The organism is Microbacterium sp. 22303 (assembly GCF_052045265.1).
Classification (GTDB): domain Bacteria; phylum Actinomycetota; class Actinomycetes; order Actinomycetales; family Microbacteriaceae; genus Microbacterium.
Map to the genome: position 1 here is coordinate 167,353 of NZ_JBQEOQ010000002.1, position 55,520 is coordinate 222,872.

The 55,520-nt window shown below is 70.8% G+C and carries 51 protein-coding genes (2 of these 51 only partly in view); 23 read left to right on the forward strand and 28 right to left on the reverse strand.

Translation table 11 applies throughout. The features are described from left to right. The 4 genes from ACTJI8_RS06515 to ACTJI8_RS06530 form a co-directional block, all read right to left on the reverse strand. On the reverse strand, positions 1-1,361 hold the 5' portion of the coding sequence (locus ACTJI8_RS06515) for a heavy metal translocating P-type ATPase (RefSeq protein ID WP_440732607.1). It extends 946 nt beyond the left edge of the window; only the first 1,361 of its 2,307 coding nucleotides appear in the window; its start codon is at positions 1,359-1,361; the stop codon falls past the left edge of the window. Between the two features lie 38 nt (positions 1,362-1,399). After that, positions 1,400-2,332 (reverse strand): heavy-metal-associated domain-containing protein, encoded by a 933-nt coding sequence (locus ACTJI8_RS06520; protein WP_440732608.1) that lies wholly within the window; start codon positions 2,330-2,332, stop codon positions 1,400-1,402. After that, positions 2,332-2,541 carry a heavy-metal-associated domain-containing protein gene (locus tag ACTJI8_RS06525; protein ID WP_440732609.1) on the reverse strand — a complete coding sequence of 70 codons (210 nt, stop codon included), beginning with the start codon at positions 2,539-2,541 and terminating at the stop codon, positions 2,332-2,334. Before ACTJI8_RS06525 ends, ACTJI8_RS06520 begins: the two co-directional genes overlap by 1 nt. Before the next feature lie 140 nt (positions 2,542-2,681). After that, complete coding sequence (locus ACTJI8_RS06530; RefSeq protein WP_440732610.1) at positions 2,682-3,260, reverse strand: DUF1349 domain-containing protein; 579 nt, start codon at positions 3,258-3,260, stop codon at positions 2,682-2,684. Between the two features lie 140 nt (positions 3,261-3,400). On the opposite strand from ACTJI8_RS06530, the gene ACTJI8_RS06535 reads away from it, so the two are divergent. Further along, entirely contained in the window at positions 3,401-3,925 is a 525-nt protein-coding gene (locus ACTJI8_RS06535) for an AAA family ATPase (protein ID WP_440732611.1), read from the forward strand. Positions 3,926-3,955: 30 nt separating this feature from the next. On the opposite strand, the gene ACTJI8_RS06540 is transcribed toward ACTJI8_RS06535, so the two are convergent. The 4 genes from ACTJI8_RS06540 to ACTJI8_RS06555 form a co-directional block, all read right to left on the reverse strand. Next, positions 3,956-5,107: a cystathionine gamma-synthase gene (locus tag ACTJI8_RS06540; protein ID WP_440732612.1), complete on the reverse strand. Its 1,152-nt coding sequence runs from the start codon at positions 5,105-5,107 to the stop codon at positions 3,956-3,958. Positions 5,108-5,125: 18 nt separating this feature from the next. After that, entirely contained in the window at positions 5,126-6,142 is a 1,017-nt protein-coding gene (locus ACTJI8_RS06545; protein ID WP_440732613.1) for a pyridoxal-phosphate dependent enzyme, read from the reverse strand. Between the two features lie 264 nt (positions 6,143-6,406). Then, on the reverse strand, positions 6,407-6,856 hold the full coding sequence (sufU, locus tag ACTJI8_RS06550) for a Fe-S cluster assembly sulfur transfer protein SufU (protein WP_440732614.1): 450 nt from the start codon (positions 6,854-6,856) through the stop codon (positions 6,407-6,409). Then, entirely contained in the window at positions 6,853-8,157 is a 1,305-nt protein-coding gene (locus ACTJI8_RS06555) for an aminotransferase class V-fold PLP-dependent enzyme (protein WP_440732615.1), read from the reverse strand. The genes sufU and ACTJI8_RS06555 overlap by 4 nt, the downstream gene beginning before the upstream one ends. A gap of 156 nt (positions 8,158-8,313) precedes the next feature. On the opposite strand from ACTJI8_RS06555, the gene ACTJI8_RS06560 reads away from it, so the two are divergent. The 11 genes from ACTJI8_RS06560 to ACTJI8_RS06610 all read left to right on the forward strand — a co-directional run bounded on the left by ACTJI8_RS06560 (position 8,314) and on the right by ACTJI8_RS06610 (position 21,628). Continuing rightward, positions 8,314-9,327 (forward strand): hypothetical protein, encoded by a 1,014-nt coding sequence (locus ACTJI8_RS06560; protein WP_440732616.1) that lies wholly within the window; start codon positions 8,314-8,316, stop codon positions 9,325-9,327. A 75-nt stretch (positions 9,328-9,402) separates the two neighbouring features. Beyond that, positions 9,403-13,464, forward strand: a complete 4,062-nt coding sequence (locus ACTJI8_RS06565) for a beta strand repeat-containing protein (RefSeq protein WP_440732617.1) — start codon at positions 9,403-9,405, stop codon at positions 13,462-13,464. A gap of 167 nt (positions 13,465-13,631) precedes the next feature. Beyond that, positions 13,632-15,341: a radical SAM protein gene (locus ACTJI8_RS06570; RefSeq protein WP_440732618.1), complete on the forward strand. Its 1,710-nt coding sequence runs from the start codon at positions 13,632-13,634 to the stop codon at positions 15,339-15,341. Between the two features lie 3 nt (positions 15,342-15,344). Beyond that, complete coding sequence (locus ACTJI8_RS06575) at positions 15,345-15,719, forward strand: hypothetical protein (RefSeq protein ID WP_440732619.1); 375 nt, start codon at positions 15,345-15,347, stop codon at positions 15,717-15,719. Continuing rightward, positions 15,719-16,525: a prolipoprotein diacylglyceryl transferase gene (locus ACTJI8_RS06580; RefSeq protein ID WP_440732620.1), complete on the forward strand. Its 807-nt coding sequence runs from the start codon at positions 15,719-15,721 to the stop codon at positions 16,523-16,525. The genes ACTJI8_RS06575 and ACTJI8_RS06580 overlap by 1 nt, the downstream gene beginning before the upstream one ends. Positions 16,526-17,030: 505 nt before the next feature. Further along, entirely contained in the window at positions 17,031-17,237 is a 207-nt protein-coding gene (locus ACTJI8_RS06585) for a hypothetical protein (protein ID WP_440732621.1), read from the forward strand. A 98-nt stretch (positions 17,238-17,335) separates the two neighbouring features. Further along, positions 17,336-18,367 (forward strand): iron-siderophore ABC transporter substrate-binding protein, encoded by a 1,032-nt coding sequence (locus ACTJI8_RS06590; protein WP_440732622.1) that lies wholly within the window; start codon positions 17,336-17,338, stop codon positions 18,365-18,367. Then, positions 18,367-19,416 carry a FecCD family ABC transporter permease gene (locus ACTJI8_RS06595; protein WP_440732623.1) on the forward strand — a complete coding sequence of 350 codons (1,050 nt, stop codon included), beginning with the start codon at positions 18,367-18,369 and terminating at the stop codon, positions 19,414-19,416. The genes ACTJI8_RS06590 and ACTJI8_RS06595 overlap by 1 nt, the downstream gene beginning before the upstream one ends. Beyond that, positions 19,413-20,468: a FecCD family ABC transporter permease gene (locus ACTJI8_RS06600; protein ID WP_440732624.1), complete on the forward strand. Its 1,056-nt coding sequence runs from the start codon at positions 19,413-19,415 to the stop codon at positions 20,466-20,468. The genes ACTJI8_RS06595 and ACTJI8_RS06600 overlap by 4 nt, the downstream gene beginning before the upstream one ends. Then, complete coding sequence (locus tag ACTJI8_RS06605; protein WP_440732625.1) at positions 20,465-21,259, forward strand: ABC transporter ATP-binding protein; 795 nt, start codon at positions 20,465-20,467, stop codon at positions 21,257-21,259. Before ACTJI8_RS06600 ends, ACTJI8_RS06605 begins: the two co-directional genes overlap by 4 nt. Positions 21,260-21,286: 27 nt before the next feature. After that, complete coding sequence (locus ACTJI8_RS06610) at positions 21,287-21,628, forward strand: CHY zinc finger protein (RefSeq protein WP_440732626.1); 342 nt, start codon at positions 21,287-21,289, stop codon at positions 21,626-21,628. A gap of 113 nt (positions 21,629-21,741) precedes the next feature. On the opposite strand, the gene ACTJI8_RS06615 is transcribed toward ACTJI8_RS06610, so the two are convergent. The 5 genes from ACTJI8_RS06615 to ACTJI8_RS06635 are packed head-to-tail and all read right to left on the reverse strand — an operon-like array spanning position 21,742 to position 27,583. Further along, entirely contained in the window at positions 21,742-22,653 is a 912-nt protein-coding gene (locus tag ACTJI8_RS06615; RefSeq protein ID WP_440732627.1) for a carbohydrate ABC transporter permease, read from the reverse strand. Then, positions 22,643-23,623 (reverse strand): carbohydrate ABC transporter permease, encoded by a 981-nt coding sequence (locus ACTJI8_RS06620; protein ID WP_440732628.1) that lies wholly within the window; start codon positions 23,621-23,623, stop codon positions 22,643-22,645. The genes ACTJI8_RS06615 and ACTJI8_RS06620 overlap by 11 nt, the downstream gene beginning before the upstream one ends. Then, positions 23,620-24,900, reverse strand: a complete 1,281-nt coding sequence (locus ACTJI8_RS06625; protein ID WP_440732629.1) for an ABC transporter substrate-binding protein — start codon at positions 24,898-24,900, stop codon at positions 23,620-23,622. Before ACTJI8_RS06625 ends, ACTJI8_RS06620 begins: the two co-directional genes overlap by 4 nt. 29 nt (positions 24,901-24,929) lie before the next feature. Then, positions 24,930-26,537, reverse strand: a complete 1,608-nt coding sequence (locus ACTJI8_RS06630; protein WP_440732630.1) for an FAD-dependent oxidoreductase — start codon at positions 26,535-26,537, stop codon at positions 24,930-24,932. Continuing rightward, positions 26,534-27,583, reverse strand: a complete 1,050-nt coding sequence (locus ACTJI8_RS06635) for a LacI family DNA-binding transcriptional regulator (protein WP_440732631.1) — start codon at positions 27,581-27,583, stop codon at positions 26,534-26,536. Before ACTJI8_RS06635 ends, ACTJI8_RS06630 begins: the two co-directional genes overlap by 4 nt. Before the next feature lie 161 nt (positions 27,584-27,744). Here ACTJI8_RS06635 and ACTJI8_RS06640 point away from each other — a divergent pair, with 161 nt between their 5' ends. Next, positions 27,745-30,063: a hypothetical protein gene (locus tag ACTJI8_RS06640; RefSeq protein WP_440732632.1), complete on the forward strand. Its 2,319-nt coding sequence runs from the start codon at positions 27,745-27,747 to the stop codon at positions 30,061-30,063. A 184-nt stretch (positions 30,064-30,247) separates the two neighbouring features. Here ACTJI8_RS06640 and ACTJI8_RS06645 read toward each other — a convergent pair whose 3' ends face one another. The 3 genes from ACTJI8_RS06645 to ACTJI8_RS06655 form a co-directional block, all read right to left on the reverse strand. Then, positions 30,248-33,097, reverse strand: coding sequence for an FAD-binding and (Fe-S)-binding domain-containing protein (locus ACTJI8_RS06645; protein ID WP_440732633.1), 2,850 nt, complete (start codon positions 33,095-33,097; stop codon positions 30,248-30,250). 187 nt (positions 33,098-33,284) lie between these two features. After that, entirely contained in the window at positions 33,285-34,091 is an 807-nt protein-coding gene (locus ACTJI8_RS06650) for a 2-phosphosulfolactate phosphatase (RefSeq protein ID WP_440732634.1), read from the reverse strand. 66 nt (positions 34,092-34,157) lie between these two features. Then, on the reverse strand, positions 34,158-34,697 hold the full coding sequence (locus ACTJI8_RS06655) for a VOC family protein (RefSeq protein ID WP_440732635.1): 540 nt from the start codon (positions 34,695-34,697) through the stop codon (positions 34,158-34,160). A gap of 105 nt (positions 34,698-34,802) precedes the next feature. On the opposite strand from ACTJI8_RS06655, the gene ACTJI8_RS06660 reads away from it, so the two are divergent. The 3 genes from ACTJI8_RS06660 (at position 34,803) to ACTJI8_RS06670 (ending at position 38,427) form a co-directional block, all read left to right on the forward strand. Next, the gene (locus ACTJI8_RS06660) at positions 34,803-35,741 is read left to right on the forward strand and encodes a J domain-containing protein (RefSeq protein ID WP_440732636.1); all 939 of its coding nucleotides are present in this window, start codon (positions 34,803-34,805) and stop codon (positions 35,739-35,741) included. A gap of 287 nt (positions 35,742-36,028) precedes the next feature. Continuing rightward, positions 36,029-37,771: a sensor histidine kinase gene (locus ACTJI8_RS06665; RefSeq protein WP_440732637.1), complete on the forward strand. Its 1,743-nt coding sequence runs from the start codon at positions 36,029-36,031 to the stop codon at positions 37,769-37,771. Beyond that, on the forward strand, positions 37,762-38,427 hold the full coding sequence (locus tag ACTJI8_RS06670; protein ID WP_440732638.1) for a response regulator: 666 nt from the start codon (positions 37,762-37,764) through the stop codon (positions 38,425-38,427). The genes ACTJI8_RS06665 and ACTJI8_RS06670 overlap by 10 nt, the downstream gene beginning before the upstream one ends. A 175-nt stretch (positions 38,428-38,602) precedes the next feature. Here ACTJI8_RS06670 and ACTJI8_RS06675 read toward each other — a convergent pair whose 3' ends face one another. Continuing rightward, positions 38,603-39,904 (reverse strand): serine hydrolase domain-containing protein, encoded by a 1,302-nt coding sequence (locus tag ACTJI8_RS06675; protein WP_440732639.1) that lies wholly within the window; start codon positions 39,902-39,904, stop codon positions 38,603-38,605. Between the two features lie 4 nt (positions 39,905-39,908). Next, entirely contained in the window at positions 39,909-40,142 is a 234-nt protein-coding gene (locus ACTJI8_RS06680) for a hypothetical protein (RefSeq protein ID WP_440732640.1), read from the reverse strand. A gap of 200 nt (positions 40,143-40,342) precedes the next feature. Here ACTJI8_RS06680 and ACTJI8_RS06685 point away from each other — a divergent pair, with 200 nt between their 5' ends. Next, positions 40,343-41,656, forward strand: coding sequence for a serine hydrolase domain-containing protein (locus ACTJI8_RS06685; RefSeq protein WP_440732641.1), 1,314 nt, complete (start codon positions 40,343-40,345; stop codon positions 41,654-41,656). A gap of 144 nt (positions 41,657-41,800) precedes the next feature. Here ACTJI8_RS06685 and ACTJI8_RS06690 read toward each other — a convergent pair whose 3' ends face one another. From ACTJI8_RS06690 to ACTJI8_RS06720, 7 genes are read right to left on the reverse strand one after another with little or no spacing between them, the layout of a single operon-like run. Beyond that, positions 41,801-42,415: an alkylhydroperoxidase domain protein gene (locus tag ACTJI8_RS06690; RefSeq protein ID WP_440732642.1), complete on the reverse strand. Its 615-nt coding sequence runs from the start codon at positions 42,413-42,415 to the stop codon at positions 41,801-41,803. Position 42,416: 1 nt separating this feature from the next. Then, entirely contained in the window at positions 42,417-43,004 is a 588-nt protein-coding gene (locus ACTJI8_RS06695; RefSeq protein ID WP_440732643.1) for a CMD domain protein, read from the reverse strand. Beyond that, on the reverse strand, positions 42,997-44,112 hold the full coding sequence (locus ACTJI8_RS06700) for a putative FMN-dependent luciferase-like monooxygenase (protein ID WP_440732644.1): 1,116 nt from the start codon (positions 44,110-44,112) through the stop codon (positions 42,997-42,999). The genes ACTJI8_RS06695 and ACTJI8_RS06700 overlap by 8 nt, the downstream gene beginning before the upstream one ends. Next, positions 44,109-44,834: an ABC transporter ATP-binding protein gene (locus tag ACTJI8_RS06705; protein WP_440732645.1), complete on the reverse strand. Its 726-nt coding sequence runs from the start codon at positions 44,832-44,834 to the stop codon at positions 44,109-44,111. Before ACTJI8_RS06705 ends, ACTJI8_RS06700 begins: the two co-directional genes overlap by 4 nt. After that, complete coding sequence (locus ACTJI8_RS06710; protein WP_440732646.1) at positions 44,831-45,799, reverse strand: ABC transporter ATP-binding protein; 969 nt, start codon at positions 45,797-45,799, stop codon at positions 44,831-44,833. Before ACTJI8_RS06710 ends, ACTJI8_RS06705 begins: the two co-directional genes overlap by 4 nt. After that, on the reverse strand, positions 45,796-47,598 hold the full coding sequence (locus ACTJI8_RS06715) for an ABC transporter permease (RefSeq protein WP_440732647.1): 1,803 nt from the start codon (positions 47,596-47,598) through the stop codon (positions 45,796-45,798). The genes ACTJI8_RS06710 and ACTJI8_RS06715 overlap by 4 nt, the downstream gene beginning before the upstream one ends. A gap of 9 nt (positions 47,599-47,607) precedes the next feature. After that, positions 47,608-48,777, reverse strand: coding sequence for an ABC transporter substrate-binding protein (locus ACTJI8_RS06720; protein WP_440732648.1), 1,170 nt, complete (start codon positions 48,775-48,777; stop codon positions 47,608-47,610). Between the two features lie 445 nt (positions 48,778-49,222). On the opposite strand from ACTJI8_RS06720, the gene ACTJI8_RS06725 reads away from it, so the two are divergent. The 6 genes from ACTJI8_RS06725 to ACTJI8_RS06750 all read left to right on the forward strand — a co-directional run bounded on the left by ACTJI8_RS06725 (position 49,223) and on the right by ACTJI8_RS06750 (position 53,227). Next, a complete protein-coding gene (locus tag ACTJI8_RS06725) occupies positions 49,223-49,441 on the forward strand; it encodes an RNA-binding S4 domain-containing protein (protein WP_440732649.1) in 219 nt (72 codons plus the stop codon). A gap of 193 nt (positions 49,442-49,634) precedes the next feature. Beyond that, complete coding sequence (locus ACTJI8_RS06730; RefSeq protein ID WP_440732650.1) at positions 49,635-50,069, forward strand: hypothetical protein; 435 nt, start codon at positions 49,635-49,637, stop codon at positions 50,067-50,069. A 9-nt stretch (positions 50,070-50,078) separates the two neighbouring features. Beyond that, positions 50,079-51,191, forward strand: a complete 1,113-nt coding sequence (locus ACTJI8_RS06735) for a sensor histidine kinase (protein ID WP_440732651.1) — start codon at positions 50,079-50,081, stop codon at positions 51,189-51,191. Further along, positions 51,188-51,823, forward strand: coding sequence for a response regulator (locus tag ACTJI8_RS06740; protein ID WP_440732652.1), 636 nt, complete (start codon positions 51,188-51,190; stop codon positions 51,821-51,823). Before ACTJI8_RS06735 ends, ACTJI8_RS06740 begins: the two co-directional genes overlap by 4 nt. Before the next feature lie 132 nt (positions 51,824-51,955). Then, entirely contained in the window at positions 51,956-52,699 is a 744-nt protein-coding gene (locus ACTJI8_RS06745; protein ID WP_440732653.1) for a sulfite exporter TauE/SafE family protein, read from the forward strand. Between the two features lie 48 nt (positions 52,700-52,747). Next, complete coding sequence (locus ACTJI8_RS06750) at positions 52,748-53,227, forward strand: AAA family ATPase (RefSeq protein ID WP_440732654.1); 480 nt, start codon at positions 52,748-52,750, stop codon at positions 53,225-53,227. On the opposite strand, the gene ACTJI8_RS06755 is transcribed toward ACTJI8_RS06750, so the two are convergent. From ACTJI8_RS06755 to ACTJI8_RS06765, 3 genes are all read right to left on the reverse strand, one after another. Beyond that, complete coding sequence (locus tag ACTJI8_RS06755) at positions 53,224-54,300, reverse strand: RNA polymerase sigma factor (protein ID WP_440732655.1); 1,077 nt, start codon at positions 54,298-54,300, stop codon at positions 53,224-53,226. The two genes, ACTJI8_RS06750 and ACTJI8_RS06755, sit on opposite strands and share 4 nt — an antisense overlap. Before the next feature lie 145 nt (positions 54,301-54,445). Beyond that, the gene (locus tag ACTJI8_RS06760; protein WP_440732656.1) at positions 54,446-54,832 is read right to left on the reverse strand and encodes a YciI family protein; all 387 of its coding nucleotides are present in this window, start codon (positions 54,830-54,832) and stop codon (positions 54,446-54,448) included. Positions 54,833-54,929: 97 nt separating this feature from the next. Further along, a protein-coding gene (locus tag ACTJI8_RS06765; protein ID WP_440732657.1) for a MerR family transcriptional regulator crosses the window boundary here: on the reverse strand, positions 54,930-55,520 show its 3' portion. The gene runs 120 nt beyond the window's last position; only the last 591 of its 711 coding nucleotides appear in the window; its start codon lies off the right edge, out of view; the stop codon is at positions 54,930-54,932.

The following is a 55,520-nucleotide window of genomic DNA, read 5'->3' on the forward strand; positions in this document are numbered from 1 at the left end:
TCGAGCACGATCGTGTCCACGCGGCGGGTGGATTCCAGCACTTCCGGACCCTTGATCAGGATCCCCATCTGGGCGCCCCGCCCTGTACCCACGAGCAGCGCGGTCGGCGTGGCGAGGCCCAAGGCGCACGGGCAGGCGATCACGAGCACGGCGACCGCGGCGGTGAACGCCGCCGTGGCGGGGAAGCCGGCTCCGAGCCAGGCGCCGAGCGTCACCACGGCGATCGCGATCACGATCGGCACGAACACGCCGCTGATCCGATCCGCGAGGCGCTGCACCTCGGCCTTGCCGGTCTGGGCGTCTTCGACGAGTCGGGCCATCTGCGCGAGCTGCGTGTCGGATCCGATCCTCGTCGCGCGGATCACCAGGCGCCCGCCGGCGTTGACGGTCGCTCCGGCCACCGCGTCGCCCGCGCCGACCTCGACCGGCACGGATTCACCGGTGAGCATCGACGCGTCCACCGCGGAGGATCCGGAGACGACGACACCGTCCGTGGCGATCTTCTCACCCGGACGCACGACGAACTCGTCACCGGCTGCGAGCTGCGCGATCGGGATCCGGACCTCTTCTGTCCCGGAGCCCGCCCCGGTCCCGGGGCCCGCCGAAGGCCGCAGCACCGCCACATCCTTCGCGCCGAGCTCGAGCAGTGCGCGCAGCGCCGCGAACGCACGCCGCTTGGAGCGCTTCTCGAAGTACCGTCCGGCCAGGATGAAGACCGTCACGCCCGCACCCACCTCGAGGTAGATGTTGCCGCTGCCGTCACCTCCTGAGCCTGTCGAAGGATCAAGGGTGAACGAGAACTCGTGCCGCATCCCCGGCATGCCCGCGGCGCCGAGGAACAGGGCGTACAGCGACCACCCGAACGCGGCGAGCGTGCCCATCGAGATGAGCGTGTCCATGGTCGCGGCCCCGTGACGCAGGTTCAGCCACGCGGCACGGTGGAACGGCCACGCGCCCCACACGATCACGGGTGCGGCGAGCGCCAGCGACGCCCACTGCCAGTACGTGAACTGCAGCGCGGGGATCATCGCCATCGCGATGACGGGCACCGTGAGGATCGTGCTGACCAGCAGCCGGGTGCGCAGAGAGCGCAGCTCCGGGTCATCGGCCTCCGGATCCGGCCCCTCGGCCGTCTCGGGGAGCGCGGGCTTCGGGAGCACGGCGGAATAGCCGATGTCCTCGACCTGGGCGATGAGCGTGGACGGGTCGAACCCGTCCGGCAGCGACACCTTCGCCTTCTCGGTCGCGTAGTTCACCACAGCGGTGACCCCGTCGAGCTTGTTCAGGGTCTTCTCGATGCGGTTCGCGCAGGAGGCGCAGGTCATCCCGCCGATCTCGAGCTCCACGCTGTTCGCGTTCATGGGTGCGTCTCCTTTCGTTGCAGGTCGGTCGCGCCGGGTCAGTGGGCGCGCGTCGTCGTGTCGAGGACGAAGGCGGCCGTGTGCACGGCTCCCTCCACCTGGAAGTCGAAGTAGAGCAGGTAGCGGCCCTCAGTGCCCACGTGGGCGGAGAAACGGACGTCGGGTCCCGACGTCGCGCCGGGCGTCGGAGCCGCGCCTTCCGGATGCACGTGCAGGTAGGCGAGGTCGCCCTCGCGCAGCGCGACGAGGTGCCCGTAGGCGCCGAGGTAGGGCTGCAACGTGGTGACGGGAGCGCCGTCGCGACGGACCGTCACGGTCAGCACGGAGGCGGATCCGGGCTCGAGAGAGCCGTCGATGCTGACGTCGAAGCCGTCGGCGTTCGCTCGGGTGCTCGTCGCGGGGACGACGGGTGCGAACAGGCCGGCGACGTCGATCGTGCGGGTGAGGGTGACCGGATCCGCACCCGCGGCCGCGAAGTCCGCGAAGACCCGGTACGTCCCGGCGGCGTCCCACGCCCAGGGAATGCTCCAGGTGCCGGTGGCGGTGTCGAGCACGGGGTGCACGTGCCGGAACCCGGTGCCGTCGCTGCGCACGACTATCAGGTGCAGATCCTTCTCGTGCTGCGGCGTGTAGGCCGTGACCGGGGCGCCTGCGGCGTCGAGGATCCGGAAGCTCAGCGCCCCCAGCTCCCCCACAGCGCCAGGCGCGGAGACCGGAGGGAGCGTGTACCCGCGGGCGGAGAGGGACACGCCTGCGAGGCTCTCCCCCGCCGCCGCGTGCGCGCTGTGGTCCATGGATCCCTGTGCGCCGGATCCGTGCGCGTCGTGCTGGCCCATCTCGGTCTCCTCCTCGTGCATGGTGTTCTGCGGTGCGGCGTCGCGCGGGGCGACGAGTGCCGCGGCGCCGAACGCCACGGCGAACGCCGCCGCGAGCCCGGCGCCGTAGAGGCCCAGTCGTCCCGCGGCGTTCATCAGGCGTGAACCGCCCGGTAGCCGGCCTCGTCGACCGCGGCGAAGACACTCGCGTCATCGAGACCCGTCGTGGACGTCACCACGAGGCGGCCGGTCGACGCGCTCACCTCGATGCCTTCGACGCCGGCGATCTTGCCGACCTCCCGGCGCACGGACATCTCGCAATGCCCGCAGGTCATCCCGGTCACCTGGTACTCGGTGGTGGTCATGTCATCTCCTCCGTTCGATACCCCGTCCGGGTATCCGATGGTCACAACCATATACCCCCCAGGGGTATTCCGCGCCCCACGAGGAATCACGTTCCCGCCGATCGGAAGGCCGCACCGACGCGTCTCGCGCCGGCAACGGATCAGTGCAGCGAGCCGTCGGCCTCGACCACACGCCAGGCGTGCAGTCGCACGGCAAGACCGGCCCGCGTCGGCGCGCACACGAACGGGCCCGCCTCCGCGACGAGCGACGACGCGAACGGCAGCACGCGCACGAGCTGGAGCGGCTCGCCGACGATTCCGGCGCGCACCGTGAGCGCGTCCGTACCACGGCTCACCCGCACGAGGATGCGACGATCGACCCACTCCGGTACCGGGGCGAGTGACCAATCCGACATCCCGTCGGTGACCACGGCGCCCACTTGCGGCCGCCCGTCGGCGAATTCGACGCCCGCCTTGACCCAGCGCTCGTCCGAGACGCGCACGAACGCCCCCGCCTGGTCGAACTGGGCGGAGAACGCCGCCGTGAACTCCACCTCCACGGCCGTGTCCACGGCGAACGGCACCACGAGCGCGTGCTCGCTGTCGTGCACGAACCCGTACGACGTGATCCGCCACGCATCGCTGCCTTCGACGGCGGTGACGACGAGGTCGCCCTGATCCTCGGCGAGCGCTGCGGGCTCGTGGGTCCAGCGTCCGTCCGACCAGGCGATGTCCGTCATCTCCTCAGGCTACGGCCCCGGCGGCATCCCGCCTGCAGCCCCGCGCCCCGCGGCCGCTGCAACCCCCGCGGTAACCGCAGCGACCCCTGCGGCAGCCCGCAGCGGCCCTTGCAGCACCTGCGGATCCGTAGACTCCGGACATGCGCATCGTCGTCTCCGGCACGCACGCCACCGGCAAGAGCACCTTGATCTCCGACTTCTCCCTCGCACATCCCGAGTTCGTCGTCCTCCCGGATCCGTTCGAGTTCGTGGACGAGGGAAGCGGATCCGGATCTCTCGTCGCGCAGCTGCGGATCAGTGCGGAGCGGCTCCTCGACCCGGAGCTCGCCGGATCCGTGATCGCCGAGCGCGGGCCGCTCGACTTCCTCGCCTATCTCGCCGCGCTCGACGACCTGGGCCGGTCCTCGCGAGCCGCGGAGCTGTTCCGGCGCGAGGCCCCGCTCGCCGCGGAAGCGATGGCGGAGGTCGACCTGCTCGTGCTCCTCGGGCTCGACGACGGCATCACCGTGCCCGAGGAGGAAGACCCTGAGCTGCGCGAGGCCATGGATGAGGCGCTGCGCGCGCTGACCGATGACGAGGAGCTCACCGGCGCGGCGCGGATCCTGGAGCTCGCAGGCGATCCGGCCACCCGGCTGGCGGCGCTGGAGGCCGCCGTCCGGGCGTGAGCCGAACCCCTTGTCCGTGGCGCGGGCCGCTCAGCCGGCCAGGGCCTGCTCCAGGTCGGCGAGCAGGTCGGCGATGTCCTCCAGACCGACCGAGAGGCGCACGACCTCCACGGGCACGGCCGCCTCGGTCCCGCGCACCGAGGCGTGCGTCATCGCGTCGGGGTAGTTGACGAGCGACTCCACGCCGCCGAGCGACTCCGCCAGCTGGAACACGCGCGTCGACTCGGCGAAGCGACGGGCGGCCTCGCCCGACTCCAGCGCGACCGAGACGATGCCGCCGAAGCCCGACATCTGCCGCGCGGCGAGCTCGTGGCCGGGGTGCTCGGGCAGGCCCGGGTAGTAGACGCCCGTGACGCGGGGATGCGCGGCGAGGAACTCGGCCACGGCCTGCGCGTTCTCGTTGTGCTGGCGCATCCGCACCGGCAGGGTCTTGATGCCGCGCGTGGTGAGCCAGGCGTCGAACGGCCCGGACACCGCTCCCACCGCGAACTGCAGGAAGCCGACCTTCTCGGCGAGCTCGGCGTCGCGCAGCACGACCGCGCCGCCGACCACGTCGGAGTGCCCGCCGAGGTACTTCGTCGTCGAGTGCACGACCACGTCGGCTCCGAGTGCGAGCGGGCGCTGCAGCGCGGGGGTGGCGAAGGTGTTGTCGACCACGACGACCGATCCGGCCTCGTGTCCGATCTCCGCGAGCGCGGCGATGTCCGAGATGCGCAGCAGCGGGTTCGACGGGGTCTCGACCCACAGCACGCGCGGGGCCTTCGCGGCGACGGCCGCGCGAACCGCCTCGGTGTCGCTCATGTCGACGACCTGCACCGTGATCCCCCAGCCGCCGAGCACCCGGGAGATGAGCCGGAACGTGCCGCCGTAGACGTCGTTGCCGAGCAGCACATGGTCGCCCGGCTGCAGGATCGCACGCAGCAGGGTGTCCTCCGCGGCGAGGCCCGAGGCGAACGAGTAGGCGTGCGTGCCGCCCTCGAGCGCGGCGAGCTGCGCCTGCAGCGCGTCCCGCGTCGGGTTGCCGCTGCGGCCGTACTCGTAGCCCTGGCGGAGGCCGCCGATCCCGTCCTGCACGAACGTCGTCGAGAGGTGCAGCGGCGGGATCACCGCGCCGGTGTAGGGGTCGGCGGCCTGGCCCGCGTGGATGGCGGCGGTGGCGGTCTTGTCGGTCTCGATGGTCATGGTGGGATCCTCTCGGGTTCAGTCGTGCGCGCGGGTCGTGTCCGCGGCGAGGTCGGCCGGGGGCACGGCGAACCCGTGCCCGGTCATCCAGTCGTCGTCGTAGAGCTTGTCGAGATAGCCGCGGCCGTGGTCGGGCAGCAGCACGACGACCACGTCGTCCTCCCCGAGGCCCTCGGCGACGCGCAGCGCGGCGACCACGGCCATGCCGCTGGAGCCGCCGACGAGCAGGCCCTCCTCGCGCGCGAGCCGACGGGTCATCGCGAACGACTCCGCATCGGAGATCCGCTCGTAGCCGTCGACCACGGCGGGATCGAACGTGGCCGGCAGGAAGTCCTCCCCGACGCCCTCGACGAGATAGGAGTGGATCTCATCGCCGGAGTAGATGGAGCCCTCGGGATCCGCGCCGATCACCTGCACGCGTCCGGCGCTCACCTCCTTGAGGTAGCGGCCGGTGCCGCTGATCGTGCCGCCGGTGCCGATGCCCGCGACGAAGTGCGTGACCCGGCCGTCCGTGTCGGACCAGATCTCCGGGCCGGTGGATTCGTAGTGCCCGCGAGGGCCGTTCTGGTTCGCGAACTGATTGGGGTTGAAGGCCCCGGGGATCTCGCGGGCCAGCCGAGCGGCGACCGAGTAGTACGACTCTGGATGCTCGGGCGGCACCGACGTGGGTGTGACGACGACCTCGGCGCCATAGGCGCGGAGCGTGGCGACCTTGGGCCCGTCGAACTTGTCCGGCACCACGAACACCATCCGATAGCCGCGCTGCAGCGCGACCAGCGCGAGGCCGACCCCGGTGTTGCCGCTCGTGGCCTCGACGATCGTGCCGCCCGGTTGGAGCAGTCCCTCGCGCTCTGCGGCATCGACGATCGACCGTGCGATGCGATCCTTCGCGGATCCGCCGGGGTTGAAGTACTCGACCTTGGCGAGCACGGTCGCGCGGATCGCGCCGCGCTCGGCGGTCGCACCGGTGACGGACGAGAGACGGACGAGGGGCGTCGCGCCGACGAGGTCGGCGACATGGCTGGCGTAGCGCACGGAAGTTGTCCTGAACGGTGGTCGCGCCGGAAGGGCGCAGGGCTGTCTGTGGTCGTCGGAGAAGCGCGGATCGCGCTCAGAGACAACAACGACAGGTCAGGGCCACAGTGTCAAGGTACAGCACCGGATCCGGATCCGAAGACTCGGCCGCAACAGCCCGCGTAACAGTTCGCCGACTCCCCTCCTGGATTCAAAGAGCGCAAATGGCTCCATCCAGGCCCGGAAAGGGGTCATTTGCGCGCTTCGAAACGGCAGAACCCCGCGTCAGGCCCGGCGCAGCGCATCCTCCAGGGCGACCCAGCCGAGCATCGCGCACTTGACGCGCGCGACGTAGCGGGAGACGCCGGTCAGGGCGGCCGCGTCGCCGTAGACGTCCTCGTCGAGCTCCATCGCGCCCCGAGAGCGCAGCGCCTCGCGGAAGCCGTCGATGAGTCCCGCCGCCTCTTCCCGCGAGTGACCGACCACGAGTTCGGTGAGCATCGACGCGGAGGCCTGCGAGATCGAGCAGCCGGATCCCTCCCAGCTCACCTCGGTGATGCGCTCGCCGTCGTCGGAGACGCGGGCGCGCAACGTGATCTCGTCGCCGCAGATCGGGTTGCGCTGGTGCGACTCGGCGGTGTGCGGATCGTCCTCCGCGCCGAGCAGGCCCTTGCCGTGCGGGCGCTTGGAGTGGTCCAGGATCAGCTCCTGGTAGAGGTCCTCGAGGCCGCTCATGCGTGCGCCTCCTGGTGATCGGAGGATCCGGAGACGCCGAAGAACGCACGCACACCGGAAACGGCGTCGAGCATCCGGTCGACCTCGTCGGCCGTGTTGTAGAGCGCCGCAGAGGCGCGCACCGACGCCGTCACGCCGAGGCGGGCGTGCACGGGCTCCGCGCAATGGTGGCCGACGCGCACGGCGACACCGCGGGAGTCGAGGAACTGGCCGACATCGTGCGCATGCACCCCGTCGACGACGAAGGCCTGCAGCGCCACGCGCTCGGCCCCGTCGGCCGCACCGAGAAGCCGCACGCCGTCGATCGCGCCGAGACCGGTGCGCAGGCGCTGCTCGAGGTCCTTCTCGTGCGCGTGCACCGCATCCATGCCGAGGTCGTCGAGGTACCGCACGGCGGCGGCGAGGGCGATCGCCTGCGACACCGGCTGCGTGCCGGCTTCGAACCGCTGCGGGGGCGGCAGGAACTCGGTGCGCTCGAATGTGACGCGCGTGATCATCGAGCCGCCGGTGAGGAACGGCGGCAGCGCGGCGAGCACCTCACGACGTCCGTACAGACCACCGATCCCGTACGGACCCTGCATCTTGTGGCCGGAGAACACGGCCAGATCGACGCCCAGCGCGGGCAGGTCGAGCGGCAGATGCGGCGCCGACTGGCACGCGTCGAGCACGGTGAGCGCGCCGACGGCCTGCGCGAGGGCGACGATCTCCGCCACGGGGTTGACGATGCCGAGCACGTTCGAGACGTGGGTGAAGGCGACGACGCGGGTGCGGGGTCCGATGACCTCGGCGGCGTGATCGAGGTCGAGGGATCCGTCGTCGCGGATCCGGATCACGCGCAGGACGGCGCCTGTGCGGGCCGCCAGCTCCTGCCACGGCACGATGTTCGCGTGGTGCTCCGCCTCGGTCACGACGAGCTCGTCGCCGGGCTGCAGCGCGAAACGGGCGCTCTCGGGCAGGCCGCGGCCGAGGGTCGCGTTGCCGATCGCGTACGCCACGAGGTTCAGCCCCTCGGTGGCGCCGTGCGTCCAGACCAGGTCGTCCTGGTGCGCGCCCACGAAGCCGGCCACAGTCGCACGGGCGTCCTCGTAGAGCTCCGTCGCCTCAGCGGCGAGCGTGTGCGCCCCGCGGTGCACCGCCGCGTTGGAGCGCTCCAGGAAGTCGCGCTCGGCATCGAGCACGACGCAGGGCTTCTGGCTCGTCGCCGCGGAGTCGAGGTACGCCAGCGGAGCCCCGTTCACGGATTCGGCGAGCAGGGGGAAGTCGGCGCGGACGGCGGCCACATCGAGGGCGGGAGAACTCACACATCAACGCTACGTCAGTGCCGACCCCCTGGGATCCGTCCGACAGTGCTTGGTCTCGATCCGGTGACGCCGCGGGAACAACCGCAAGTGGCTCTAGACAGATGCTCTGCGCAGGGAATACCTTGTGCCGTAACGGCGGTATATCGGGGGGTATTCATGCGGGGTCGTACGCGGTCGCTACGGGGATTCGTCCCCGCTGCGGTCGCGGGCGGATTCTTCGCCCTCGGCTGGGTGGCTCTGTCGATCGCTTTCGGATCCGGATCCGCGCAGGCTGCAGAGACCGCACCCCCGCCGCCTCCGAGCCTCCTCGGCACGTTGCAGAGCACGGTCGGCGCAGTTCAGGACACGATCGTCGAGGCGCCGGCCACCGTTCAGAGCACGCTCTCGGCCGTGCAGACCACCGTTTCCGAGGTGCTTCCGGCACCCGTCGTCGACGCGGTGACGGACGCGGCACCCGCGCCCGCAGAGGCCGCAGTGCCGGTTGCACCGCTGGTCGCGCCGATCGTCGAAGCCGTCCTCCCGGTCGTGGAGGGCGTCGACCAGACCGCCGGCGCCGCGATCGACGTCGTCACGACGACCACGGACACGGTCGTCCCGGCGCTGAGCCCCGTGCTCGCGCCGGTCAACGCCGTTCTGCACCGCGTGCCCACGACGCTCGGCGCCGTGACCGATGCGCTCCCGCGGATCGCCGTCTCGATCGACGGCACCGTCGGAACCGTGACCGAGACGGTGCGCGGCGCGACCGCGACCGTGCCGCCGGTCTCCCCGGTCGCGGATCCGGCCGGATCTCCCGCCATTCCCGGTCTTCACGGCGCCCTAGACCCGGTCTCCCCCGCTTCACCGCGCCCCGTCACGCTCGCTTCGGCGCGGGACGGGGCGCAGAGTGCGCTTCCCACCCTCGACGAGCTCGTATCGGCGGCGCTCTCCGCGCCTCCGGCAGCGACCGCGCCCGCAACGCCCGCGCAGCACCCGTCGGGTTCCCCGACCTCTGAGTTCGGGGTGCCGGGCACCGGATCCGCATCCGGTGGCAGCACGAGCGACGTGCGCCTCTTCGGCACCATCTCTTCGTTGTCGGCAGGCGACCGTCTGCTGGCCGTCCGCACCGGATCTGCAGGCGACGACCGCCTGCCGGTCTCGCCGGTCGCGGACCACGACTCCTCTCCCGACTGATCGGGGCACGGCCGCCCTTGAGGCGGCACGTGTCATCGCGCATTCGCGCATCCCCAGATCAGAAGGAAAGAGAACATGAATCGCATCGTCAAGCGTGCTCTCTGGGGCATGCTCATCGCGGGCGGGATCACTCTCGCCGGCGCGACGGCGGCAAATGCCGCAGAGGCGCCACCCAATGGCGCCGACTGCGGCTGCAATGTCGTCAACAGCACACTCACGGCAGTCACGAACCTCGTGGCCGGCGCCTGCGACCCGTCGCAGGGCGGCGGAGGCGGAGGAACCGGCGGTCTTCCCGCGGTCACGCAGGACGTCTCGGACCTCGTCGGCGACACGCTCGGCACAGTCACGGGCACGGTCCCGTCAGGAGGCGGCACGGATCCGGGTCTGCCTTCCGTGCCGTCCGTCCCGGACGTCATCGTCCAGACCGCCGAGGCGGCGACCGACGGAGCTGCGGACACGGTCAGCGGCGTCACCGACGCAGCCACGACCGGCGTGACGAACACGGTCGACGACGTCACGCACGCTGCTGCCAGCGGCGCTGCAGACACCGTCAGCTCGGTCGTCACGGCGGCGGGCAACGGAGTCGGCGACACCGTCGACGGGGTCACCGACTCCGTCGCATCCGGCGTCAACGGCACCATCGGCGGGGTCACCGGGCATCTCCCGGGCCTGCCTTCCGTTCCGGGCCTGCCTTCCGTTCCGGGCCTCCCGGGCAACGGCGGCACCCCCGGCCTTCCTGGACTTCCGGGGCTTCCGGGGCTTCCGGGCGGTTCGCTGCCCGGCCTTCCGGGACTGCCCGGGACTGGCGGAGCTCCGGGCGAGATCACGGTTCCCCTCCCGGGGATCGGTTCGGTTCACGCCGGCACGACCCCGAACGGGCTCAACGTCGGTAAGAACCTCAACGTCCTCGGAATCAAGGACGTCTGGGACCTCACCGCAGGCCCCAACGGCGTGTCCACCACGGACCGCATCGGCACCGACAGCACCAACGTCTACGTCGACGCAGCCGTCCCCACCACGGGAACCACCGCACCGCACGCATCGGTCACGCTGCCGAACCTCGGCGGCATCACCGGCGGGCTCCCGGGCCTGCCCGGCAACCCGGGAACCCCGGGCAACGGCGGAACCCTCCCCGGCCTGCCGAACCTCGGCGGAGTCCTCGGCGACCTGACCGGCAGCCTTCCGGGCCTGCCGGGCGGATCCCTTCCGGGTCTCCCGGGAACGGGTGGCACCCCCGGTGTGGTCACGATTCCGGTTCCCGGAGTCGGCACGGTTCACGCCGGCACCACCCCGAACGGGCTCAACGTCGGTAAGAACCTCAACGTCCTCGGAATCAAGGACGTCTGGGACCTCACCGCCGGCCCCAACGGAGTATCCACCACGGACCGCATCGGCACAGACGCCACCAACGTCTACGTCGACGCAGCCGTCCCGACGAACGGGACCACGGCCCCGCACGCCGGCGTGACCCTTCCGAACCTCGGCGGGATCACCGGCGGCCTCCCCACCGTCCCGGGTCTTCCCGGTGGCGGATCCCTGCCCGGGCTTCCGGGCACCGGCGGCACCCCCGGAGGTAATGGAGGAGGAACCATTCCGGGGCTGCCCTCGATCCCGGCTCTGCCGAACCTCGGCGGAGTCCTCAGCGGAATCACCGGCACGCTCCCCGGGCTGCCGGCCGTCCCCGGCCTCCCTTCGGTTCCGGGCCTGCCCGGCACCGGCGGCACTCCTGGCGTGGTCACGATTCCGGTTCCCGGCGTCGGTTCGGTTCACGCCGGCACCACCCCGAACGGCCTGAATGTCGGTAAGAACCTGAACGTCCTCGGAATCAAGGACGTCTGGGACCTCACCGCCGGCCCCAACGGAGTATCCACCACGGACCGCATCGGCACAGACGCCACCAACGTCTACGTCGACGCAGCCGTCCCGACGAACGGGACCACGGCCCCGCACGCCGGGGTGACCCTTCCGAACCTCGGCGGGATCACCGGCGGCCTGCCCACGGTGCCTGGCCTGCCTGGTAACGGCGGAACCCCGGGTCTCCCGGGCCTGCCGAACCTCGGTGGAGTCCTGGGTGGTCTGACCGGATCCCTCCCGGGTCTGCCCTCTGTTCCGGGTCTCCCGGGCAACGGCGGCACGCCTGGCGTGGTCACGGTTCCCCTCCCGGGGAGCGGTTCGGTTCACGCCGGCACGACCCCGAACGGCCTGAACGTCGGTAAGAACCTGAACGTCCTCGGAATCAAGGACGTCTGGGACCTCACCGCAGGCCCCAACGGTGTGAGCACCACCGACCGCATCGGCACCGACAGCACCAACGTCTACGTCGACGCAGCCCTGCCCACCACCGGCACCACCGCACCGCACGCCTCCGTCACCCTGCCGGTCCTCGGCAACCTGACCGGCGGCCTGCCCACCGTCCCGGGACTCCCGGGAACCGGAACCCCCGGTAACGGGGGAACTCTCCCGGGCCTGCCGAACCTCGGCGGCGTCCTCGGCGGAATCACGGGCAGCCTTCCGGGGCTGCCCACCGTCCCCGGACTGCCCACGATCCCGGGCCTCCCGGGAACTGGAACCCCCGGTAACGGGGGAACCCTCCCGGGCCTGCCCAACCTCGGCGGAGTCCTCGGCGGAATCACGGGCAGTCTTCCGGGGCTGCCCTCGATCCCTGGCCTCCCGGGAACCGGAACCCCCGGTAACGGGGGAACCCTTCCGGGCCTGCCCAACCTCGGCGGGATCCTCGGCGGAATCACGGGCAGCCTTCCGGGGCTGCCCACCGTCCCCGGTCTGCCCACGATCCCGGGTCTCCCGGGATCCGGAACCCCCGGTAACGGGGGAACCCTTCCGGGCCTGCCGAACCTCGGCGGCGTCCTCGGCGGAATCACGGGCAGCCTTCCGGGGCTGCCCACCGTCCCCGGACTGCCCACGATCCCGGGCCTCCCGGGAACCGGCAACCCGGGAACCCCCGGTAACGGCGGAACCCTCCCGGGCCTGCCCAACCTCGGCGGGATCCTCGGCGGAATCACCGGCAGCCTTCCGGGGCTGCCCGCCATCCCGGGCCTCCCTGGAACCGGCAACCCCGGAACTCCCGGTAACGGGGAAACCCTCCCGGGTCTGCCGAACCTGCCCATCGGTGCCATCACCGGTGCGCTCGGCGGATTGACCGGCAACCTGCCCAGCCTGCCCACCGTCCCGGGCCTCCCCGGAACCGGAACCCCTGGCAACGGGGGCACCCTGCCAGGTCTGCCTAACCTCGGCGGAGTCCTCGGCGGAATTACCGGCAACCTCCCGGGGTTGCCCACCTTCCCGGGTCTCCCCGGAACCGGCAACCCGGGAATCCCGGGCAACGGAGGGACCCTCCCGGGCCTGCCCAACATCGGCGGGATCCTCGGCGGACTGACCGGCAACCTGCCCGGCCTGCCCACCGTCCCGGGCCTCCCCGGAACCGGCAACCCGGGAACCCCGGGCAACGGCGGGATCCTTCCGGGTCTGCCGAACCTCGGCGGCTTGACGGGCGCCCTCGCGGGCGTCCTCCCCGGCGAGCCGAACCCCGGCGCCGGCCTGCCCAACCTCGGCGGCGTCCTCAGCGGAATCACCGGCAGCCTTCCGGGGCTGCCCACCGTCCCCGGCCTGCCCACGATCCCCGGTCTTCCCGGAACCGGTGGCACCCCGGGCAACGGCGGGACCCTCCCGGGCCTGCCCAACCTCGGCGGCGTCATCGGCGGCGTGACCGGAACCGTTCCGGCGGTCACCGGCGTCATCGGCGGCGTCACCGGATCCCTCCCCGGCGTCATCGGAGGGATCACCGGATCCCTCCCCGGCGTCATCGGAGGGCTCACTGGATCGCTGCCCGGCCTGCCCACCGTTCCCGGAACTCCGGGCACCCCGGGCACCCCGGGCACCGGAACTCCGGGCACGCCGGGAACCAGCAATGGCGGAACCACCCCGGCCGCCGGTAACGGTGGCGTTCAGGTCGTGTCTCACGTGACGCACGGTCTGAACGGGGCTGTGCGCAGCCTGCACGCAGCCACCGCGAGGACGGGTTCTCTCGCGCAGACCGGGTTCTACGACCCGTTCCTGCTCTTCGCCGGACTGTTCCTGCTTGCCGCAGGCGCGGTGGCGAAGGCCGTCGAGCGCCGCTGAAATCCTCACTGCGGAGGGCCGTCCTTGCGGGCGGCCCTCCGCTCCTGTGTGCGCATACATCCGGCACGAACGTCCTCGCCGCACGATCGGACTTCGCGACCGCGCGGTTATCCACACGCCCCGTCCGCACCCCCGACACGGAACCACCCGGCCGCTAGGGTGAGCGCATGACCCCCACCGTGGAGAACCCGGCAGGCTTCGGCCCCGGTGCGGCGGGAGCCCCCGTCCGCGCGAAGACCGCCGGATCCGGACAGCCCCTCCGCGACTACCGCGTGCACCGCTACGTCAACGCGTTCTGCCCCACGTGCCATGAAGAGGATCCGGAACGTCCGCTCGCGGATGTCCGCCGGCTGAGCGGCTGGCTGGCGGTGCGAGGCGACCGCGTCTGGCTCGAGCGAGGCTGCCCCGAGCACGGACTGCAGCGCACGCTCTACGACGAGTCGGCCGAGATCCTCACCTACCTCGAGCAGTGGACCGCACCGACGAAAGTGCACGAACCCGACCTCGCGGGCAACTTCAAACCGGTGCCCTCGGCCTACGAGGACGGCCTGCCCGAGATGCAGACGCAGCACACCTGCATCCTGCTGGAGGACCTCACCGACCACTGCAACCTGCGCTGCCCGACGTGCTTCGCGGAATCCAGCCCTGCGGCGAGCGCCATCGCCCCGCTCGCGGAAGTGCTCGCCTCGGTCGATGCCCGGCTCGCCAAGGAGAACAATCGCATCGACGTGCTGATGCTCTCCGGCGGCGAGCCGACCCTGTACCCCTGGCTGGAGCAGCTGCTCGAGCACCTCGTGGCGCGCCCGATCGTACGCATCCTGCTCAACTCGAACGGTCTGCGCATCGCGCAGGACGACGCACTCGTCGCGACGCTCAAGAAGCACCGCGAGCGGGTCGAGGTCTACCTGCAGTACGACGGCGAGAGCGCCGGGGCGTCCGCCTACCACCGTGGCGCGGACATCCGCCGGTTCAAGGAACGCGCGCTCGCACGACTCAGCGAGGCGGGGGTGTTCACAACCCTCACCATGACCGCAGCCCTCGGCGTGAACGACGGCGAGATCGGCGCCGTGATCCGTCGCGCGATGGAGACGCCCTACGTGGGCGGCGTCACGATCCAGCCCGTGTTCGGATCCGGCCGTTCGGCGGGGATCGACCCGCACGACCGTCTCACGCACACGGGCGTGCTCGCCCGGCTCGAGCCGCAGACCGACGGCGAGGTCACCTGGAAGGATCTCACCGCGCTCCCCTGCAGCCACCCGCACTGCTGCTCGGTCGGCTACCTGCTCAAGGACGACTCCGGATCCTGGAACTCGCTCACCAAGCTCGTCGGGCACGACCGGCTCAAGGAGTTCCTCGACCTCAACCCGGACCTGATCGCGAACCGCATCGCCGACAGCGGCATCAATCAGAAGCTGAAGGACTCGGTCAAGCAATCACTGCTCGACCTGCTCAGCGAGCAGTCGTCGCTGTCGCACCCCTCGATCGGATCCCTCTGGAAGGACATCTGCACGGGCTGCGACCTCGGCATCGGCACGCTCAGCAAGCTCGCCACCGCGGCGCTGCCCGGGCAGCACAAGCGGCTGAGGCAGTTCCTCGGCGAACGCGTCAAGCGCATCACGGTCAAGCCCTTCATGGACATCAACACCATGATCGAGGAGCGCCTCACGCAGTGCTGCGTGCATGTCGCGACGGTCAACGAGCAGACGTCGGCGCACCAGTGCGCGCCGTTCTGCGCCGTGCAGGCGTGGGCGCCGCTCTCCCGCACGCGCATCTCGACAGCGACCGGATCCGCGGGTGCTCGCGCCGGCGGCGCCGCCTCAGAGGCGGGCGTCGACGTCGGGGACCGCGCCCGGCTGCCGCTCTCGGTGGGGCACTGACCCGTGTCCGCCGCGCTTCCGGATCCGTCCCCCGCCCCTCAGGGCGAGGGCGCGACGGGCGCGCCCGGTGAGCTCGACCTGTCCGGCCTGAACCGCTACGACGAGACCGTCGGATCCGCCGCACCGCCGTTCGATCCCCTGCGGCTGTGCGTGTTCACGACAGTCGCACTCATCGCGTGCCTGCTCGGTCCGATCGCCGTGCTGGGCTTCGCACTCGTCGCCATCGCCGGATATGCGCGCGCCCGCCGTCAGGGTCTGCTGCGCTCGAAGTGCAAGCTCGGCGACACCCGCCTCGTGCTCACGTATCTCTCTGCTCTCGCGGTGCTCGCCGCTGTCGCGACCCCGTTCTGGGTGATGTTCTGGATCGGGCGGTTCTGATGTTCCCGACGCTGCAGGATCTGCTCGGACCGTGGGCGCCTCCGCTCGAGACGCACGGGTTCTTCGTCGCGCTCGGACTGAGCGCGGCGGGGATCGTGTTCCTCATCGAGCGTCGCCGGCGGGGCGTCACGGATCCGCGGGTGGCATATCTCGTGCTCGGTGCGCTGCTGGGCGCAGCGATCCTGAGCCGTCTGGGCACCTGGGCTCAGCACATCGACCTCACCAAGAACCGCGACCTCGTCTCGCAGCTCACGCACGGCAACGCCTCGATCCTGAGCGCCCTGGTCGGAGCCTGGCTCGGCGTGCACGTCGCCAAGAAGATCGTCGGCTACCGCGAGCGCAGCGGCGACCTCTTCGCCCCGGCGGTCGCGATCGCGATGGCGATCGGCCGGTTCGGCTGCCTGTTCACCGAGCGGCCGGGCACCCCCACTGGTGCGGACTGGGGCATCGTGCTGGATCCCGCGGCCGCCGCGCGGGTCGGATCCACGGCGGGAGTGCCGCTGCACCCGAGCTTCATCTACGAGATCGCGTTCCACGCGGCCGCGTTCTGCCTGCTCTGGTTCTGGCTGCGCCACCGCGACATCGCCGCCGGCGAGACCCTCACGCTATACATCGCGGCATACGGGATCTTCCGCTTCTTCGTGGAGTTCGTGCGCGGCAACGACGTCGCCTGGCTCGGCCTGACCCGACCGCAGCTGTTCCTCATCGTCACGATCCCGCTCCTGCTCGCCCGCATCGTCTGGAAGGCGCGGCGAGGCGCCTTCCCGCTCATCCCAAGGAGGATCCCGAGTGAACAGCACGCCTGAGGACCCGCCCGAACCGGATCCGGAGCAGCCGGTGGTCCAGCCGGATCCTCCCGCACCCGCACCCGGCGCTCCCGAGCAGCCGCCGGGCCCGCCCCGGCCACCCGCGCCGCCGAGCCCGCCGGCGGCGCCGCCCGCACCTGCACCGCCCGGTCCGCCCGCGCCTCCTCAGGCTCCCCTCCCGGAGCCGGCCGCCCCTCCCCTCGCCCCACCGCTCGGCGGCCCAACGCCGACGGGCGACGCGATCCCTCCGGGGGGCGCCGAGATCCCTCCGGCTCGGACGGTGGTTCCGCCGCCCGATCCGGTGGCGCCCACCGGTCCTCCCTCGGGGGGTGCCGCGCCCGGCGCCTATCCCGGCGCGCCGGGCTCATATCCGGGAGCGTCGGGAACCCCCGCAGCGCCGGGCGGCTACGCGGCGTATGCCGGTCCGGCCGGCGGACCACCACCGCGCTCGGGACTGAGCTTCGGCGCGGGGATCGGCGTCGGAACCGCGGTCGGCTGCGGATCCATGCTGATCGCTCTGGTGCTGTTCTTCAGCCTCGCCAACCTCGGAACCGCGTTCTCGATCGGCGCGCTCGTACTGCCGCTGATCCTGGGCGCGGTGCTGCTGATCTGGGCGAAGACCAGGGGCATCGGCGTGGGCGTGCTCATCATCTCCGCAGCCGCGTGGCTCGTCGTGATCGGGCCGTGCCTGGGGCTGCTCAACGGACTCTGAAGCACCCGCCGCGCAGGCCGACTCCGGCCCTTCTCGAGGGATCAGGCACATAGGTTAGGCTTACCTATCTACCCGCTGTCTTTCTTCGAGGAGATCCCATGCCCTCCCTCCGTCTGCGCCGTGGCGCGGCCGTCCTCAGCCTCCTGACCGCCGGCGCCCTCGTGCTGTCCGCGTGCTCAGCCGGGTCCGCGCCCAGCACGACCGGAACCGGATTCTCGAGCGGCGCCTTCCCCGCGACCACCGAGCACGTCTACGGCAAGACCGTCATCGAATCGGCACCGAAGAACGTCGCCACGATCGGCTGGGGCAGCTTCGATGCCGCGATCGCCCTGGGCACGATCCCGGTCACGATCCCGAAGTCGACCTTCGGCGACGCGGACGGCGACGGCTACCTGGAGTGGACGAAGGACGCGATCGACGCCGACAAGGCGAAGCTTCCGCCACTGCACGACGAGACCGACGGGATCCCCTACGAGAAGATCGCGGACACCTCGCCGGATCTGATCCTGGGCGCGAACTCCGGTCTCACGAAGCAGGAGTACGACACCCTCGCCAAGATCGCCCCCACCGTCGCCTACCCGGGCACGCCCTGGGGCACCTCGTGGCGCGACTCCACCACGATGGTCGGCGCAGCGCTCGGCAAGTCCGCAGAGGCCAAGACCCTGATCGCCGACACCGAGAAGGCCATGGCGACCGAGATGGCGAAGTACCCCGCGGCGAAGGGCAAGACCGGCATGGTCATGTGGGTCGACGCGAAGGATCTCGGCAAGGTGCAGTACTACACGCCGAGCGACACCCGCGTGCAGTACCTGAACGACCTCGGCTTCGCCACGCCGCAGTCCATCACCGACCTGGCCGAGAACGAGAAGGGCTTCGTCGCGACGATCTCGGCCGAGCAGGCCGACAAGCTCGACGCCGACGTCGCGGTGGTCTACGTGCAGGGCGGCGACCTGTCCACCCTTCAGAACGACCCGCTGCTGAGCCGGATCCCCGCCGTGAAGAAGGGCTCCGTCGCGCTCATGAACGACGAAGCCCTGCTGATGGCGGTATCAGCGCCCACCGTGCTGTCCATCCCGTGGGCGCTGCCGACCTACGCGAAGATGCTCGGCGAGGCTGCCGCCAAGGCCTGATGACCCTCGCCCCTGCACCGACGCCGCCCGCGCCGGGATCCGAGGCACGCCGTCGCGTGCGTCTGTCCCCGACGTGGGCGCTCGTCGTATGCCTCGTCGCGCTTCTCGTCGCGAGCGGGCTCTCCCTCGCGCTGGGTGCGCGCATCGTGCCGCCCGGCGCCGTGTGGGATGCGTTCCTGCGCCCCGACGGTTCCACGGACCAGGCGGCCGTGCTCTCCCGGGTGCCTACGACGATCACCGGACTGCTGGTCGGCGCGGCACTGGGCATGGGCGGTGCCCTCATGCAGGGCATGGCTCGCAACCCTCTCGCCGACCCCGGCCTGCTCGGCGTGAACGCCGGAGCGTCGCTGTTCGTGGTGCTCGGCATGACGCTGTTCGGGTGGCAGGCGCCGCTCGCGATCGTGTGGTGCGCCCTCGCCGGCGCCGCCGTGGCGGTGGTGCTCGGCTACGGCGCCGCCGCGGCGAGTCCCGGTGGCGCGACCCCGGTGACGCTCGCGCTCACGGGCGCGGCGGTCACGGCGATCGCGACGGCCGTGATCACGGGCATCCTCATCGTCGACCAGTCGACGTTGGAGAGCTTCCGGTTCTGGCAAGTCGGATCCCTGACAGCGGCGTCGTTCTCCACGCTGGCGCAGCTCGGGGGCTTTCTCACCCTGGGCGCCGTGCTCGCCGTCGCCTGCTCCGGCCGACTCAACGCGCTCGCGCTCGGCGACGACGTCGCTCGCGGGCTGGGCGTGGGCGTCGGCGCATCCCGGCTCACCGCGGTGCTCGCGGTCGTGCTCCTGTGCGGCACGGCGACGGCCCTCGCGGGTCCGATCGGGTTCGTCGGGCTCGCCGTCCCGCATGCGGTGCGGTTGCTCGTCGGCAGCGACTACCGCTGGATCGTGCCTTTGTCGGCCGCGGCCGGAGCCACGTTCCTGCTCGTCTGTGACGTGATCGGGCGGATCCTGGCTCGGCCCGGTGTGCTCGAGGTGGGCATCGTGACGGGCGTGATCGGCGCTCCGGTCTTCATCGCGCTCCTGCGCCGGCGCAAGGCGGTGGGCCTGTGACCGTCCTCGACACCGCACGACCCGACGCGACGTCCGCACCCGCTGATCGGCTCCGCGCTGCTCGGCGCCACCGCGAGGCCCGCGACGCCGTGCTCATCGCGGGTCTCGCCGTCGTCACGGTCCTCCTGTTCGGCGCAGCCCTCATGTTCGGCGCGAAGACCCTCGCCCTGCCCGACGTGCTGCGCGCGCTCACCGGCCAGACGGTGCCGGGCGTGAGCTTCGCCGTGGTCGAGCTGCGCCTGCCCCGTGCGTTCGGCGCGCTGCTGGCCGGGGCGGCGTTCGGGCTCGGAGGTGTGCTGTTCCAGACCTTGCTGCGCAATGTGCTCGCGAGCCCGGATGTGATCGGCGTCAGCGCCGGATCCAGCGCCGCGGCGATCACGGCCATCTCCTTCTTCGGCGCCTCCGGGCTCGTCGTGGCCGGCGCGGCCGTCGCCGGAGGGCTCCCCACCGCGCTGCTGATCTGGGCGCTCGCCTACCGCCGTGGCCTTTCCGGCCTGCGCTTCGTGCTGGTCGGCATCGGCGTCGCCGCGGCTCTCCAGGCCGTGATCAGCTATGTCCTCACCCGCTCCGACGTCAAGGCCGCCGAGCAGGCGACCGTGTGGATGGCCGGATCCCTCAGCCGCAGCCTCTGGGACCAGCTCGCCCCGACTGCTCCCGTGCTCGCCGTGCTGCTCGTGGTCGCCCTGCTGGCCGCGCGGACGCTGCCGGTGCTGCGACTCGGCGACGACTCCGCGACGGCGCTCGGCGCACGCCCACAGCACTCCCGGATCCTGCTGATCCTGTGCGCGGTGCTGCTCACCGCGGTGGCGACCTCGCTGACCGGACCGATCTCGTTCGTCGCCTTCCTGGCCGGGCCCATCGCGCTGCGGCTGGTCCGGCGCGACGCCGCACTCCCTCTGGTCTCCGCGCTCCTCGGCGCGATCATCGTGCTCGCGGGCGACGCGGTTGGACAGCACGCCTTCCCGATCACGCTGCCGGTCGGCGTGATCACCGGCGCGATCGGTGCGCCGTTCCTGCTCTGGCTCCTGATGAGAGGACGCACGCGCGCATGAGCTCGCACACCCTCGAAGCGAACGACCTGACCGTCGGCTACGACGGCGCGCCCGTCATCGACGGCCTCGACCTGGCCCTGCCCACGTCAGGGATCACGATGATCGTCGGCGGTAACGGCTGCGGCAAGTCGACCCTGCTGCGCACGCTCGCCCGGTTGCTGAAGCCGCGCAGCGGATCCGTGCTGCTGGACGGAACCGCGATCTCGCAGCTGCCCACCAAAGAGGTCGCCCGGATCGTCGGCCTGTTGCCGCAGGCGCCGATCGCCCCCGACGGGATCAGCGTCGCCGACCTCGTCGACCGCGGTCGCACCCCGCACCGCGGCTGGCTGGGCGGGCGCGACCGCCGCGACGACGAGGTGGTGGCCGATGCCCTGCAGGTGACCGGCATGACGGAGTTCGCGGAGCGCTCCATCGACGAGCTCTCCGGCGGGCAGCGGCAGCGCGCGTGGGTCGCGATGGCGCTCGCGCAGGAGCCCGACATCCTGCTGCTCGACGAGCCCACCACCTACCTCGACCTCGCGCACCAGGTGGAGCTGCTGCAGCTGCTCGTGCGGCTGTCGCACGAGCGCGGCACGCAGGTCGTGGTCGTCATGCACGAGCTGAACCTCGCCACACGCTACGCCGACCATCTCGTCGCGATGCGCGACGGCCGCATCGTCGCCGAGGGCGCTCCGGGTGACGTCGTCACCGTCGAGCTGCTGCGCGAGGTCTTCGACCTCGAAGCCGTCGTGATCCCGGATCCGGTCGCCGGCACGCCGATGATCGTGCCCGTGGACGTGCACCGCGGCTGAACACGCACCCTGCCTAGGATCGTTGCCATGGGCATCGATCAGGTCGAGATCAAGGGCCGCCCGGTCGACGGGCAGACCCGCTGCGTGCACTACCGCACCGAGCTCGACGTCGTGGCGATCCGCTTCGCGTGCTGCGGCGAGTACTACCCCTGCCACCTCTGCCACGAGGAGACGGCCGGACACCCGTCCCGGCCGTGGCCCCTCGCCGAGCAGGACGCCAAGGCCGTGCTCTGCGGCGTCTGCGGCCACGAGCTCGAGATCCGCGAGTACCTCGGAGTCACCGCCTGCCCCCTGTGCGCGGCCGCGTTCAACCCGCGATGCGCGCTGCACGCGGACCTGTATTTCGAGGTCGCGCCGGTCGAGTCCTGAAGGACGGATTCGACTCTGCAGGATGATCCGCGCGGAATCATCCTGCAGAGTTGCAGAAGTCCTGCGGAAGCGGCACCCGATCGCGGCCGCGCACCGTCTCCGCTCTTCAGCCCTCAGCCCTTCAGCCCGGAGTGGGCCAGCCCCTCGACGAACTGCCGCTGCGCGATCAGAAACACCACGAGCACCGGCACGACCGTCATGGTCGCCGCGGCCAGCTGCGTGTTCCACATCTCGCCGCCGTATGCGTCGGTGTAGCGCGTGAGCGCCTGCGGCAGCGTGAACAGGTCCGGTGATGTCAGGTAGACGGTCGGCTCCAGATAGAGGTTCCAGGACGCCAGGAAGGTGAGGATCGCGACGGCGGACAGGGCGGGCTTCGCCAGCGGCAGGCAGATCCGCCACCAGATCGCCAGCCGTCCGAGCCCGTCGAGGCGGGCGGCCTCCTCCAGCTCGACAGGCAGCGCGATGAAGAACTGCCGCATGATGAAGGTCGCCAGCACGCAGGGCGCGGCGAGCGCCGTCACGAGGATCAGCGGCCAGTGCGTATTGATCAGCCCCACGCTCTTGAACATCTGGAAGAGCGGCACGATCGTCACCTCTCCGGGCACCAGCAGGCCGATCAGCACGACCAGGAACAGCACGTTCTGCCCGGGGAAGCGGATGCGCGCGAAGGCGTAGCCCGCGAGGCTCGACACCAGGAGCGCGATGAGCGTCACGACGACGGCGATGTAGACGCTGTTGCCGTACTGGCGGGCGAAGGGCTGGAACCCGAACGCCTGCACGTACGCGTCCCAGGTCGGCGACGCGGTGAAGATCGTGGGCGGCGCGGCGAAGATCTGATCGAGCGGCTTGAACGAGGATGCGACCATCCAGATCGTCGGCACGACGAACGGCAGCGCCAGCACACCGAGGGCGACGTAGAGCACGATCCGGCGGAGGATCCGCCCCTGCCGGGGTCGAGGGGTCACGATCTGCGAGGGGGTCGCCCGTCCGGCCAACTGCGGTTCCGCGAGTGTCTCAGTTCTCATAGAAGACCCATCTCCTTCGGAGCTGCCACTGCAAGACGGTGAGCAGCATCACGAACGTGAGCAGCATCAGCGCGAGGGTCGAGCCGTAGCCGATGTTGTTGAAGGTGAACGCCTGCTGGAAGACGTAATAGACGAGCACCGTCGTGGAAAGGGCGGGGCCGCCCTCGGTGAGCACCGCGATCTGCGCGAACGCCTGCAGCGCTCCCACGATCGTGATGATGCCCGTGAGCAGCAGCGTCGGGGAGATGAGCGGCAGCGTGATGCGCGTGAAGATGGTGCGGCTGCCTGCCCCGTCGATGCGCGCCGCCTCGTACAGCTCTCCGGGCACCCCCTGCAGCGCGGACAGGAACAGCACCATGTTCACCCCGACGCTGCGGATGACCTGCGTCACGATCACGGCGCCCATGGCAGTGGGCCCCTCCTGCAGCCAGTTCGGGCCGTGGATGCCGATCTGCGCGAGCAGGGCGTTGATCCCGCCGTTGTCCTGGAGCAGGAAACCCCAGACCAGCGTCCAGGCCACGACCGAGATCACGACCGGGGAGAAGAACAGGGTGCGGAAGAACGTCACCCCTCGGAAACGGCGATTGAGCATCACAGCCAGACCGAGCCCGAGAGCGATGTTGAGCACCACGACGCCGAGGGAGAACACCGCGGTGGCGCCCAGCACGCTCGGCAGCTGCGGATCCGCGGCGAGCGCGGCGTAGTTCGCCCCGCCGACGAAGCTGAGCTGCCCGGTGAAGATGTTCCACTTGTTCAGGCTGTAGACGATCGCGAGGCCGACCGGGATCAGGACGAACAGCACGACGCCCGCCAGCTGGGGCGCGATGAAGAGGTAGCCCGCGGCTGCGTCTCGCCGGCGCATCGTCCAGAATCGGGTCGCGCGCCTGCGCACGGGATCCGGCCCTCCGGCGCCCCGGGAGGCGTCCGGTGACGCCTCCCGGGGCATGGTGGAGCTGACAGTCATCGTCATTTCACCAGGAGCGGGGAGATCGCCGAGCAGACAGAGCCCAGCACCTTCTTGACGTCCGCATCGGGCTTCCACATCGCGTCGAGGGCGGTCTTGCCCTTCTGCGCGATCTCGGCAGGACTGGTGTGATTCGGCAGGGTGACGGCACCGGGGATCTGATCCACGACCACCGTCTGCAGCTGCTCGGCGGTCAGCTTCGTGTTGTTCGCCGCCAGCTTCTCGCCGGTCAGCAGAGACTTGCGCGCCGAGGGGAAGAACTGAGAGAGCTTGGCGCTGTTCTCCGGTCCGGTCAGATAGGCGAGGAAGGAGCTCGCCTCCTGCGGATGCGCGCTCGTGCGGAGGACTCCCATGCCCGCCTGCCCGATCACCGAGTAGGACCCGGCGGGTCCGGCGGGAAGCGGCATGACCTCGTATCCGAAGTTGCCGGTGAGCAGCGAGGCCCGGGAGACCTGAGCGACGGTGAACGCGGAGTCGCCGGCGAAGAAGTCGGCCCTGGTGCCGGGGCCTGGCATGGCGGAGTCCTTGAAGACGGCGTCGTGCAAGAAGGTGAAGGCGCCGACCATCTTGTCGTCGTCGAAGGCGCATTTCGTGCCGTCGGCGTTCCAGGCATTCGCGCCCCACCCGGTCCAGACCGTGGCCAGGGTGTTCCAGGCGGAGTAATCGAAGTCGCGGATGACGAACCCCGCCTTCCCTGTCGCGGCGTTCACCGCTGCCCCGATCTTCGAGACTTCGTCCCAGGTCGCTCCCGACGCGGGCAGGGTCTGGCCGGCCGCGGCGAGAAGATCCTTGTTCACGTAGAGCGCGTACGGCGAGTTCGAGAACGGATAGGCGTAGAGCTGCCCGCCCTTCGAGAACTCCGCGGTCGCACTGGGCAGCAGGTCGTCGTACCCCCAGCCCTTCGTGTCCTTGAGCACCGGGGTGAGCGGGAGCAGCGCGTCGGAGGCGATCAGGTCCTTGGACAGGTCCCCCATCCACGCGAGGTCCGGGGCGTTGCCACCGGCGATCTGTGTCGTCAGGGTCGTGTTGTAGTCCGCGAACGGCAGGCTGTCGAAGGTGATGGACTTGATCTCAGGGTGCGTCGCCTTGTAACTGTCGGCGATCGAGGCGAACAGCGCGAGCTGCGCCTCGTTCGATGTCCACACCGTCATGCGGAGGGCGACGCTGTTCGGGGCGGCGGTGGTGGGCGCGGGGGCGGTCGGGGTGGCGCTGCATCCGGTGATCGCGACGATCGCGGCCGTCGCCAGGGCAGCAGCGCCGACCAGCTTCTTTGCTGTGTTCATGAGGGGCTTTCTTGATAGGAGGGGACTCGCTAGTAGCCGAGGATCTCCGGCCAGTGGAGCTCGATGCCCGACTCGACGAGCCGGCTCTGGAACCGCTGTCGCAGTTCCTGGTCCGAGAGCACATGTCTCGGAAGCGTGGATTCGTCGATGCAGAAGCTCGCGAGCTCGCCCGCGGACTCTCCGATGTTCCATTCGACGGGATGGAGGCGATATGCGCCGTTGGTGATGTGGGTCGTGCCGATGTTCTTCGCGGCGGGGATGAGGTTGCGCGTGTCGACCGGGACGAGCGCACCGAGCGGGATCTCGAACGGTGCGCACTCGACATCGATGTAGTTGTCGCCGCCCGTCGAGGGGTGCAGGTCGATCCGGTACATGCCGACGCCGACCGAGTCGGGGAAGGTCGCCGGACCGGCGTGACCGCGGGACGCGACCGAGATGTCCTGTTCGACCACGGTGGTGACCGCCCGGATTCGACGCGACTCGCGGACGTACGGCGCCTGCGCGAATCCGTCCGCCGTGCCGGTCTGATCGCCGCGCGGGCGCAGTCCCGGCCAGCCCGTGCCGCCGTCGGGGCGCGGGGCCTCGGTCTGCAGCCAGTACAGGTAGGAGCGGGAGAGCTCCTTCGCGGCCGCACGGTGCGCCTCGGCGTCGGGATCGTCGAAGACGGATCCGTCGAGGTAGTCCAGCATCGGCCAGTTGGCCACGACGATGTCGCTCTCGTAGGCGCCGGGCTGGAAGTTCTGACGGGCGATGATCCGGCGGAACTCCCACAGGTCGAGGTCGCCCGGATCCTCCCGGGGATCCTGCTCCGCACGTTCGGCGCCGTAGGGCGGGTTGACATGGAGCGTGCGGGATTCGGGCTCGAGGGTGCGCGGCTGCGGTGCGGTGAACGACAGCAGCCGGTCGCCCCAGAAGTCCGGGGCGTATTCGCGCCAGTAGTCGTAGCTCTCCGGCCGCTCGATCGTGAAGTCGGCGCCCTCGACATGGTCGAAGACGAAGCACCACGAGATCGCCTGCAGATTGCCGGGATCCGCCTGCTCGGGCGCGCTCGGCTCCCCCGTCTCGGAACGCGCCTCGGCCCCGGAGACGTAGTCCGTCCCGGTCAGCGGGAGGAGCTCGCCCGTCTCGGTGGCGTCGAGGACGAACGGGGCCTCCACCTGCACTTCCGTGCCGTCCTCGATGTGGCGAAGGGTCACGGATGAGACGACATGGTCGGCCGCCACGGCCGCCGCCGGCACATAGGGCTGCAGGACGGTGAGCCGTCCGCTGGAGAGGTACGGGGCCAACTGCTGCTCGATGACGGCGACGGCGACCCTGGGCTCATGACAGAGCCTGCTCACCCGTCCGAGTCCGGGGTTGAGCCTCGGGTCGCGGCGGGCGGCGTCCGTGAGCGGGTAGAAGGAGCGGTAGTACGCACGGATCCCTTCGCGCAGCGCGCGATACCGGGCCGTGACGCCGAACTGCTCGACCCAGATGTGCTCGTCCGGCGGAACCGCCTGAGAGGTGAGCTGACCGCCGAGCCACGCGTACTCCTCGGACAGGATCACGCGCTTGCCGCGGCCGAGAGCGGCCAGCGCAGCGGCGACGCCCCCGAGCCCGCCTCCGATGATCGCGATGTCGGCGCGAAGCTCCTTCATGCGTCGGCCCGACGTGCCATCAGCGTCTCGCCGGGTTCGAAGGACCCCTGCAGAAGGCGCTGCCGATCGATCGTTCCCGCGCTTTCGGGGTCGGCCGCGATCAGCTCCCTGAGCAGGCCCAGCGCCTCGAAGGCGATGCGCTGACGCGGGGTGTGGAAGCCGGACAGGCGCAGGCCCTCGACGGTGTGACTCTGCACCTCACCGAGCGCGGCGATGGAGACCTGGACCGGCAGTGCGACACCCTGCCGCTCGAGGGCGAGCGCGAGGTCTTCTGCGGCGAAGGCGTCTTCGGCGACCACGAGGGTCGCGCCGCTCTCGACGATCGTGCGCGCGGTGGCGGCGAGATCCCCGCCGACCTCCGGCAGCGAGCGGAAGGACAGCGGTCCGCTCGCGCGGGCCGCCTCGATCTCGGCGAGCCGATCGCGGGACGACGGGGTGTTCCGGTCGCCGTGCACGTACACCGCGGACGTGTGGCCCAGCTCGACCGCCCGTGCGATCAGATCGCGGGTGAGAGCGCGGTAGTCGATCCCGACGTAGGGCACGCCTTCGGCCTCGTCGCGGCGTCCGACGGCGACGAAGGGGAAGCCCTCGCTGACCAGACGGGCCAGCTCCTCCCCGTCCATGTGCTGGCCGAGCAGGATGCAGCCGTCGGCGAGGCGCAGGCGCGTGTTCCGGTGGAAGAGGCGGCGCGAACCGTTCTCGACAGGCGAGCTCGTGAAGAACAGGAGGTCGCAGTCGTACTGCTCGGCGGCGCGTTCGATCCCGTTGAGCAGCGGTCCGTAGAAGTCCATGCTCTCCGCGGTCAGGGCGGACTCGTAGGTGAAGACGCCGAGGATCTTGTTGTCGAGCCCGGCGAGCCTGCGCGCGGCGGGATCGGCCACGTACGTCGTCTGCTCGATCGCGCGACGCACCCGCTCCCTCGTGGCTTCGGGGATGCGCACGTTCGTGCCGTCCCGGTCGTTGAGCACGAGAGAAACCGTCGTCTGGCTGACCCCGGCGATCCGTGCGATCTCCTTCTGGGTCGGCTTGCCCGTCTTCCCCGACATGTGCGCCCTCCGCGTCTGATAATGCCTATCACCAAGGCGATGCCCCGACGCTAATGCGTATCTTCACGAAGCGCAAGTCTTCTTGACTTCGACGATGAAGAGGGATCAGACTGGAGCCCGTTCGTGCGCTAATGCGCATTATCACGATCAAGGGAGATCCGATGACGAAACCGAACGATGCCGGCGCGGGCTTCACGCGCCGAGGATTCCTGGGCGCGACCTTCGCCGCAGGCGCGCTGCTCGTGGCGGCGCAGAGCCCCATCCGCGCGAATGCGACCGCGGGCGACGTGACCCTCAGCGCCGACGGTGTGAGCATCGTCGCCAGCCCCGGCGGCCGTGTCGCGATCAGGGACGGCTCCGGCACCATCCGCCTCCAGGGCTCCAAGTTCCAGACCAAGGACACCGTGACGGGAATCCAGGTGTCGACGGGCGGGACGCCCACGCTCGTGACGCTCGCCGACGGCAGCCCCGCCATCCGAATGGACTACGTGATGCCCGCCGCGGCCGGGCCGATCGCGGTGTACGGGCTCTTCTCGATCAGCACCCGTCACGTGCGGCTCGAGTGGCATGCCTCGGGTTCCAGCACCTTCACCCCGGAGGGCTTCCTGTTCAGCCGCGCGATCCTCTCGGCGACCGAGCCGGACGGCTATGTCGCCCTCACCGAGTGGAAGAGGGATGCCGCCGGCGGAATCCCCTTCGAGGACGCGGTCGGCGTCGCGCACACCTCGGCTTGGGGCGCGCTGCACGGACTGCTCATCCTCGACCGTTCCCGTCAGGCCTGGACGAACTCCACCTGGGTGCACGCGCCCGGTGTGCTCCAGCCCGACGGCAGCGTCGTGAGCCGGGCGGACTTCTTCTTCAGCGACAAGCGGCCCTCGGCCGTCGCCTCGATCGGCACGGGGCAGGATCTCGGCATCGAGGTCCGGACCGATCGGCCGTTCGGGCTGTGGACGACGGCCGGGCAGCAGCTCACGATCTCCGCCCAGGTCGCCAACGGCGCGGCGACCGATCGCGCCGTCGATCTGGTCTGGTGGGCGCGCGATTTCAATGGGACCCTGCTGGCCAGCCAGACGGACTCCGTGGTCGTTCCCGCCACCGGGACCCTCGACCACGCCTTCACCCTGACCGCGCCGGGATCCGGCTTCGTCGTCACCGAGGTCGCCGCGGTCTCCGGCGGGATCGAGGCGTTCGCCCGCACGAATCTGGCAGCGGTCCCGCCCCGAGACCACCCCGCGACGGCGGACAGCATGTTCGGAATGGCCAACTACCCCTGGCTCCAGGTGCCCTCCGCGTCCGCCGTGCTCGACCTCTGGCAGAGCATCGGCGTGGACCGGGTGCGGATCTCGTACGACGGCGGGCCCGGGCTGCCGCCCTCCGCCTTCGACGCCCGGGGCATGTCGCACAACATCGAGTTGCAGCCCTCGCTCACAGCCACCGCCGCCGAGGCGACGGCCTGGGCGGACACGAACACGGCGACCGCCGTCGCGGCCGGCGCCGAGTACTTCGAGGTCGGCAACGAGCTGAACCGTCCTTTCAACACCGGCACCGCCGCACAGTCGTACATCGACAAGGCGCTGCGTCCGGTGCACGACCGGGTGGTCGCCACCGGAGCATCGCTGAAGCTTCTGAACAACGGGCTCGCGGGCATGGACGAGCCCTGGGTGCAGAACTTCCACGCCGGCGGCGGCTGGGACCTCATCGACGGCATCGCCTTCCACCCCGGTCGAGGCAACTTCACCCCCGACTACGAGCCGCAGGGCCCGGTGGACGCGGGCGCGAACGGCACCTACTGGAACTTCCTCGGTGGCCTCCGCCGGCTCAAGGCGCTCATCGCGCAGTACGGGCCGAAGGAGATCTGGATGACCGAGGCGTACGCCTGTACCAAACCCAACGCGTGGTGGTACGACACCTACCGGCACGCCGCGGAGAACGTGTTCCTGAGCCTTGCGCTCGCGAAGGCGGAGGGCGTCCGCTGCGTGTGCTGGTACCAGTTCCACGACAGCGTCCTCGGTAATCCACAGGTCGCGAACCCCGCCGACGCCGAGTATCACTACGGCCTGATGAACCGCGACACCAGCGCGAAGCCGTCTCTACTCGCCTACGCGAACGCGGCACGGCTGCTCGACCGCGCCACGTTCGTCCGCTGGCTCAGCTTCGCGGACCCGGAGAACAAGGGCCTCCTCTTCGATACCCCCGAGGGCGAACTCGCCGTGCTGTGGAACCGCGCCGACGGCTACATCCTGAACGCCGACCACGACCCTGCGGGCAGCACGTTCCCCGCGCCCGAGCTCTGGCTGGATCCGTGGCCGACCAAGACCGCACTGACGGTCACGGCGACGGGCGCGAGCGTCACGCAGATCGACTGCATCGGGCAGGAGACGCCCCTCGGCGTCGGCGCGGGGACGGTGGCCCTGACCCTCGACGGCGCGCCCCGCATCTATCGCGGGCTCGACTGCAGCGGCGCGCAGCTCGGGATTTGATCAGATCCGCATCGAACGCCCGATCCGCGCCGAACGTCTGGAGGACGGATCCGACTCTGCAGGATGATCCGCGCGGAATCATCCTGCAGAGTCGCAGAAATCCTGGGGCATGAGGCGCAACCGCAACCGCAACCGCAACCGCCATCGGCCGGCCGGAGCCCGGATCAGGATCCCAGGTGGAGCCTCAGGGCCGGGTGAGCTCCTCCAGCACCTCGACGACGTGCCGGTACGGCTGGCCGGTGGCGCGGCTCATGCCGAGCTCGCAGGTGCGGTTCGCCGAGACGTAAGCGTCGAAGCCACCGCGCAGGGCGCCGGCCGTCGCGACCTCGGCGGCCTCGACCGCGGTCGCGCTCGAGGTCAGCTCGGGGTGCAGCATGCCGCGGTCGCCCGCGAACGCGCAGCAGCCCCAGCCCTCGGGCACGTACACCTCGTCGGCGATGGCCGCGGCGAGCGCGCGCAGGGCATCGTTCGCATCGAGCTGCGTGGTCGAGCAGGTCGGATGCACCGCGACGGAGCGAATCCGCTCCCGCACGGTCAGCTTCGGCAGGACTTCCCGCGCGAGGAAGGTCGTTGCGTCCTCGATCCGCAGCGCGGCGTACTCCGGGCGCTCCGCGACGGCCTTCGCCAGCATCACGTGCAGCCCCTCCGTGCAGGAGGCGGCGTCGCAGACCACGGGCAGGGCACCGTTGCGGCTCGCTGCCCAGAGCGCCGGCAGCACGCGCTCGGTCATGGTGGCGTAGCCATCGAGCTGGCCCTTGGACTTCCACGGGGTGCCGCAGCAGAGCCCGCCCGCATCCGGCGGCACAACGTACGCGATCCCGGCACGCTCCAGCAGCAGCCGCACGGCCTCACGCGATCCCTCGCCGTGCACGCCGTCGGCGTCCTGCTCCGCGCCGAACATCGTGCCGATGCAGGATCCGAACAGCACGGCCTGCGCGTCGGCCGGATCCGTCGCGGCGAGCGCACGGGTGCCGCCGTCCGGCAGCCCTCCGTCGTAGAGCGGCACCGTGTCGGCGCCGAGCACGGCGCGGCCGGCGCGGGTGACGGCGGTGACGAGCGGCGCCGGGAGCGCCTTGGCCACGTTCAGCGCGAGCCCGCCGCCACGGGTGATCGCGCCCCAACCCTTCGCGGCGACGTTCCACACGCCTTGTTCGAGCCGGCTCGCCTCCTCGGCCCGCAGCCGACGCACGAGATCGCCGGTGTTGATGTCGACGGGGCAGGCGACCCCGCACATGCCGTCGACGGCACAGGTCTGCACGGCGTCGTAGTCGTAGTCCCGCGCGATCTCGGCGGCCACGTCGACCTCGCCGCGGTGCAGAGCGGCCGTCATGTCGCGACGCAGCACGATGCGCTGCCGCGGGGTGAGCGTGACGTCCTTGCTGGGGCAGGTCGGCTCGCAGTACCCGCATTCGACGCAGCGGTCGACCTCGCCCTCCACCGTCGGCACGAGTTTGAGATCGGCGAGGTACGAGCCGGCGTCGTCCGACAGTATGACGCCCGGGTTGAGGATCCCGTCCGGATCCACGAGCCCCTTGATCTCCCACATCATGTCGGTGAGCACGTCGCCGTACTGCCGGCGCACGAAGGGAGCCATGATGCGCCCGGTGCCGTGCTCGGCCTTGAGCGTGCCGCCCTGGGCGAGCACGAGCGCGACCAGGTCCTCGGTGAAGGCCTCGTAGCGGCGCAGCGCCTCAGGATCGTCGAAGCGCTCGTTGATGAGGAAGTGCACGTTGCCGTCCTTCGCGTGCCCGAAGATCACGCAACCCTCATAGCGGTGCTTCTCGAACAGCGCGGTGAGGCCCTCGCACACGCCGAGCAGGCGCTCGACCGGCACCGCGATGTCCTCGAGCAGCGCCGTCGTGCCCGACGGGCGGGCTCCCGCGACCGCCGTGTACAGCCCCTTGCGGACGGTCCAGAGCTCCCCGCGCTCGACCGGATCCTCGGTCATGCGTGCCGGTGTCGTGAGCGGCAGAGACGCGACATGCGCGAGCGCCGCCGCCGTGCCCGCGGTCAGCGCGTCGGCATCCGCGGCGTGCACCTCGATCAGCAGCGCCGCGTGCCCCTGCACGTCGATCCCCGCGATCACCTCCGGCACCGTGCTCAGTCCCTGCGCGACCCGCAACGACGCCGCGTCCAGGAGCTCGATCGTCGCGAGTCCGAGCGAGGTCAGGCCGGGCAGCGCCGCCATCGCGTCGGAGAGCGTGTCGAACACCAGCAGCCCGGTCGAGATCGCCGGCTGGATCGGGATCGTGCGGAACCGCGCCTCCGCCACGAACGCGAGCGTCCCCTCGGATCCGATCACGAGGTGCTCCAGGATCCGCACCGGATCGTCGAAGTCGAGGAGGGAGTTGAGGCCGTACCCCATGGTGTTCTTCATCGAGAACTGGCGCGCGACCTCGGCGCTCAGGGCCGGATCCCCGCGGAGGCGGTCGCGGAGGTGCTGCAGACCCCGGACGATCTCGGGCTCTCGATCGCGCAGCTGTGCCAGGGCGTCGGGCGCGGCGGTGTCGAGGATCGTGCCGCTCGGCAGCACCAGCAGCATCGACTCGATCGTGCGGTACGAGTTCTCCACGATCCCGCAGGCCATGCCGCTCGAGTTGTCGGCGACCACGCCGCCGATCGTGCACGCGATCTCACTCGCCGGATCCGGCCCGAGCTTGCGCCCGAAGCGAGCCAGCCGCGTGTTCACCTGGCGCACGGTGGCACCGGGCTGCGCGGCGATCCAGGTGCCGTCGGCGGCGACGCGGATGCCGCGGAACGCCGAGCGCGTGTCCACCATGACGTCCCCCGTCACGCCCTGACCGCTGAGGCTCGTGCCACCCGAGCGGAAGGTGAGGCTGCGCCCGGCCGCACGCACGGCGGCGAAGACCCGGGCGACGGCCGCCGCGTCCTGGGGAACGAGCACCGCGTCGGGCACCAGGAGGTAGTGCGAGGCGTCGTGCGCCCGGGCGAACCGGTCGATCGTGCGCGAGGCCATCCGGACGTCGGGCCCGAGCGCGGCCTCGTCCAACGGCGAGGTCAGAGTGGCGGGCATGCGGTTACTCCTCGGCGGATCGGGGTGTCTCCAGTCTGGCCCCCATCCATGCGTTTCCCTCCCCTGGCCGTCGTTCCCTCCCCTGAGAGGCGCTTCTGCGGGGAGGGAAAGGCGCTACGAGGAGGGAAACGCGGCGGAATCGGGGATGAGCCGCGGATCGGGGATCGAGGACGAGCGGGGGATCGGGTCAGGCGCGAGCCGCCGGATCCACCGCCCGGAACACCCCGTCCACGAGCACCGGGACCGTCGTGGACACATCCGTCTGCGCGGCGAGTTCGACGTCCGCGCCCTGCCCCTCGTCACGCAGCTCGACGCCGCTCGACGAGGCCGTGAACAGGTGCCGGGTCGCCCGGGCCAGGCCGGTGTACGCGGCGCAAGCCGCGGCGGCTTCGGGTGAGCAGGCGTCGATGCCGAGCGCGCCCAGGGCATCGATCACGGCGCCGGCGGTGAGCATGTCCTCGTCGGAGAACCGCACCGTCTCGTCGTCGCGCACCTCGCCGCCCGCGACCACGGCGACCTTGACCCGGCGCCCGACGGCGTGCTGATGGTCGAGGATCCACTGCGCGACGGCGGAGCGGTTGCGCAGCGATGCGGCGAGCACCGGCACACCGAACCCCGCGGCCGCCGCCGACAGCCGCGAGCCGTTGAACGACGGCACCACGGCTCGGGTCGCACCGAAGGCTGCGACGTTCTCGGCGGTGAGGCTCGACGGCGACAGCGTCACCCCCGCTCCCCCGCGCGGTCCCGCAAGACGGGCCTCTCCGAAGCCGTGCTCAGCCGCGATGCGCTCGGCTTCGACGCGCGTGCCGGGGAACGGCTGCACCTCGAGCCCCTCGGTCACGGCCCGCTCCACGGTCGTCGTGAACGAGATCGCGTCGATCACGACGATGACGCCTGCCCCCTGTGCGATCGAGCGCAGGCCCTCGCGCGCCCAGTCGAAGCGCACCTCGTAGTCCTGCTGCAGCGGATGGTCCGGGCTCATCGGGGATCTCACCCGGGGAATGCTACCCGGCGGCGGTCCAGGCCTGCGCTCCCACATCGACCCACCGCGACCGGGGACTCACCCCTGGTCGTCGGAACGCACCGGGGCGCTGCTCCAGCCGGACGCCGACCCGGTCAGCGCGGCGTCGAGCGACTCCTGCGCATAACGCATGTTCTCGGCATAGCGCGGTTCCTGCAGACGCTGCCACATGACCTCTTCCGGCACGTCTTCGACCTGGGCGGTGATCCACCAGATGTTGCCGAACGGATCCTTCACACGCCCGCCGCGCTGCCCGAACGCATTGTCACCGAGCTCGGTCACCACCGTCGCGCCGCGATCCAGAGCCCGGGCGAATGCCGCGTCGGCGTCGGCCACCCAGACGCGCAGCAGGCTCGGCATCACCGGCCACTCGTCACGCCGGTCGAAGGCGAGCACCACGGTGTCACCGACGCGGATCTCGCCGTGCCCGACCGAGCCGTCCTGGGTCTGCACACGGGCGAGCTCCTCCCCCTCGAAGGCGCCCGTGATGAAGTCGAGCAGCGCGCCGGTGTCGTCGGTCACCACCCAGGGCGCGACGGTCGTGTGGCCGGTGGGCGTCGCTGGGTCGATCATCGCCATGGCGGATCCTCTCGTCGTCTTCTCGAGGCTACGAGCAGCCTCCGACATCGGACCGGATACTCTGTACTCCGCTGTTCCACCGCCGCGGACCACCTGAGGAGGGCGATGTTCGACAGTCCGCTCTCGGCCTCCGCGTACGAGGTGCTCGGCGTCGGCGCGAGCGTCGACCACGAGGAGCTGCGCCGCGCCTACCGACTGCAGCTGCGCCGCACGCACCCCGACACGGGCGGCGACGCGACCGTGTTCATCCAGGTGCAGCGCGCCTGGGAGCTCGTCGGCACCCCGGAGCTGCGCGCCGCCTACGACCGCGGGCACGGATTCGCCATCGACGAGGTCGCGTGGGACGGCTGGCGCGCTCCGGCCGCGCGCACCGATACACGCCCGCGTGCGAAGGCCTACGGCGAGGCGGGCACGAGCCGGCGGCGTCACTACGTCGCGCAGGTGCATGCCTGGGCCGGATCCGAAGTGCCGGATCCGTACGACCCCGCGTTCGTGCGCACGGTCCCCCGCGAGCTGCGCCGGATACTCGCGAACGCCCTCGCCGAGGAGCACACCGCGCGCGCCGTCGCGGACCTGGGCATGGGTTTCACGGCCTGGCACGACGTGGCCGTCCCGACCGGCGCGGCCACGGTCGGCGGCGAGGCCCCGTCGCCCGATACCCTCGACCACATCGTGCTCGGGCCGAGCGGGCTCTACGGCCTGATGTCGGCCGACTTCGGCGAGATCGCGCGCTTCCGCGCCGGCGAGGTCATCGCATCCGGCGCCAGGTCCCGCGCACCGATCACCGCCCTCGTGACGCAGGTGCGCACGATCGCGCGCGCGGCCCGGGTGCGCTTCGGCGGGGCGATCCTGGTGCTCCCCGACGATGACCTGGCGCAGGCGACCACGCCTCTCGGTGCGATCCGCGGCACGACCGTCGTGGTCGTTCGCCGCAGCGCGCTGCGCCCGCTGCTCCGCGCCGGCGTACCCGGATCCCGCACGATCGGCGGCACCGAGCTGTTCGACCTGCGCACGCGGATCCAGCAGACCGTTCGCTTCGCCTGAGCGCGAGGGGATCCGGTCGTTGCTCGTCTGACCGCGAGGAGGTCTGCTCCCGGTATCTCTTCACCCCCCTTCACCGTCTTCACCCCCTCTGGCGGACGTCAGCACGAGGGGGCGAAGGCGCTCCGGGGAGGTGAACGCAGCGGGCCGCCACTCCAAGCAGGTACGCGCGCCCCTCCCCGCACGGGACCCAGGCCCATGGTCACCGCACCGTGCCGCGCGCCATCATGGGGTGTGCGCGTCGTGCACGCCGCGAGCGGCGAAGAAGGAGCGGTGAAGAAGGAGAGGCGATGGCGGATCCGGTGACCGTCGACTCGTCCTCCACCGTGCACCGAGGCGGCTCCGACCGCCCGCTGCCCGCGGCCCTCGTCATGATCGCGGTCTTCGCCTTCCTCCTCGGCGCTGTCGAACTGGGCATCGGGCTGCGCACACCTGACACGCTCTGGGTGGTCGCGCTGTTCACCGGCGTGTTCTGGATCTGGGTCGCCGCGGGCGTGCTCGCCTGGTGGCGCCGCCCGCACAACAACACCGGGCAGCTGCTCGTGGTCGGCGGCATCGCATTGTTCCTCGCCGGGCTCGTCAACCTCGGCGTCGACGCGCTCTCGGTGGTGAGCGCGATCTTCGCGACGAGCCCGCTCGCCATGACGATGCATCTGCTGCATGCGTTCCCGTCCGGGCGCCTGCGCGGGCGGCTCTCGATCACGACCGTGGTGCTGGGCTGGGTGGCGTGTCCCGTCTTCCAGCTCGCGCTCGTGCTGCTCTCGGCGTCCGCGCCGGCCGCCGTCCCGATCGTCGCCGCCGTGCAGAAGACGCTCGGGATCACGGTGATGGTGCTCACGGCCGTCGTACTGACCCGGCGTCTCGTCGTCGCCGACCCGGGCCACCGGCGCGCGCTGCTGCCCCTGTTCGGCTACGGCATCGTGGCCGTGCTGCTGCTCGCCTTCGCGCCCACGATCGTCGGCGCATTCGGGTGGGATCCGGCGATCGGCGGCGTGACGCAGCTCATCGTCTCGGCGGCGATCCCCATCGCCTTCCTGCTCGGGGTGCTGCTCGGCGGGTTCCGCCGCACCGGCGACCTGGAGCCGCTGAGCGCCTGGCTCGGCATCACCGGCGCGGGCGGACCCGCCGTCGCCCGCGCCCTGGCCGGCACTCTCGGTGACGACTCGCTGCGCGTCGTGTACTGGGCCGCCGAGCGCGGCGAGTACGTCGACGAGACGGGCGCGCCGGTCGACCCCGCCCAGCGCGGACCGGACCGGGGCTGGTGCGAGATCCGCGTCGACTCGCGACTCGTGGGGGCGATCGTCTACGACACCCGGATGACCGCGGATCCGGCACCCGTGCGGCGTGCGGGCGACGTGCTCGCCATCGCGATCGACCGCGAGCGACTCACCGCCGAGCTGCTCGCGAGCAACGATGCGCTCACGCAGTCGCGGATCCGCCTCGTCGAGACCGCCGACCGGGAGCGCTCGCGGATCGCGCAGGATCTGCACGACGGCATCCAGGTGCAGCTCGTGCTGCTCGCCCTCGCCGCGCAGACCATCGCGAACGCCCCCGATGCCGGCCCCGCGACGAGCGAGGCGTCGGCGCGGCTGCGGCACGGGATCGACGAGGCCGCGGCCGATCTGCGCCGCCTCGTGCACAACGTGCTGCCGGTCACCCTCACCGAGCGCGGGCTGACCGCCGCCGCGGAGGACCTCGTCGACCGGCTGGCGATCCCCGCGACGCTGGAAGCCGACATCGACGACGCAACGATCTCGTCGACGACCGCGCACACCGCGTATTTCATCATCGCCGAGGCCCTGACGAACACGGTCAAGCACTCGAAGGCGTCGCTGGTGCGGGTCACCCTGCACGTCGAAAGCGGCCTGCTGCACATCCTCGTCCGCGACAACGGCGTGGGCGGGGCGAGCGTCGACCGCGGTGCGGGCCTGCACGGCCTTCTCGACCGCGTCGACGCGCTGGGCGGCAGCCTGCGGATGCGATCGGATCCGGGACACGGCACCGAGGTGAAAGTGGAGCTGCCATGCGCGTGATCATCGGCGAGGACGAGGTGCTGCTGCGCGAGGGCTTGCGGCACCTGCTCGCACAGGACGGCTTCGAGGTCGTGGCGGCCGTCGGCGACGCCGAGGCGCTGCTGGAGCAGGTCGAGCTGCTCGCGCCGGAGCTGGTGATCACCGACATCCGGATGCCTCCGACGCACACCGACGAGGGGCTGATCGCCGCGCTGCGGATCCGCGAGGCCCATCCCGCGATCCCGGTCGTCGTGCTCTCGCAGTATGTGCAGCGCCGCTATGCGACGGAGCTGCTCGATCAGAACAGCGGCGGATTCGGGTATCTGCTCAAGCAGCGCATCGCCGACGTCACGACCTTCACCGCCGACCTCCGCCGGGTGGCCGCGGGCGGCACGGCCCTGGATCCGGAGGTCGTGTCGGTGCTGGTCACGCGGGCGAGCCGCGCGAGTGGAGCCGTCGGATCCCTCACCCCGCGCCAGCTCGAGGTTCTCTCGCTCATGGCGGAGGGACGCAGCAACGCGCGGATCGCGACGGATCTGTTCCTCTCCGAGAAGGCCGTCGTGCAGCACACCTCGCACATCTACACCGCGCTCGGGCTGTCGGTCGACGGCGACGACCACCGTCGCGTGCTCGCGGTGCTGCGGTTCCTCGCCTCGGTGGCGGAGGAGTACCGGTGAGGAGGAGTCCCTCCCCCCTCGGGGTCGTTGAGCGAGCACCGAGCATCGCGAGGAGCGAGAGAAACGCGGTGCCCTCACGGACGGCCCTCACCGACGGGCACCGCGTTTCGTCTCGGTCGGCTTCGCCGTCCTCGCTCAACGACCGCAGGGCCCGCACTGACGACGCAGCCGGGCGTCACTTCCGGGGCGGCGGGACGTAGGCGGTGCCGAGCTCACCGGTGAGTGCGACCAGGAGCCGCACGGCGGGCGTCTGGCAGATGGCGTCCCCGGGATCATCGGTGAGCGTGGGCGAGGTCGTGCAGCCGCCCGACGCGATGTCGCTGTTGGTCTGCACGGCGACCGTTGTGTCCGTCGCCGTGTCGTAGAAGAGCGAGGTGTTGTAGCCGGAGAGGTCGCCGGTGTGGCCGACCCACCCCTGCGAGCAGCTCAGCCCGAAGCCGTACCCGATGTCCGAGAACGAGGTCAGTCGCAGGGTCTGCGTCTTCCCATCGACCAGCCCCTGGCCGGTGCCGAGTGCGCGCCCCATGGTCAGCAGGTCGTCGATGTCGGAGATGATCTCGCCGGCCGTGAAGCTCCATGACGGATTCCAGTCCGTGGAGTCGGCCGGCGCGTCCGGGGTCGCACTGTTGCCGTTCAGCGTGTACCCGCGGGCGTACGGCTCCGGCAGCGCGGCCGAGGTTCCGGGCCATGACGTGTGCGCCAGGTGCAGCGGATCGAAGATCCGCGTCTGCATCAGCCGGCCGATGTCCTGGCCGGTCACCTTCTCGATCACCTTCCCGAGCAGCACCGTGTTGGTGTTCGAGTAGGCGAACCCCTCCCCCGGAGGGAACAGGGGTGAGACGGCGGCACCCGCCTGGATGACCTCCTCGGGCGTGTAGACCGCGGCCGGATCCGCGAAGTACTTCTCCAGGAGCTTCGCGTTCATGGTGTAGCTCGCGACACCGCTGGTCATGTCGGCGAGCTGCGTGAGTGTGATGGTGTCGCCGTTCGGGATCCCGTCCACGTACTTCCCGATGGTGTCGTCGAGCTTCAGCCTGCCCTCCTGTGCGAGCTGCAGCACGATCGTCGCCGTGTACATCTTCGTGAGCGACGCGATGCGGGTGTGCATGCCGACCTGCATCGGGGTCCCGGCCAGATCGGCGTTCCCGTAGGCCTTGGTCCAGGTGCCCTCGGGCGTGCGCACGCCGACGACCGCACCCGGGGAGGCGCCGAGGGCGAAGGCCTTCGCCACCACCGCGTCGAGCTTCGCGACGGTCTCCGCGGACAGGGGCGACATCGTCTTCGCGCCGGGCTTCGCGGCGATGGTCCGGGCGGGATCCGCGACGCATCCGGCCGGGGACGTGGACGGCGACGGCGAGGCGGTTCCAGGTGCGGCGCCGGAGGGACCGGAGCAGCCGGCCAGGATGAGAGCCGCGGTCACCGCGGCGAGCGCGAACGCCCGGCGCAGAGCCGGCGGGACCGTGCGGGAGGACGGCATCGTCTCAACCTCCGTAGATGTAGATGCTCTTCATGAGCGATGTGGCGATCATGGCGGCGGGCGGGCGCCCGTCGGCGGTTCCGGTCATCGTCTTCGTGTGGGATCCGATCCGGAAGTGGTCGTCGAGAGAGACGGGGACGGATCCACGCAGCTGCGTCACGCCGTAGGTCGCGGTGTCATCGCCCTGCGGTGGGCGCACGCGCGTCGCTGCTCCCGGCCGCATCTCGTCAGCCGCCATCGTGAGCCTCCTCATCGCGCACCCGGTCCACCGCGCGTGCGGATCCGACCCTCGTCTCTCCCCCTCGAGCATCCCCATGCGACCACCAGTCTCCCGGGGCCGCGCCTGCGGCGGAATGGGCCTACGTCTATTCCTCCCGGGTGCCGCCGGTGCCAGGGTCTCCTTGGGGGAAGGATCGATCTGCCCGAAGGAGCTCCGCCATGGTCACCGCTCGTCTCGCACGGCCGATCGCGCTCGCGGCCGCCCTGCTCGTGCTCGCCGGCTGCTCCGCACAGCCCTCGACCGGACCGACCTCGACCGGCGCCGGAACCCCCTCATCGACGGTGCCGGCGGTCTCGACCTGCGTCGCCGACCCCTCGGCCGTGGTGGCGCGCACCGCGGACCTCCCGTCGTCGGTGCTTCCCGACGACCTCACCGCGACGATCGACAAGACCTCGCAGGACGCCTTCGCACAGACCTCGTCGAAGGGGGCCGTCGTGGCCGTGCAGTCGCCGAAGGGGCTGTTCCTGAAGGCGTACGGCGTGGCGGATCCGGCCGCCGGCACTCCGATGACGACCGACGTCTACCAGCGCGTCGGATCCATCACGAAGACCTTCACCGGCACCCTCACGACGCAGCTCGCCGCCGAGGGCAAGCTCAGCCTCGACGACACGATCTCGAAGTACGTCGACGGCGTCCCGCGCGGCGACGAGGTCACGATCCGCATGCTCGCGGACATGACCAGCTCGATCACCAGCTACACGAAGGACCCGGCCTGGCAGAAGATCTTCTTCTCGGAGACGGACCGGGTCTGGAAGCCGGAGGAGCTGCTCAAGGCGGGCATCTCACTGCCGCCGCAGGACTTCGCGCCCGGGACCGCGTTCGACTACTCGAACACCAACACGATCCTGCTGGGCCTGGTCATCCAGAAGGTCACGGGCCAGAGCTTTCAGGAGGTGCTCGCGGAGAAGATCCTCACTCGCCTGGGCCTGACGCACACGATCTTCCCGGCCGGATCCGCCGCATTCCCGGATCCGCACGCCCAGGGCTTCACGCTGCAGGGTGGACACGGCACCCCGGAGAACCCGGCGAACACGACGAACTGGAACCCCTCCTGGGGCTGGACGGCCGGCGAGCTGATCTCCAGCGCACCGGACCTGCTGAAGTACGGCCGTGCGGAGGCGACGGGAGCGGGACTCGTACCGGCGAAGGACCAGATCGAGCGGCTCACGTCGTTCCGCGAGTTCAACGGTCCCGGCAACGGCGGCTACGGCATCGGCTGGGGCTGCCAGAACGGCTGGGTCGGCCACACCGGAGAACTCCCGGGCTACAACACGGCCATGTTCTACAACACCAAGGACGACACCACGATCATCACGATGGTGAACAGCGACATCCCCTCGGGCGACTGCCCGAGCGACGCCCGCACCCTCACCGACAACCCAACGGATCTGCCCTGCAGTTCCCCCGCGACCCGGATCTTCCAGGCCCTCGCTGCGACGCTGGGCACGCCGTTCGCCCCGCAGAAGAAGTAGCCCTGCAGCCCGGATCCGTCGTGGCCCGGCCCGGCTGGCCTGCGTTTCCCTCCCCGTGCTGTCTTTCCCTCCCCCTAGAGCCGCCTCTGCGGGGAGGGAAAGACGATGCGGGGAGGGAAACGCGGATCCGGAACGCCGTCCCGGTCAGGCCTTCGGCGCGGGCGGCGTCGGCTCGCCGAGCGACAGCATGAGGCGGTTCGCCCAGTTGAAGAACGACGCGCTCTGCACCACGTCGACGATCGCCTGGTCGTCCAGGCCCGCCGCGCGCAGCGCCTGCACGTGCGCCTCCCCGAACCGCGACGGGGTGGCCGTCAGCGCGGCCGCCGCCTCGATGATCGCGGTCCAGCGCTCGTCCTGCTCGCCGTCGATGCCCTCGTCCAGCAGCCGCTGCACGTCGTCGCGGCGCGAGGGCGCCTGGATCGTCGCGAAGCGGGAGTGCACCGAGGCGCAGAACAGGCAGCCGTTGACCCGCGAGGCCGCGGCGGCGGAGATCTCGCGCTCAGCCCGGCCGAGACCGGCGTCGGTGTTGTAGAAGATGTCGTTGTCGGCGCGGGTGCGCGCGCCGAGCACCACGGGATCGCGCACGAGCAGACGGAAGTACGGGCTCGCGGCGCGGGAGCGCTCGACGAGGGCGGTGTAGTCGTCTTCGGTCAGCTCGGCCTCAGGCTTCGGCTCGAGCCACGGCACCCAGCCGAGCTCTTCCTGCGTGAAGACGTGCGGCGGGGTCACCTCGGGGTGACGCAGAACCTGCTCTGCCATGTCAGATCGCCTCCTTGAGCACGCTGAGTCCTGCGATCACGCGGAGCTGGAAGTGGGTGAACGCGACGAGCTGCGACACCGTGACGACGCCGTCGGTGCTCCAGCCCGCATCCAGCAGCGTCTGCAGCGCGTCCGGACTCGAATCGCGGGGACGGTATGTGAGCAGGTGCGCGTGCTCGAGGGCCGCGCTCAGGCGGGATCCGATCGCGTCGCGGAGCGAGGGCGGCGCGACCCAGTGCAGGCCGTCCTCATCCTCGACGCTGAGCGGTCCCTCCGGATACGCCCCGTACGGACCGGTCGTGAGCGCCTCCGGCAGCGCCGCGTCGATCGCCGCGCGCACGCCGGGATCCGCGGCCTCGAGCAGCGCTCGGTAGTGGCCGGCGAGAGCGTCCGCACGGCTGAGCGCGGCGACCCAGTAGCCCAGGGCCGCGCGCTCCGCCACAGTCGCCCGGTCGAGGTCGGCGGGCGTTGTGATGAGGCCGTCGTACGTGGCCTGGGCGTCGCTGCGCGCGACGGGGCGCTTGGCGCGCAGCGCGTCGAGCGGGCTGCCCGGGACGATGCCGACGAGGTCGTCGATGAGATCAGACATGGGTCTCCTCCGGGATGGTCAGGATGGCGTCGTCCGCATCGAGCGGCTCGGGCCCTTCGACGGGCTCAGGGACCGCCGGGCTCCACCCCAGCGCCGGGGCGACCCGGGTGGCGATCAGCTCGAGCGAGCGCAGCAGCACGGCGTGCGGCGGATCGACCGGGTGCGACTGGAACACGATGTCGGTGGCCGAGGCGAGCACGTGGTCCTGCGCGAGTTCCTCGATGATCTGCTCCGGAGTCCCGACGTGCAGGTCGAACAGGATCCGCAGCTCCTCGTCGCTCGCCCCGTCCGGGATCGCGATGCCCATGGGGCGGGCCGCGGGCAGCGAGCGCTCGATCCCGCGTGCCAGGAGCGCGGCGACGTCGGCCTCGTCGTCGACCACGACGAGGCCGCGCGAGGCGAACGTGCGCGACGAGACACCGTCCGGCAGGGCCGCCTCGTACGCGTCGATGACGAGCCGCTGCGTGTCGGCGAGTGCGGTCGCACCGGATCCGGCGGTGTGCGGCTGCGACTTCGACAGCATGAGGCCGGATCCGGCGGCGCCGATGCGCGCGGCACCCTCGGGCGAGAAGGTGGCCTGCCAGAGCGTGTCGAGGAGCTCGGGCACGGCCGGGTAGAGGCTGCCCTCGTCGGCGGTCAGCTGGTCTCCGCGGAGGGCTTCGTGCAGGCGGGCGAGATGACGCCCGTAGATGGCGCCGCGCTCCTTGGGGTCGTGCCCGAACGGCGGGAACGAGCTGGGCGTGCCGCCGCTGCCGACACCGAGCTCGAAGCGTCCGTCGCTGAGCAGCGACAGCACGGCCGCGTCCTCCGCGACGCGCAGCGGTTCCTCCAGCGGCAGCGTCACGATGCTCGTACCCAGGACGATTCTCGTCGTCTGCGCGGCGGCGTGCGCCAGGAACACCAGCGGCGACGGCAGCCCGCCCTCCGCCTCATGGAAGTGGTGCTGCGCCACCCAGGCGGAGTCGAAGCCGAGCCGTTCCGCCGTGCGGATCTGCTCCAGGGCGAGCCGATAGCGCTCGGCGGCCGGGGCGTCGTCGAGCACCCGGGTGAAGAATCCGAGTCTGGGTCGTGTCGAAGGCACGCGTTGCGTGCGAGAGCCTGCGGTCATGAGCCGCTCCTTCCGAGGTAGGCCTCTTGAATGCGGGGGTCGTGCAGCAGCTCCTGCGCCGACCCCTCGGCGACGATCTCGCCCGTCGCCAGGACGTACCCGCGGGACGCGATCGACAGGGCGAGCTCCGCCTGCTGCTCCACCAGCAGCACCGCGACGCCGAGCTCGCGGTTGAGCCGGGCGATCTCGTCGAGCACCTGGTCCACGAGCTTGGGCGAGAGTCCCATCGTGGGCTCGTCCATGCAGATCAGCCGCGGCCGGCTCATCAGGGCCCGCGCGAACGCGAGCATCTGCTGCTCGCCGCCCGAGAGCGTGCCCGCCTCCTGCCGGCGGCGTTCCGCGAGCCGCGGGAAGTGCTCGCGCATCCGCTCGAGGTCCTCGGCGATCCCGGCACGGTCGCGGCGCGTGTACGCCCCGGCATACAGGTTCTCGTCCACGGTCATCTGCGGGAAGACGCGCCTCGCCTCGGGCACGCTCGCGATCCCCGCACGCACGCGCTTGGCGGTGGAGCGTTGGGTGATGTCGGCGCCCGCGAATGCGATACGCCCGTCCTTGACCCTGTTCAGCCCGAGGATCGACTTCATGGTCGTGGACTTGCCCGACGCGTTGCCGCCCAGCAGCGACACGATCTCGCCCTCGCCGACCTCGATCGACACCCCGCGCAGCGCGTGGAAGGGTCCGTAGTAGACGTCCACCGCGTCCAGGCTCAGCAGGGCGGTCATGCGGATCCCTCCTCGCCGGAGTCCGCGCCCGGGGTCGTTGAGCGAGCGGAGCGAGACGAAACGTCGCGCCCGCGTGGTGGCCGCGTTTCGTCTCGGTCGGCTTCGCCGTCCTCGCTCAACGACCCCGGAGCTTCTTCCCGCCGCCGCCCGAGATAGGCCTCGATCACGGCGGGGTCGTTGCGCACGCTCTGCGGGTCGCCCTCGGCGATGATCCGGCCGCCGTCCATCACGATCACCCGGTCGGAGACCGTCATCACCAGATCGAGCTTGTGCTCGACGAGCAGGATCGCCTGCCCCGAGGCCTTCAGCTCGAGCAGCTGCGCGAGCACCTCGGCGGTCTCGGACTGGTTCATGCCGGCCGTCGGCTCGTCGAGCACGAGCAGCTTCGGCTGCAGGGCGAGTGCACGCGCGATCTCGGTGCGCCGCCGGTTCGCGTAGCTCAGCGTGTACGCCGGGTCATCGCGCCGCGGCCCGAGCCGGGATTCGAAGCGATCGACCTCGAGGTCGATGACCGCGTCGATCTCGGCCCGCTCCCGCCGTGCCGCCGGGGCGCCGAACACCGCGACGAACAGCTCGGCGAGGAGCGGGATCCAGCGCAGCAGGAAGACGTGCGAGAGACGGCGGAACGGCCGGTGCGCGCGCAGCTGGGAATGGATCCCGACCTCGATGTTGTCGGCCACCGAGAGGGTGGCGAACACGCGGCCGTTCTGGAACGTGCGCGCGATGCCGTGCTCGGCGATGTCGACCGTGCTCGCGTGGTCGATGCGTGCTCCGTCCAGCGCGATCGTGCCGCCGTGCGCCGGGATCGTGCCGGTCACGAGATTGAGCGTGGTGGTCTTGCCGGATCCGTTGGGTCCGATGATCGACACGACCTCTCCCGGCTGCACCTGGAACGTGACGCCGTCGACGGCGCGCACGCCGTCGAAGTGGCGCTCCAGGCCGGTGACGTCGAGCAGGGCGGTCATGAGTTCCTCACCAGGACGCCGCCGGGCCGGAAGCGCACGACGAGGATGAGCACGAGGCCGTACACGATGATCCGCCACTCCGGCGTGAACCGCAGCAGCTCCATCGCGCCGATCAGCACGATCGATCCGACGACCGCCCCGTAGGGCAGACCGACGCCGCCGAGGATCACGATCGTGACGACGAGCAGCGACATCAGCATCGTGAACATCGTGGTGTCGATGTAGGTGTACTGATGCGCGAGGAGCGATCCGCCGATACCGGCGAAGAACGCCGAGATCGCGAACGCCAGGGCCTTGTAGTCGCGCACCCGCACTCCCGAGGCGAGGGCGGCGACCTCATCGGAACCGACCGAGGAGATCACCTTCCCGAGATGCGAGCGACGGATCCGCCACATCACCAGCAGGGTGAGCACCAGCACGACGAAGTCGATGAGGTAGTACGCGAGCGGGGTGTTCAGGTCGATGCCGGCGATGGACGGCACGGGGATGCCGTAGATGCCCTGCGGCACGATGAGCTGGATCAGGGCGACGATCGCGATGCCGAGTCCGAGCGTGGCGATCGAGATGTAGTGGCCCTTCACGCCCCAGATCGGCGAGACCAGGATCGAGGCGATCACGGCTGCGCCGATGCCCGCGATCGGGAGCGCGAGCCAGAACGAGAGGTGCAGGTGCACGCTGAGCAGCGCGGAGAGGTAGGCGCCGATGGCGATGGGGCCTGCCTGCCCGAGCGCGAGCACGCCCGCCTGTCCCGCCGTGACCGTGAAGCCGGCGGCGATGATGGCGTAGACGAGCACCTGGGTGCCGGTCGTGAGCACGTAGGTGTCGGCGAGGATCGGCACGAGCACACCGAGCACGACGAACGCGGCGATCCACACCCACCGCGGGATCCGCAGCGGGCGCCCCTTGCCCAGGAACGTGCCCGTGAGCGGCTCGGTCGAGATGAGCGGCACCTTGCCGAGCAGGCCGCCGGGGCGCACGATCAGCACCACGAGCAGCACGACGAACACGATGATCTGGCGCGCGGCGTCGCCGAACCAGTAGATCCCGAACGCCTCCAGGATCCCCAGCACGAATCCGCCGACGACGGCGCCGACGAGGGATCCGAGGCCGCCGAGCGCGGCCGCGACGAACGCGGTCATGCCGATGTTCAGACCGGAGACGGGGTTCACGACCCCGATGTAGAGCGAGAAGAAGATGCCGGCGAGCCCGCCGAGCCCCGATGCGATCACGAAGGAGATGTTCTGCACGGATCCGACCGGGATCCCCATCTGCAGGGCGGCTTCCTGGTCCTGCGCGGTGGCGCGGATCGCCCGCCCCGCCCGGCCGTACTTGAGGAAGAGCGACATCGCGATCATGACGACCGCCGTGATGCCCAGCATCACCAGATCCGAGGTGCCGAAGCGCATGTTCCCGATGTGCAGGTTCGAGGTGGGCAGCACCTGCGGGAACGAGCGGAACTGCGCGGAGAACGCGAGCTGGGATCCGTTGTCGAGGATCTGCGCGACCGCGTACGTGGACAGCATGGCCGCGAGAGGCAGGTACTTCGCGAGCGGACGCACGACGGCGATGTTGATCACCAGGCCCAGCAGGGCGCAGATCGCGAGCACGAGCGGCAGGGCGATCCAGAACGGCTGCTGCAGCTGCACCACGAAGAACCAGGCCAGCATCGCGCCGAGCCCGAAGAACGAGAACTGCGCGAAGTTCACGACGTTCATGACGCCGAAGACGAGCGAGATGCCGACCGCTCCGAGGGCGTAGACGTTCCCTCGGAGCAGGCCGGCGATCAGAGTGTCGAGCATGGAGCGGGATCAGCCTTCGATGGCGACCCAGGCGCCGTCCTTCAGCACGGTGGGCGTGAGCTGCGGCGAGGCAGGACGACGGGTCTCCTTGTCGAACGAGAGCTTGCCGTAGACCACGCTCGGCACGTCGGTGATCTGCTGGAAGCCCTTGAGGATCCCGGCGCGGTCGGTGCCGCCCTTCTTCGCCGCGGCCACGGCGACGTGCAGAGCATCATAGGCGCCGGCCTCGAAGAGGGTGACTTCCTTCTCCTCCGGGTACTTGGCCTTGAACGCCTTGACGAAGGCCTGCACCTCAGGTGCCCTGCTGGTCGACACGAACTCCGTTCCGATGACCGAGCCCGCCGCATCCGGGGTGCCGTCGAAGGACTCCTCGTCCTGGCCGCCGTAGAACGTGCCGGTGAAGCCGATCGCGCGCAGCTGAGTGACGAGCTTCGCCGCGTCCGGCCCGTAGCCGACGTGCGCGAACGCCTTCGGACTGCCGGCGACGGCCTTGGTGAGCGAGGGCCGGTAGTCGTCGGAGGTGGGGTCGATCGCCTCCGCGTCGGTGATCTTGAGGCCGATCTTGTCGGCCTCGGCCTTGAACGCCTGGAACGCGGGGATGCCCCAGTCGGCGGTGTTCAGGTAGGTCACGCCGATCGAGTCGATGCCCTGCTTCTTGATGTAGTCGGCCGTCCAGGTGTAGCTGGCGCTCGTGGTGATCGCGCTCGACCACTGGTACTGCGTGCCCTTGGCGGTGAAGTCCGGGTTGGAGTTGTTGAAGCCGTACTGCAGCAGCTTGCCGGCCGTGTAGATCGGCGAGGCCGGGATCGACGCGGCCGAGGAGTAGTCCCCGAACACCAGCGAGATCTGCGGGTCGTTGACGAACTTCTGCGCCACGGTGACCGACTGCTTGGGGTCGGACTGCGAGTCCTCGTACTTGAGGGCCACGGGGTGGCCGTTGATGCCGCCGTCCTTGTTGACCTCTTCGACGGCCAGGTCGAACGCTTTCTTGAACTGCTCGCCGTACTGGGCGTACTGCCCCGTAGTCGCGGACGAGACACCGAAGTACACGGTGCTGCCTGCGGAGGCGCCCGCCGACGGCCCGTTGGCCGAGGCGGAGAGGCTGCATCCGGCGAGCGCGAGGGCTGCGGTGGTCGCCATGATCCCGGCGAATGCGATGCGTCGAGTGTTCCTTGCCATGGGGGCCTCCTTCGGGTCTTCGCACCGCGGGTCGGTGCCGTCCGGACGACGTGCTGTGTACGACGCCCGGCGATGCGCCGACGGAACGGGCGGCCGCGGCGTGTGCCCACACTCACATGCCCGCCGGATCCACTGCCGTTGTGTGTCGCTTTTCGACATCGTGTGACGCCGCGGACGGCTTCTGTGACGCCACGCGACGCGGATTCCGGGTGCGCGGATCCTCACCCGGATCGGCGGGGGTAGGCTGCGCGGTTGCGCCGTCGGTCGACGTGTTTCCCTCCCCTGACCGTGTTTCCCCCCTCGGGCGGACGTCAATGAGAAGGGGAAAGACGCTGCGGGGAGGGAAAAGCGGTCAGCGGTGTTGCCGGCGATGCCGCAACGCCGCGGATCCGGCGCCGGGCCGATCCGATCCGATCCGATCCGAGAACTCGGATAGCGTGGCGGGATGAGCGTGAACGACGACGTCGCCATCGGCGGTGAGAGCATCCGGCTCGGCCAGTTCCTGAAGTTCGCCGGGCTGATCGACTCCGGCGGGGACGCCAAGGGCGCGATCCTCGATGGGTACGTGCGCGTGAACGGCGAGGTCGAGCGTCGCCGCGGACGTCAGCTCGTCGCCGGCGACCTCGTGACGCTCGATGAGCGCACGGTGCGAGTGCGCCCCTGACGTCGAGCCGGTCCGTTCCCCGGCTTGCTCCTGGGGCTCGCTGGTCGCATCTTGCGGCTATGGCGCACGGATAACCGCGATTCGCGACAAGTGAATCGGCGAAGGAGCCGGGTCACGACTCTCCGACCGATCGGTGGTCGAGCCTGACCGATCGGTGGATCCGGGCGGCGTCTCCCCTGAGGAATCTGGAGACATGACCAAGACACTCTCCCTCCCCGCGGACCGCGCCCTCGCTCCCGCCCGTCGCGCGGCCTTCCGTCCCGTCCTCCTCCTCGGCGGCGCCTTCGCGGCGGTCAGCGCCGTGATGATCGCCTTCCTCGGCATCGCCAGCGCCACCGGCATCGGCTTCGAGAGCGCGATCTGGGTGCGATGCTCCCTCGTGCTCGCCAGCGCGGTCGTGGTGCTGGCCATCGCCGCCTCCGCCTCCCGCGGTTCCCGCGCTGCCTGGGTGCGCCTGCGGATCATCAGCCCCGTCATCGTCGTCGCGGTGGTCGTGATCGTGTCCATCCCCGGCTTCCTGCCCGACTGGGTGCGCATCGAGCAGGCGGTCTGCGGCCTCCTGCTCCTGCCCGTCGCGATCCTGGTGAACCTGCCTCGCATGAGGGCGCTGTTCGCTGGGAAGGCGTAGGGTCGGCGCGTGGTGGACTCGCGCTGGCGGACCGTGCTGGCGGTCACTCCGTATATCGTGCTGGGGCTGCTGGTCGCATTCATGCTGCTCGCGCAGTGGGGCCAGTGGGCGCGGCTGACGCCGATCCTGGCCCTCTGCGCGGCCTACGGGCTATGGGTGCTGGTGATGCGCACTCTGCCGTTCCGCTGGCGCGACCGTCCCTCCGCGATCGCGGTGTTCCTCGCCGGGGCGATCGTGCTCAACCTCCTGCTGGTGCTGCGCGAGGGCTCCTTCGGATTCCTCGCGATCGCGACGTTCTCCTTCGCCTACTCGCTCGCCGAATGGCCGTGGGAGCTGCTCCCGGTGGCGGGGACCGCCGTCGTCGCCGGCCTCGCACAGAGCTCCGGTTTCCGGGCGGATCCGGCCGGCGTCGCAGGGACGATCGCGGTGATCCTGCTGAACATCGTGGTGATGTGCGGGCTCTCGTTCGGTCTGCACCGCGCCGAGCAGAACCTGCAGCGCACGGCGGTGCACGACGAGCGCGCCCGCCTCGCCCGCGAGATCCACGACACGCTGGCGCAGGGCTTCACCGGCATCATCACCCAGCTGCAGGCGGCCGAGCAGGCATCCGACGACGCGGCTCGCCGACGGCACACCGAGTCGGCTCTCGCGCTGGCCCGCGACGGACTGGCCGAGGCGCGTCGCTCCGTGCAGGCGCTGCGCCCCACGGCGCTCGAGCAGACCTCGCTGGCGGACGCCCTCACCGGCGTCGCGCACTCGTGGTCGACGCGCACCGGCATCCCCGCGGCAGTGACCGCCACCGGAACGGCCCGCCCGCTGCCGACGGAGACCGAGGTCGCACTGCTGCGCACGGCGCAGGAGGCTCTGACGAACATCGAGAAGCACGCCGCCGCACGCCGGGTGACGATCGCACTGCGGACGGATGCCGCCGGGGTGAGCCTGGAGGTGCGCGACGACGGCCGCGGCTTCGACGCCGTCGAGCGCGTGCAGCGTGCAGCGGAGGGATCCGGCGGTTACGGACTCATCGCGATGCGCGAGCGGCTGGAGGCGGCCGCCGGCAGGCTCGTCGTCGAGGCCCGTCCCGGACGCGGCACGGTCGTGCGGGCGGAGGTGCCGGCATGAGCGCACTCACCCTGCTCGTCGTCGACGACCACCCGGTCGTACGCGACGGCATCGTCGGCATGGTCGGATCCGCCGAGGACATCGAGGTCGTCGGCGAGGCCTCGGACGGCGCCGAGGCGGTCGCCCGAGCCGAGGTGCTCGCGCCGGATGTGGTGCTGATGGATCTGCGGATGCCACGGATGGACGGGGTCGCTGCGCTGCGGGAGTTCGCGCGCCGCGGCATCGACAGCCGCGTGGTGGTGCTGACCACGTTCGACGCGGACGCCGACGTGCTTCCCGCGATTGCGGCGGGCGCGACCGGATACCTGCTCAAGGACGCGTCCCGCGACGAGCTGCTGGCGGCGATCCGTGGCGCGGCGGCGGGGAAGACGGTGCTCGCGCCCGAGGTGGCCTCACGCCTCGTCGACCGCGTGCGCGCCCCGGAGGCGAGTCTGCTCACCCCGCGCGAGCTCGAGGTCCTCGGCCTCGTCGCCGACGGCGCGACCAACCGCGCCGCCGGAGACCGCCTGCACCTCAGCGAGGGCACGGTGAAGACGCACCTGCTCAGCATCTACGCGAAGCTCGGGGTCGGCGATCGCGCCTCGGCAGTGGCCGAGGGGTTCCGGCGGGGTCTGCTCGACACGACGCGCTGAGAGACCCGACGCCTTGGGCATCCGGCAACGGCGCTTCCGAGTCGCCGCGATGTCGAGGAGCGGCTGCTAGTTTTCGATGATGCGCTCGATCCGACTCGCGCCCGTCCGCGTCAGCCGCCGCGGGTCCCGGCCATGATCGATCTCGCGCCGTGGGCGTGGATCCTGCTCGCGGTCGCAGGCACGGTCGTCGGGCTCTCCAAGACCGCGCTGCCGGGTGCGAACACCGTCTCTGTGGCGATCTTCGCCGCGCTGCTGCCCGCCCGCACCTCGACCGGGGCGCTGCTGCTCCTGCTCATCGTCGGCGACCTGTTCGCGCTGCTCACCTGGCGCCGCCACGCGCACTGGCCCACGCTGCTGAGGCTCGCCCCCGCGGTCGTCGCGGGGCTCGTGCTCGGCGCCGTGTTCCTGGCCTTCGCCGGCAACGCCGTGGTGCGCCCCGTGATCGGCGTGATCCTGCTGGCGATGGTGGGGATCACCCTCCGGCGGCGCCGGCGGACGGCTGCCGCTCCTGAGGGCGCGGCGCACCTCGGCACCACGCTCGGCTACGGCGCGCTGGGCGGCTTCACCACGATGGTCGCGAACGCGGGCGGACCGGTCATGTCGATGTACTTCCTTGCGATGCGCACCCCGGTGAAGGTGTTCCTCGGCACGGCGGCGTGGTTCTTCGCCATCGTGAACATCGTCAAGGTGCCGGTGCTCGCAGGCCTCGGGCTGATCACCGTGCCGGTGCTGCTGATGGATCTGGCGCTCGTGCCGATGGTCGTGATCGGCGCGCTGTTCGGCCGGTGGCTCATCCCCCGGATCCACCAGGCGCTGTTCGATCGGATCGTGCTGATCCTCACTGTCCTCGGTGCGCTGTATCTGCTGATCCCCTGAAGCCGCGCTCATCGACGTGGCCGAGGCGCGGAGCGTAACCTCGACCCGGTGACAGTGCACAAGACTCGAGGGCCCCGCGTCGTGATGATGTGCGGGCCAGGTGGTGCCGGCAAGACCACTTACGCCAAGCGCCTGGAGCGCGAGGGCTGGACGCGTTTGTCGTTCGAGGTGGAGTTCTGGGATCGCGGAATCACGACGATGCCCTCCGCCGAAGTGGTCGCCGAGGTGGCGGCAGATCTGAAGGCGCGCTTGCTGCGCCAGGTCGCGGCGGGGAACGATGTCGTGCTCGACTTCGGATTCTGGTTCCGGCGACAACGCGATGAGTTCCGCGCACTGCTCGCCCCTCAGGGCATCGTGCCGGAGACGGTCTACATCGCGACGAGTCTTGAGACCATCCTGAGCCGAGTCGGTGACCGACACGGCAGGCAGGCGGACGATTGGCCGCTCACCGCCCAGACGGCGACGGAATACTTCGAGCGGTTCGAGCCGCCGACGCCCGAGGAGGGACCCCTTGAGGTGGTCCGCTAGATGTAGCCCTCGCCTCGTTTCTCGACCGCGGCGAGCGCGTCGATCGCACCGCGTGTCGGGGCGATCCGCACGAGCCCGCGGTAGAGCCGCAGCAGCGCGGCCCGGTCGGTCACACCGGTGCGGGCGCGGTCGCAGTGCACCGACTGGATCGCCGCCTCGAGCTGGAACCGGCCCGGCTCCGCTCCCCCGGCGACGCCGCTGAGCCGCGCCGCCCGGTGCAGCAGCGCCTCACCCTCGGCGATGAGCGCGGCGTCCCAGAGCGCCGGATCCTGCTCGTCCAGCGCGGGCCAGGGCTCGCCGGGCGCCGGGGAGACCCGAGCGGGCGCCCGCGACTGCGCGAGCGTGAGCAGCGCCGCCAGGCCCCACGCCTCTGCATCCGTCTCGAGCAGCGTCGCGGTGAGCACGGCGAGCCAACGGGCCTCGTCGGCGAGCGAGGTGCGCACGTCGTCGTGCCGCCCGAGCCAGTCCAGCGCGTAGGCGCCGTAGATCGCCTCCAGAACGGCGGCGGTGCGGGCGGACATGTCGCCGCGCGTCGGCAGGACGAAGCGGATCCCAGCGTCGCGAATCTTGCGCTTGGCCCGCACGAGGCGCTGCGCCATGGCCGCGGGTTCGACGTCGAACGCGCGCGCCACCTGGGCCGCGTCGAAGCCGAGCACGGTCTGCAGCATGAGCGGTGTGCGGATGCTCTGGTCGATCGCGGGATGCGCGCATGCGAACAGCAGCTCCAGGCGCCGGTCCGGGATCGTCTCGCCGCGTTCCACGAGCGCTTCGACGTCGATCCCCGCATCCGCGCCGTCGCCCCACTCGTCGTCGAGCGGGGTGCTGGTGCGACGCGCCGCGGAGCCCCACACGTCGCGGAGTCTGTTGCGGGCCACGGTGAGCAGCCATCCTTCCGGGTTGTCGGGCACTCCGACGTCGCGCCAGGTGCGCAGTGCACGTTCGAGGGCGTCGGCGAGACAGTCCTCGGCCAGCGCCAGGTCGCCGGTCCCGCCCGCGAGGAGTGCGACGAGCCGTCCGTAGGAGGCGCGGACCGCGCGCTCGGCGGCGGACCGCGCCTCCTCTGCCGCGCTCATTTCGCCTCCTGGGGTGCGGGATCCGGATCCGCACGAGAACCGCGAGACCGAACTTCCGTCCCGAGACCGCCGACACCATCGGCGGTCTCGGGACACAGGATCGGTCTCGCGGCCTCACGGCGGCGCCGACCACACGCTGCGGCATTCACCGGACCGGCGAAGCTCCCTGCCATGCTCCGTCCGCGAACCGTGTCGCGACGGGACGCACCTCGACCGCGCCCCACTCGACCGACGGCGCCTTCGCGGCCCAGGCGAGCGCCGCGTCGAGGTCGTCTACCTCGATCACGAAGGTGCCGCCGAGCTGCTCCTTGGTGTCGGCGAACGGCCCGTCCTGGATGACCGGCTGCCCGTCGCGCACACGCACGGTCGTCGTGGCGGTCGACGGGTGCAGCACCTCGGCGCTGCGCAGGACGCCCGCCTCATCCAGGGCCTTGGCATAGACGTCGAAGGCGCGCATGCCCTCGGCGAGCACCTCCGGCCCGAGATCCTCGGCGCTCATCTCGGGGTACTGCAGCAGAAGCGTGTAACGCATGATCCGTCCTTTCGTAGGTATCGACATCATGGTGACGATCGAAGGATCCGCCGATCGACATCCTCCTCCGCGACGGGCCGGATCGGGAGGGCGAGGATCAGTCCCGGTGCGTCTCGGCCGGCATCGACGTCAGGAGATCGTGCAGCAGACCCGCCGCGGCCAGGAGGGCGACACTGCGGCGCGTGAGGTCCGCGAGCCGCTGCTGCAGGATCCGCTGCGCATCCCCCGCATCCCCGTGCGCGCGCACCTCCTCGAGGATGCTCCGGATCGCAGGGATCCCGTACCCGCCGGCACGGAGGGCAGCGGCGATCCGTGCCTCCGTCATGGCGAGGGCGCCAAAGCTCCTCGCGCCAGACCCGTCGGATCGGGTCGTGCGGACGAGGTCCTCGCGCTCCCAGTGCCGAAGCGCGGAGGACCGCACGCCGAGCGCCTGTGCCAGCTCGCCGATCGTCATGGCGTCGCTGTCGTCGTACTCCTCCGCGGCCTCTGCCAGCACGGCGTCGAGGCCACGGAGGGCCTCGTGCACCCTGCGGCGCTCGAGGACGAGGTCGCCGTGCAGCTCGTCGATGCGGGCGGCCGCGGTGTCGACCGGTCCGGCGGCGAGGGCGGGCAGCAGGGTCCGCGCCGCGACCGGCCCGATCGCCTCGGCCAGGGCGCGATATGCGCGAGCCGCGATCACGTGGCGGGC

Excerpts from the sequence above, each read along its gene's own strand:
- ACTJI8_RS06755 (WP_440732655.1), bottom strand. The coding sequence starts at position 54,300 with ATGAGCGCGGCAGAGGAGGCGCGGTCCGCCGCCGAGCGCGCGGTCCGC.
- ACTJI8_RS06635 (WP_440732631.1), bottom strand. The coding sequence starts at position 27,583 with ATGTCGGGGAAGACGGGCAAGCCGACCCAGAAGGAGATCGCACGGATC.
- ACTJI8_RS06645 (WP_440732633.1), bottom strand. The coding sequence starts at position 33,097 with ATGCCCGCCACTCTGACCTCGCCGTTGGACGAGGCCGCGCTCGGGCCC.
- ACTJI8_RS06535 (WP_440732611.1), top strand. The coding sequence starts at position 3,401 with ATGCGCATCGTCGTCTCCGGCACGCACGCCACCGGCAAGAGCACCTTG.
- ACTJI8_RS06655 (WP_440732635.1), bottom strand. The coding sequence starts at position 34,697 with ATGGCGATGATCGACCCAGCGACGCCCACCGGCCACACGACCGTCGCG.
- ACTJI8_RS06560 (WP_440732616.1), top strand. The coding sequence starts at position 8,314 with ATGCGGGGTCGTACGCGGTCGCTACGGGGATTCGTCCCCGCTGCGGTC.
- ACTJI8_RS06700 (WP_440732644.1), bottom strand. The coding sequence starts at position 44,112 with ATGACCGCAGGCTCTCGCACGCAACGCGTGCCTTCGACACGACCCAGA.
- ACTJI8_RS06585 (WP_440732621.1), top strand. The coding sequence starts at position 17,031 with ATGCTGATCGCTCTGGTGCTGTTCTTCAGCCTCGCCAACCTCGGAACC.
- ACTJI8_RS06720 (WP_440732648.1), bottom strand. The coding sequence starts at position 48,777 with ATGGCAAGGAACACTCGACGCATCGCATTCGCCGGGATCATGGCGACC.
- ACTJI8_RS06690 (WP_440732642.1), bottom strand. The coding sequence starts at position 42,415 with ATGGCAGAGCAGGTTCTGCGTCACCCCGAGGTGACCCCGCCGCACGTC.
- ACTJI8_RS06695 (WP_440732643.1), bottom strand. The coding sequence starts at position 43,004 with ATGTCTGATCTCATCGACGACCTCGTCGGCATCGTCCCGGGCAGCCCG.
- ACTJI8_RS06680 (WP_440732640.1), bottom strand. The coding sequence starts at position 40,142 with ATGGCGGCTGACGAGATGCGGCCGGGAGCAGCGACGCGCGTGCGCCCA.
- ACTJI8_RS06530 (WP_440732610.1), bottom strand. The coding sequence starts at position 3,260 with ATGACGGACATCGCCTGGTCGGACGGACGCTGGACCCACGAGCCCGCA.
- sufU (WP_440732614.1), bottom strand. The coding sequence starts at position 6,856 with ATGAGCGGCCTCGAGGACCTCTACCAGGAGCTGATCCTGGACCACTCC.
- ACTJI8_RS06595 (WP_440732623.1), top strand. The coding sequence starts at position 18,367 with ATGACCCTCGCCCCTGCACCGACGCCGCCCGCGCCGGGATCCGAGGCA.
- ACTJI8_RS06520 (WP_440732608.1), bottom strand. The coding sequence starts at position 2,332 with ATGAACGCCGCGGGACGACTGGGCCTCTACGGCGCCGGGCTCGCGGCG.
- ACTJI8_RS06670 (WP_440732638.1), top strand. The coding sequence starts at position 37,762 with ATGCGCGTGATCATCGGCGAGGACGAGGTGCTGCTGCGCGAGGGCTTG.
- ACTJI8_RS06525 (WP_440732609.1), bottom strand. The coding sequence starts at position 2,541 with ATGACCACCACCGAGTACCAGGTGACCGGGATGACCTGCGGGCATTGC.
- ACTJI8_RS06710 (WP_440732646.1), bottom strand. The coding sequence starts at position 45,799 with ATGACCGCCCTGCTCGACGTCACCGGCCTGGAGCGCCACTTCGACGGC.
- ACTJI8_RS06685 (WP_440732641.1), top strand. The coding sequence starts at position 40,343 with ATGGTCACCGCTCGTCTCGCACGGCCGATCGCGCTCGCGGCCGCCCTG.
- ACTJI8_RS06760 (WP_440732656.1), bottom strand. The coding sequence starts at position 54,832 with ATGCGTTACACGCTTCTGCTGCAGTACCCCGAGATGAGCGCCGAGGAT.
- ACTJI8_RS06675 (WP_440732639.1), bottom strand. The coding sequence starts at position 39,904 with ATGCCGTCCTCCCGCACGGTCCCGCCGGCTCTGCGCCGGGCGTTCGCG.
- ACTJI8_RS06625 (WP_440732629.1), bottom strand. The coding sequence starts at position 24,900 with ATGAACACAGCAAAGAAGCTGGTCGGCGCTGCTGCCCTGGCGACGGCC.
- ACTJI8_RS06590 (WP_440732622.1), top strand. The coding sequence starts at position 17,336 with ATGCCCTCCCTCCGTCTGCGCCGTGGCGCGGCCGTCCTCAGCCTCCTG.
- ACTJI8_RS06715 (WP_440732647.1), bottom strand. The coding sequence starts at position 47,598 with ATGCTCGACACTCTGATCGCCGGCCTGCTCCGAGGGAACGTCTACGCC.
- ACTJI8_RS06615 (WP_440732627.1), bottom strand. The coding sequence starts at position 22,653 with ATGAGAACTGAGACACTCGCGGAACCGCAGTTGGCCGGACGGGCGACC.
- ACTJI8_RS06630 (WP_440732630.1), bottom strand. The coding sequence starts at position 26,537 with ATGAAGGAGCTTCGCGCCGACATCGCGATCATCGGAGGCGGGCTCGGG.
- ACTJI8_RS06745 (WP_440732653.1), top strand. The coding sequence starts at position 51,956 with ATGATCGATCTCGCGCCGTGGGCGTGGATCCTGCTCGCGGTCGCAGGC.
- ACTJI8_RS06665 (WP_440732637.1), top strand. The coding sequence starts at position 36,029 with ATGGCGGATCCGGTGACCGTCGACTCGTCCTCCACCGTGCACCGAGGC.
- ACTJI8_RS06620 (WP_440732628.1), bottom strand. The coding sequence starts at position 23,623 with ATGACGATGACTGTCAGCTCCACCATGCCCCGGGAGGCGTCACCGGAC.
- ACTJI8_RS06740 (WP_440732652.1), top strand. The coding sequence starts at position 51,188 with ATGAGCGCACTCACCCTGCTCGTCGTCGACGACCACCCGGTCGTACGC.
- ACTJI8_RS06640 (WP_440732632.1), top strand. The coding sequence starts at position 27,745 with ATGACGAAACCGAACGATGCCGGCGCGGGCTTCACGCGCCGAGGATTC.
- ACTJI8_RS06540 (WP_440732612.1), bottom strand. The coding sequence starts at position 5,107 with ATGACCATCGAGACCGACAAGACCGCCACCGCCGCCATCCACGCGGGC.
- ACTJI8_RS06570 (WP_440732618.1), top strand. The coding sequence starts at position 13,632 with ATGACCCCCACCGTGGAGAACCCGGCAGGCTTCGGCCCCGGTGCGGCG.
- ACTJI8_RS06705 (WP_440732645.1), bottom strand. The coding sequence starts at position 44,834 with ATGACCGCCCTGCTGAGCCTGGACGCGGTGGACGTCTACTACGGACCC.
- ACTJI8_RS06725 (WP_440732649.1), top strand. The coding sequence starts at position 49,223 with ATGAGCGTGAACGACGACGTCGCCATCGGCGGTGAGAGCATCCGGCTC.
- ACTJI8_RS06610 (WP_440732626.1), top strand. The coding sequence starts at position 21,287 with ATGGGCATCGATCAGGTCGAGATCAAGGGCCGCCCGGTCGACGGGCAG.
- ACTJI8_RS06660 (WP_440732636.1), top strand. The coding sequence starts at position 34,803 with ATGTTCGACAGTCCGCTCTCGGCCTCCGCGTACGAGGTGCTCGGCGTC.
- ACTJI8_RS06605 (WP_440732625.1), top strand. The coding sequence starts at position 20,465 with ATGAGCTCGCACACCCTCGAAGCGAACGACCTGACCGTCGGCTACGAC.
- ACTJI8_RS06730 (WP_440732650.1), top strand. The coding sequence starts at position 49,635 with ATGACCAAGACACTCTCCCTCCCCGCGGACCGCGCCCTCGCTCCCGCC.
- ACTJI8_RS06580 (WP_440732620.1), top strand. The coding sequence starts at position 15,719 with ATGTTCCCGACGCTGCAGGATCTGCTCGGACCGTGGGCGCCTCCGCTC.
- ACTJI8_RS06565 (WP_440732617.1), top strand. The coding sequence starts at position 9,403 with ATGAATCGCATCGTCAAGCGTGCTCTCTGGGGCATGCTCATCGCGGGC.